Annotated in this window: 47 protein-coding genes and 1 pseudogene (1 of these 48 only partly in view); 25 read left to right on the top strand and 23 right to left on the bottom strand. The window is 68.0% G+C overall.

What is annotated here, in order from left to right:
• Nucleotides 1–255: 255 nt before the first annotated feature.
• The 6 genes from rpmH to ACZK33_RS23310 all read left to right on the top strand — a co-directional run bounded on the left by rpmH (nt 256) and on the right by ACZK33_RS23310 (nt 8,163).
• A complete protein-coding gene (gene rpmH, locus ACZK33_RS23335) occupies nt 256–396 on the top strand; it encodes a 50S ribosomal protein L34 (RefSeq protein WP_005411729.1) in 141 nt (46 codons plus the stop codon).
• 5 nt (nt 397–401) lie between these two features.
• Nucleotides 402–896 (top strand): ribonuclease P protein component, encoded by a 495-nt coding sequence (gene rnpA / locus ACZK33_RS23330; RefSeq protein WP_021203275.1) that lies wholly within the window; start codon nt 402–404, stop codon nt 894–896.
• Nucleotides 896–2,623 (top strand): membrane protein insertase YidC, encoded by a 1,728-nt coding sequence (yidC, locus tag ACZK33_RS23325; protein WP_423174614.1) that lies wholly within the window; start codon nt 896–898, stop codon nt 2,621–2,623. Before rnpA ends, yidC begins: the two co-directional genes overlap by 1 nt.
• Before the next feature lie 150 nt (nt 2,624–2,773).
• Nucleotides 2,774–5,446: a polysaccharide deacetylase family protein gene (locus tag ACZK33_RS23320; RefSeq protein WP_423174615.1), complete on the top strand. Its 2,673-nt coding sequence runs from the start codon at nt 2,774–2,776 to the stop codon at nt 5,444–5,446.
• Between the two features lie 3 nt (nt 5,447–5,449).
• Entirely contained in the window at nt 5,450–6,799 is a 1,350-nt protein-coding gene (gene mnmE, locus ACZK33_RS23315; protein WP_423174616.1) for a tRNA uridine-5-carboxymethylaminomethyl(34) synthesis GTPase MnmE, read from the top strand.
• Nucleotides 6,800–7,047: 248 nt separating this feature from the next.
• Nucleotides 7,048–8,163 (top strand): glycerophosphodiester phosphodiesterase, encoded by a 1,116-nt coding sequence (locus ACZK33_RS23310; protein WP_423174617.1) that lies wholly within the window; start codon nt 7,048–7,050, stop codon nt 8,161–8,163.
• 110 nt (nt 8,164–8,273) lie between these two features.
• On the opposite strand, the gene ACZK33_RS23305 is transcribed toward ACZK33_RS23310, so the two are convergent.
• Complete coding sequence (locus ACZK33_RS23305) at nt 8,274–9,044, bottom strand: rhomboid family intramembrane serine protease (RefSeq protein ID WP_423174618.1); 771 nt, start codon at nt 9,042–9,044, stop codon at nt 8,274–8,276.
• 106 nt (nt 9,045–9,150) lie between these two features.
• Entirely contained in the window at nt 9,151–10,113 is a 963-nt protein-coding gene (locus tag ACZK33_RS23300; RefSeq protein WP_164090401.1) for a TerC family protein, read from the bottom strand.
• 407 nt (nt 10,114–10,520) lie between these two features.
• Here ACZK33_RS23300 and ACZK33_RS23295 point away from each other — a divergent pair, with 407 nt between their 5' ends.
• Nucleotides 10,521–11,690 carry a class I SAM-dependent rRNA methyltransferase gene (locus ACZK33_RS23295; protein WP_032128500.1) on the top strand — a complete coding sequence of 390 codons (1,170 nt, stop codon included), beginning with the start codon at nt 10,521–10,523 and terminating at the stop codon, nt 11,688–11,690.
• 178 nt (nt 11,691–11,868) lie between these two features.
• A complete protein-coding gene (locus tag ACZK33_RS23290; protein WP_182266965.1) occupies nt 11,869–13,110 on the top strand; it encodes a dipeptidase in 1,242 nt (413 codons plus the stop codon).
• A gap of 92 nt (nt 13,111–13,202) precedes the next feature.
• Here the strand turns inward: ACZK33_RS23290 and ACZK33_RS23285 are convergent, their stop codons facing one another.
• From ACZK33_RS23285 to ACZK33_RS23265, 5 genes and pseudogenes are all read right to left on the bottom strand, one after another.
• The gene (locus ACZK33_RS23285; protein ID WP_032128498.1) at nt 13,203–14,630 is read right to left on the bottom strand and encodes an amino acid permease; all 1,428 of its coding nucleotides are present in this window, start codon (nt 14,628–14,630) and stop codon (nt 13,203–13,205) included.
• 177 nt (nt 14,631–14,807) lie between these two features.
• Nucleotides 14,808–15,497, bottom strand: coding sequence for a suppressor of fused domain protein (locus ACZK33_RS23280; RefSeq protein WP_219629534.1), 690 nt, complete (start codon nt 15,495–15,497; stop codon nt 14,808–14,810).
• A gap of 5 nt (nt 15,498–15,502) precedes the next feature.
• Nucleotides 15,503–15,931: a hypothetical protein gene (locus ACZK33_RS23275; protein WP_049420929.1), complete on the bottom strand. Its 429-nt coding sequence runs from the start codon at nt 15,929–15,931 to the stop codon at nt 15,503–15,505.
• A complete protein-coding gene (gene leuE, locus ACZK33_RS23270; protein WP_049420930.1) occupies nt 15,928–16,557 on the bottom strand; it encodes a leucine efflux protein LeuE in 630 nt (209 codons plus the stop codon). The genes ACZK33_RS23275 and leuE overlap by 4 nt, the downstream gene beginning before the upstream one ends.
• A gap of 15 nt (nt 16,558–16,572) precedes the next feature.
• Nucleotides 16,573–17,544 (bottom strand): annotated as a pseudogene (locus ACZK33_RS23265) (LysR substrate-binding domain-containing protein).
• A gap of 91 nt (nt 17,545–17,635) precedes the next feature.
• Here ACZK33_RS23265 and ACZK33_RS23260 point away from each other — a divergent pair.
• Nucleotides 17,636–18,643, top strand: a complete 1,008-nt coding sequence (locus ACZK33_RS23260) for a zinc-binding alcohol dehydrogenase family protein (RefSeq protein ID WP_423174619.1) — start codon at nt 17,636–17,638, stop codon at nt 18,641–18,643.
• Between the two features lie 121 nt (nt 18,644–18,764).
• Here the strand turns inward: ACZK33_RS23260 and ACZK33_RS23255 are convergent, their stop codons facing one another.
• Complete coding sequence (locus tag ACZK33_RS23255) at nt 18,765–19,370, bottom strand: glutathione S-transferase family protein (RefSeq protein ID WP_423174620.1); 606 nt, start codon at nt 19,368–19,370, stop codon at nt 18,765–18,767.
• A gap of 45 nt (nt 19,371–19,415) precedes the next feature.
• On the opposite strand from ACZK33_RS23255, the gene ACZK33_RS23250 reads away from it, so the two are divergent.
• The 3 genes from ACZK33_RS23250 to ACZK33_RS23240 all read left to right on the top strand — a co-directional run bounded on the left by ACZK33_RS23250 (nt 19,416) and on the right by ACZK33_RS23240 (nt 22,103).
• Nucleotides 19,416–20,951: a DNA recombination protein RmuC gene (locus tag ACZK33_RS23250; protein ID WP_049400349.1), complete on the top strand. Its 1,536-nt coding sequence runs from the start codon at nt 19,416–19,418 to the stop codon at nt 20,949–20,951.
• A 71-nt stretch (nt 20,952–21,022) separates the two neighbouring features.
• Nucleotides 21,023–21,421: a hypothetical protein gene (locus ACZK33_RS23245; protein WP_049420934.1), complete on the top strand. Its 399-nt coding sequence runs from the start codon at nt 21,023–21,025 to the stop codon at nt 21,419–21,421.
• A 136-nt stretch (nt 21,422–21,557) separates the two neighbouring features.
• Complete coding sequence (locus ACZK33_RS23240; protein WP_010487473.1) at nt 21,558–22,103, top strand: glutathione peroxidase; 546 nt, start codon at nt 21,558–21,560, stop codon at nt 22,101–22,103.
• Between the two features lie 84 nt (nt 22,104–22,187).
• Here the strand turns inward: ACZK33_RS23240 and ACZK33_RS23235 are convergent, their stop codons facing one another.
• Genes ACZK33_RS23235 through ACZK33_RS23210 form a run of 6 tightly spaced genes read right to left on the bottom strand, consistent with a single transcriptional unit; the run spans nt 22,188 to nt 26,284 of the window.
• Nucleotides 22,188–23,201, bottom strand: coding sequence for an MlaA family lipoprotein (locus ACZK33_RS23235; protein ID WP_423174621.1), 1,014 nt, complete (start codon nt 23,199–23,201; stop codon nt 22,188–22,190).
• Between the two features lies 1 nt (nt 23,202).
• Nucleotides 23,203–23,514, bottom strand: coding sequence for an STAS domain-containing protein (locus ACZK33_RS23230; protein ID WP_032128488.1), 312 nt, complete (start codon nt 23,512–23,514; stop codon nt 23,203–23,205).
• Nucleotides 23,504–24,166: an MlaC/ttg2D family ABC transporter substrate-binding protein gene (locus tag ACZK33_RS23225; RefSeq protein ID WP_010487479.1), complete on the bottom strand. Its 663-nt coding sequence runs from the start codon at nt 24,164–24,166 to the stop codon at nt 23,504–23,506. Before ACZK33_RS23225 ends, ACZK33_RS23230 begins: the two co-directional genes overlap by 11 nt.
• Complete coding sequence (gene mlaD / locus ACZK33_RS23220; RefSeq protein ID WP_010487482.1) at nt 24,163–24,687, bottom strand: outer membrane lipid asymmetry maintenance protein MlaD; 525 nt, start codon at nt 24,685–24,687, stop codon at nt 24,163–24,165. The genes ACZK33_RS23225 and mlaD overlap by 4 nt, the downstream gene beginning before the upstream one ends.
• 59 nt (nt 24,688–24,746) lie before the next feature.
• Complete coding sequence (locus ACZK33_RS23215) at nt 24,747–25,496, bottom strand: MlaE family lipid ABC transporter permease subunit (protein ID WP_005414955.1); 750 nt, start codon at nt 25,494–25,496, stop codon at nt 24,747–24,749.
• Nucleotides 25,496–26,284, bottom strand: coding sequence for an ABC transporter ATP-binding protein (locus tag ACZK33_RS23210; RefSeq protein ID WP_423174622.1), 789 nt, complete (start codon nt 26,282–26,284; stop codon nt 25,496–25,498). Before ACZK33_RS23210 ends, ACZK33_RS23215 begins: the two co-directional genes overlap by 1 nt.
• Before the next feature lie 189 nt (nt 26,285–26,473).
• Here ACZK33_RS23210 and recC point away from each other — a divergent pair, with 189 nt between their 5' ends.
• The 3 genes from recC to recD are packed head-to-tail and all read left to right on the top strand — an operon-like array spanning nt 26,474 to nt 35,375.
• Nucleotides 26,474–29,821, top strand: coding sequence for an exodeoxyribonuclease V subunit gamma (recC, locus tag ACZK33_RS23205; protein ID WP_423174623.1), 3,348 nt, complete (start codon nt 26,474–26,476; stop codon nt 29,819–29,821).
• The gene (gene recB / locus ACZK33_RS23200; protein WP_423174624.1) at nt 29,818–33,498 is read left to right on the top strand and encodes an exodeoxyribonuclease V subunit beta; all 3,681 of its coding nucleotides are present in this window, start codon (nt 29,818–29,820) and stop codon (nt 33,496–33,498) included. The genes recC and recB overlap by 4 nt, the downstream gene beginning before the upstream one ends.
• Nucleotides 33,495–35,375 (top strand): exodeoxyribonuclease V subunit alpha, encoded by a 1,881-nt coding sequence (gene recD, locus ACZK33_RS23195; RefSeq protein WP_423174625.1) that lies wholly within the window; start codon nt 33,495–33,497, stop codon nt 35,373–35,375. The genes recB and recD overlap by 4 nt, the downstream gene beginning before the upstream one ends.
• A gap of 375 nt (nt 35,376–35,750) precedes the next feature.
• On the opposite strand, the gene ACZK33_RS23190 is transcribed toward recD, so the two are convergent.
• The 6 genes from ACZK33_RS23190 to ACZK33_RS23165 all read right to left on the bottom strand — a co-directional run bounded on the left by ACZK33_RS23190 (nt 35,751) and on the right by ACZK33_RS23165 (nt 41,428).
• Nucleotides 35,751–36,146, bottom strand: coding sequence for a hypothetical protein (locus ACZK33_RS23190; RefSeq protein ID WP_049421035.1), 396 nt, complete (start codon nt 36,144–36,146; stop codon nt 35,751–35,753).
• A 94-nt stretch (nt 36,147–36,240) separates the two neighbouring features.
• The gene (locus tag ACZK33_RS23185) at nt 36,241–38,280 is read right to left on the bottom strand and encodes an FUSC family protein (RefSeq protein ID WP_423174626.1); all 2,040 of its coding nucleotides are present in this window, start codon (nt 38,278–38,280) and stop codon (nt 36,241–36,243) included.
• Between the two features lie 3 nt (nt 38,281–38,283).
• The gene (locus ACZK33_RS23180; RefSeq protein WP_414578605.1) at nt 38,284–39,744 is read right to left on the bottom strand and encodes an efflux transporter outer membrane subunit; all 1,461 of its coding nucleotides are present in this window, start codon (nt 39,742–39,744) and stop codon (nt 38,284–38,286) included.
• The gene (locus tag ACZK33_RS23175; RefSeq protein WP_423174627.1) at nt 39,741–40,658 is read right to left on the bottom strand and encodes an efflux RND transporter periplasmic adaptor subunit; all 918 of its coding nucleotides are present in this window, start codon (nt 40,656–40,658) and stop codon (nt 39,741–39,743) included. Before ACZK33_RS23175 ends, ACZK33_RS23180 begins: the two co-directional genes overlap by 4 nt.
• Nucleotides 40,655–40,864 carry a DUF1656 domain-containing protein gene (locus ACZK33_RS23170; protein WP_010487502.1) on the bottom strand — a complete coding sequence of 70 codons (210 nt, stop codon included), beginning with the start codon at nt 40,862–40,864 and terminating at the stop codon, nt 40,655–40,657. Before ACZK33_RS23170 ends, ACZK33_RS23175 begins: the two co-directional genes overlap by 4 nt.
• A 108-nt stretch (nt 40,865–40,972) precedes the next feature.
• A complete protein-coding gene (locus ACZK33_RS23165) occupies nt 40,973–41,428 on the bottom strand; it encodes a MarR family winged helix-turn-helix transcriptional regulator (protein ID WP_012481667.1) in 456 nt (151 codons plus the stop codon).
• A gap of 671 nt (nt 41,429–42,099) precedes the next feature.
• On the opposite strand from ACZK33_RS23165, the gene folE reads away from it, so the two are divergent.
• From folE to ACZK33_RS23145, 4 genes are all read left to right on the top strand, one after another.
• Nucleotides 42,100–42,711 (top strand): GTP cyclohydrolase I FolE, encoded by a 612-nt coding sequence (folE, locus tag ACZK33_RS23160; RefSeq protein ID WP_004141296.1) that lies wholly within the window; start codon nt 42,100–42,102, stop codon nt 42,709–42,711.
• Nucleotides 42,712–42,823: 112 nt separating this feature from the next.
• The gene (locus tag ACZK33_RS23155) at nt 42,824–44,293 is read left to right on the top strand and encodes a DUF3375 domain-containing protein (protein WP_317216911.1); all 1,470 of its coding nucleotides are present in this window, start codon (nt 42,824–42,826) and stop codon (nt 44,291–44,293) included.
• On the top strand, nt 44,280–44,981 hold the full coding sequence (locus tag ACZK33_RS23150) for a DUF4194 domain-containing protein (RefSeq protein WP_005411692.1): 702 nt from the start codon (nt 44,280–44,282) through the stop codon (nt 44,979–44,981). The genes ACZK33_RS23155 and ACZK33_RS23150 overlap by 14 nt, the downstream gene beginning before the upstream one ends.
• Before the next feature lie 16 nt (nt 44,982–44,997).
• Nucleotides 44,998–48,378: an ATP-binding protein gene (locus ACZK33_RS23145; protein ID WP_049446864.1), complete on the top strand. Its 3,381-nt coding sequence runs from the start codon at nt 44,998–45,000 to the stop codon at nt 48,376–48,378.
• Nucleotides 48,379–48,474: 96 nt separating this feature from the next.
• On the opposite strand, the gene ACZK33_RS23140 is transcribed toward ACZK33_RS23145, so the two are convergent.
• Nucleotides 48,475–49,254, bottom strand: a complete 780-nt coding sequence (locus ACZK33_RS23140) for a sulfite exporter TauE/SafE family protein (RefSeq protein ID WP_032130226.1) — start codon at nt 49,252–49,254, stop codon at nt 48,475–48,477.
• A 102-nt stretch (nt 49,255–49,356) separates the two neighbouring features.
• Between ACZK33_RS23140 and ACZK33_RS23135 the strand changes: the two genes are divergently transcribed.
• Entirely contained in the window at nt 49,357–49,749 is a 393-nt protein-coding gene (locus tag ACZK33_RS23135) for a YchJ family protein (protein ID WP_049400368.1), read from the top strand.
• Nucleotides 49,750–49,752: 3 nt separating this feature from the next.
• On the opposite strand, the gene ACZK33_RS23130 is transcribed toward ACZK33_RS23135, so the two are convergent.
• On the bottom strand, nt 49,753–51,033 hold the full coding sequence (locus ACZK33_RS23130) for a GGDEF domain-containing protein (protein ID WP_423175724.1): 1,281 nt from the start codon (nt 51,031–51,033) through the stop codon (nt 49,753–49,755).
• A 150-nt stretch (nt 51,034–51,183) separates the two neighbouring features.
• Between ACZK33_RS23130 and egtB the strand changes: the two genes are divergently transcribed.
• From egtB to ACZK33_RS23105, 5 genes are all read left to right on the top strand, one after another.
• Nucleotides 51,184–52,455, top strand: coding sequence for an ergothioneine biosynthesis protein EgtB (gene egtB / locus ACZK33_RS23125; RefSeq protein WP_423175722.1), 1,272 nt, complete (start codon nt 51,184–51,186; stop codon nt 52,453–52,455).
• On the top strand, nt 52,452–53,426 hold the full coding sequence (egtD, locus tag ACZK33_RS23120; protein WP_423175721.1) for an L-histidine N(alpha)-methyltransferase: 975 nt from the start codon (nt 52,452–52,454) through the stop codon (nt 53,424–53,426). Before egtB ends, egtD begins: the two co-directional genes overlap by 4 nt.
• Before the next feature lie 84 nt (nt 53,427–53,510).
• A complete protein-coding gene (locus tag ACZK33_RS23115; RefSeq protein WP_423175719.1) occupies nt 53,511–54,779 on the top strand; it encodes a lytic murein transglycosylase in 1,269 nt (422 codons plus the stop codon).
• A 40-nt stretch (nt 54,780–54,819) separates the two neighbouring features.
• On the top strand, nt 54,820–55,686 hold the full coding sequence (locus ACZK33_RS23110; RefSeq protein ID WP_423175718.1) for a D-hexose-6-phosphate mutarotase: 867 nt from the start codon (nt 54,820–54,822) through the stop codon (nt 55,684–55,686).
• A 49-nt stretch (nt 55,687–55,735) separates the two neighbouring features.
• Entirely contained in the window at nt 55,736–56,509 is a 774-nt protein-coding gene (locus ACZK33_RS23105) for a DUF2628 domain-containing protein (RefSeq protein WP_107433758.1), read from the top strand.
• A gap of 6 nt (nt 56,510–56,515) precedes the next feature.
• On the opposite strand, the gene ACZK33_RS23100 is transcribed toward ACZK33_RS23105, so the two are convergent.
• On the bottom strand, nt 56,516–57,593 hold the 3' portion of the coding sequence (locus ACZK33_RS23100) for a benzoate/H(+) symporter BenE family transporter (RefSeq protein ID WP_134951627.1). The gene runs 110 nt beyond the window's last position; only the last 1,078 of its 1,188 coding nucleotides appear in the window; its start codon lies off the right edge, out of view; the stop codon is at nt 56,516–56,518.

Below are 57,593 nucleotides of genomic sequence, written 5' to 3'. Positions count from 1 at the left end.
CAGCAATAATCGTCCGGTGGCCGGGGCATGGACGCGACAAGGCGCCCAAACACAGGCCGGAAAGGGGGGAAATGGATGGCTCAGACTACCACCGAGCGCCCGCCTTCGGAATGCTTGTCCCCTACTTATTCACAAAAACATCCACAGCTATTGCACAGCCCAGTGAATTCGCGTAGCTGCCAGGGGTTGACTTGGGGCGGGGTACCTCTCTAGAATTTCCGGTTCTTTCCGTCCCATTCATACGAGAGGCCCCCAATGGCCACGAAGCGCACCTACCAGCCCAGCAACCTCAAGCGTAAGCGCGACCACGGCTTCCGTGCCCGTATGAAGACCGCTGACGGCCGCAAGATCCTGTCGCGTCGCCGCGCCAAGGGCCGCAAAGTCCTGAGCGCCTGATTGCCATGCCGCACATCGCGGCAGACGCAATCCCTTCGACAGTGAATACTGCAGACCCGCGCAAGCGATTCCCTCGCTCTGCGCGGGTTCGCACGCGTGCCGAATACTCAACGGTCTTCAACGGCGCCCGCCGTGTGTCCGATCCGCTGATGACCCTGCACTGGCTGCCGGCTGACCGGCCGGCCAGGCTGGGTCTGGCGGTTTCCCGCAAGGTTGATCCGAACGCCGTCGGGCGTAACCGGATCAAGCGCGTCCTGCGCGACATCCTGCGTCAGACACGTACCGATATCCAGCCAGGCGACTTTGTCGTCGTGGCTCGTAGTGCTGCGCGTTCCGCCAGCAACGACGAGATCCGCCAGGCCTTCCTGCGCCTGCTGCGTCGCCTGCGTGCATTGCCCACGCCGGGCGTGGACGGCACAATGCCGCCGCCTGATGGCATCGCAACTCCTTCTTTGACCGAGCCGGCATCGCGTCCCGGCCCCGCCGAGCCTGTCCGCTGATGAACCAGACCCGCGTATTCCTCATTTTTGCCTGGCTGATGGTGGCCGTGCTGCTGTGGATGGAGTGGAGCCGTGAAAAGGCTGCTCCGACCCCGGCACCGACGACCACGTCGGCCCCGGCCGCCGCACAAAGCGTTCCGGGCGCAACCCCGGGCGCCATCCCCAGCGCCCAGGTGCCGGGTGCCCCCGGCCAGGCCGCCGTGCAGGCCGCCGTGCAGGCCCAGGCCAGCGCCACCCCGGCCAGCCAGCGCGTGACCGTCACCACCGACGTGCTGCGCCTGGTGCTCGACGGCGGCCGCGTGCTCGATGCCGAGCTGCTGCAGTTCCCGCAGACCAAGGACGAAGGCAGCCCGCCGGTCCGCCTGCTGACCGAAGACCCCGCGCACCCGTACAGCGCGATCAGTGGCTGGGCCAGCGAAGACAAGAACACCCCGGTCCCCGGCGCCGACGGCTTCAAGCTGGTCGGTGACACCAAGGACTTCGTGCTGGCCAAGGGCCAGAACGAGCTGCAGATCCCGTTCGTGTGGACCGCCGACAACGGCGTGACCATCAAGCGCACGCTGACCGTCTCGCGCAACGAGTATGCCGTGCGCTTCAAGGATGAAGTCAGCAACGCCGGCGCCGCGCCGTGGAACGGCTACGTCTACCGCACCCTGGACCGCACCCCGACCATCCTGTCACGGAGCATGACCAACCCGGATTCCTTCAGCTTCAACGGTGCCACCTGGTACGACAACGACAAGAAGTACCAGCGTCGTGCGTTCAAGGACTACCTGGAAGACGGCACGCTGAACCAGAACATCACCGGCGGCTGGCTGGCGATGCTGCAGCACCACTTCTTCACCGCCTGGATCCCGCAGAAGGACCAGACCGCACACTACGTGCTGTCGCAGGTGGCCGGTCGTGACCTGATCGAAGCGCGTGGCCCGGCCTTCACCGTGGCCCCGGGCCAGTCCACCAGCACCGAAGCCCGCCTGTGGGTCGGCCCGAAGCTGGTCAACCTGATTGCCAAGGAAGACGTGCCGGGCCTGGACCGCGTGGTCGACTACAGCCGCTTCTCGATGATGGCGGTGATCGGCCAGGGCCTGTTCTGGGTGCTGAACCAGGTGCACAAGCTGGTCGGCAACTGGGGCTGGGCGATTGTCGGCCTGGTGGTGCTGCTGAAGCTGGTGCTGTACCCGCTGTCGGCGACCCAGTACAAGAGCGGCGCCAAGATGCGTCGTTTCCAGCCGCGCATCGCGCAGCTGAAGGAACGCTATGGCGATGACCGCCAGAAGTTCCAGACCGCGATGATGGAGCTGTACAAGAAGGAAAAGATCAATCCGATGGGCGGCTGCCTGCCGATCCTCATCCAGATGCCGATCTTCTTCGCCCTGTACTGGGTGCTGGTGGAATCGGTCGAACTGCGCCAGGCGCCCTGGTTCGGCTGGATCCAGGACCTGACCGCACGCGACCCGTACTTCATCCTGCCGGTGATCAACGTGGCGGTGATGTGGTTCACGCAGAAGCTGACCCCGGCACCGGGCATGGACCCGATGCAGCAGAAGATGATGCAGTTCATGCCGCTGGTGTTTGGCGTCATGATGGCCTTCATGCCGTCCGGCCTGGTTCTGTACTGGGTGGTCAACGGCGGCCTGGGCCTGCTGCAGCAGTGGTGGATGACCAAGCGCCACGGCGGCGAGCCAGTCCCGGCCACCACCGCCCCGGCCCCGGTCAAAAAGAAGTAATCCGACCGGCAGGTCGCCGGCTTTGTAGAGTCGACCTTGGTCGACTGCCATTGAGCCCCGACCGACCCGCAGAAGCCCGCCGCAAGGCGGGCTTTTCGCATGCGGCGTTAGAATCGCCGGCACACCGTTCCTCCATCCATCGAGTCCGCCATGCCGCGTGCGTCGTCGTTCCGCCTGTTCCTGCCCTCGCTGTTGTTGACCCTGGTCGTTGCCGGCTGTGGCGACAAGGACGCGAAGGCACCGGTAACCGGCGTGACCCAGCCCAGCGCGCAGGCCGCGGCCGCCGCCGACCCGGCCGCCGCGCCGTTGCTGGCTGCGCTGCAGAAGCAGCTCGACGGTTACCGTCGGATCATCGTGCTGCTGGCCGACGAAGAACAGCAGTCGGCCGCCGACCGCGGCACCTCCACGCGTGTGGGCCAGCAGCTGTTCCATGACGGCCTGGAGCAACGTACGGCCATCGCCGCGCAGTTCGACACCCTGCTGCGCGGTTCCAGTCCGCAGCGCTTCGCCACCCTGGGTACCGTGCTGGACTACATCGAGTCCGCGCCGGAACTGTTCGATGCCGACCGCCTGGCCTTCCGCGAAGTGCTGCGTGATCTGCATGAGCGGGTCGGTACCGATTCGTCGCTGCCGGCGGTGAAGCTGCACCAGCGCATCGGCGAGGACCTGGAGGCGCTCGACGAGATCGAACGCAACTACAACCAGGAACTGACCCGCATCTTCAGCCGCTTCGAGCGCACCCGCGCCATCGAGCTGAAGCGCGAGAAGTGGGACGATTACATCGCGCACCTGCACAAGGACTACAGCCGCGAAGCGATCCTGCGCGACTACGGGGTGATCGAGCCGTACCCGATGTCCATGAAGGACAGCGACCGCGAAATCTTCGGCCGCGACCTGCCGGCCAAGACCGTGGTGCTGACCTTCGACGATGGCCCGCACAAGGCCTACACCGATGAAGTGGTGGCCATCCTCAAGCGCTACGACGTGCCGGGCGTGTTCTTCGAAGTGGGCCGAAACCTGGGCAAGGTCGAGGCCGATGGCAAGGTCAGCCTGGGCCCGATGGCGAAGATCAGCCGCAACCTGATGGAAGAGGGCTATGCGGTCGGCAACCACAGCCTGACCCACGCCCAGCTGTCGCGCACCACCGGGGATGCGCTGCGCCAACAGGTACTCGACACCGACACGCTGCTGAAGGACGTCGACAGCAAGCGCGCGCCGCTGTTCCGCTTCCCGTATGGTGCGCGCAACGCCGAAGGCCTGCAGTTGCTCAACGAGGCCGGGCTGAAGTCGATCATGTGGAACATCGACTCGATGGACTGGGCCGACCCGGTACCGGAGTCGATCGTGCAGCGCGTGCTCGACCAGGTGAACAAGGAACAGCGCGGCATCATCCTGTTCCACGACATCCACGACCGTGCGGTGAAGGCGCTGCCGCAGATCCTCGACCGGCTGATCGCCGATGGCTACCACTTCGCCGGCTGGAATGGCCGCGACTTCACCGTCGCCCGTGCGCGAAAGGGCGACGCCGGTGCCGCCACCGTCACCACCGGCTACGAGAAGTCGTGGGCGATCGTGGTCGGCATCGACAACTACGCCAAGTGGCCGAAGCTGGAGTACGCCAGCCATGATGCTCAGGCAGTGGCCGATACCTTGACCGGGCAGTTCGGCTTCCCGTCCTCGCAGGTGATCGTGCTGAAGAACGAGCAGGCCACCCGCAACAACATCCTGGCCGCCTTCCACGACCGCCTGGCCGACGACCGCACCGGCAAGAACGACCGCGTGTTCGTGTTCTTCGCCGGCCATGGCGCGACCCGCCAGCTCGCCTCCGGGCGCGACCTCGGCTACATCATCCCGGTCGATTCGGACCCGAAGGAATTCGCCACCGACGCGATTGCGATGACCGACATCCAGAACATCGCCGAAAGCATGCAGGCCAAGCATGTGATGTTCGTGATGGATGCCTGCTACAGCGGCCTGGGCCTGACCCGTGGCGGCCCCTCGTCGTCGTCGTTCCTGCGCGAGAACGCCCGCCGCAGCGCGCGTCAGATGCTGACCGCCGGTGGTGCCGACCAGCAGGTGGCCGATGCCGGCCCGAACGGCCACTCGGTGTTCACCTGGGTGCTGCTGCAGGCGTTGGCCGGCAAGGGCGACCTCAACGGCGATGGCCTGATCACCGGTACCGAACTGGCCGCCTACGTGGCGCCGGCGGTCTCGGCGGTCTCGCACCAGACCCCGGCCTTCGGCAGCCTGCCCGGTTCGCAGGGCGGCGAGTTCGTGTTCCAGGTGCCGGACAGCCAGGAATTCCTCAACGCCGATACGCGCCAGCTGACCGCCGATGCGATCGCGCTGAACAACAAGGTGGATGCGGCCAGCGAGGCCAAGGGCAGCCAGGCGCCGGTGACCGTGGCCGACCTGCAGGGTGGCAAGGCCAAGCTGGTGGTGCCCACCGCCGGCCCGGCATCCGACCGCCAGCGCGCGCAGCAGGCCAACGACCGCGGCCTGCAGCTGTACCGCGAGAAGCAGTACGACGAAGCGGTAGCCCAGTTCACCGAGGCGCTGAAGCTGCGCCCGGACTTCGCCCAGGCCGCCAACAACCTCGGCTTCGTCTACTACCGCCAGCAGCGCTATGCCGAAGCGGCGCGCTGGCTGGAGAACACACTGAAGATCGACCCCTCGCGCGCCGTGGCCTATCTCAACCTGGGCGACGCCTACTTCAACGCCGGCGACAAGGCCAAGGCCAAACAGGCCTACACCACCTACCTGGCGCTGCAGCCGCAGGGCAGCGGCGCGGCGCAGGTGCGTGCGCAGCTGGAGAAACTCTGAGCCATGAACGACGCGATCCGCACCGACACCATCGTGGCCATCGCCAGTGCGCTCGGCGCCGGCGGTGTCGGCCTGCTGCGCCTGTCCGGCCCGCGCGCTGCAGCGATTGCCAATGCGCTGGGTGCACCTGCACTGCGTCCGCGCCACGCGCACTACGCGCGCCTGCGTGATGCCGACGGCGAGGTCATCGACGATGGCATCGTGCTGTGGTTCCCGGCACCGAACAGCTTCACCGGCGAAGAGGTGGTGGAGCTGCAGGGCCATGGCAGCCCGGTGCTGCTGCAGCAACTGGTCGCGCGCTGCATCGCGCTCGGTGCGCGCCAGGCGCGCCCGGGTGAGTTCAGCGAACGGGCGTTCCTCAACGGCAAGCTCGACCTGGCCCAGGCCGAGGCCATCGCCGACCTGATCGCCGCGGGCGACAACCGTGCCGCGCGCGCTGCACGCCGTTCGCTGGATGGTGTGTTCTCGCGCCGCATCGACGCCGTGGTCGAACAGTTGGTGCTGCTGCGCATCCATGTGGAAGCGGCCATCGACTTCGCCGACGAACCGCTGGATACCCTCGGTGGAGCACAGGTGCGCCGTGGCTTGGAACAGGCGCGCAGCGACCTGGCCCTGCTGCGGCGGGATGCCGAGCGCGGCCGACGCCTGCGCGATGGCCTGCATGCGGTGCTGATCGGGCCGCCGAATGCCGGCAAGAGTTCATTGCTCAATGCGCTGGCCGGCAGCGAACGCGCCATCGTCACCGACATCGCCGGCACCACCCGCGACACCCTGCGCGAGACCATCCGCCTGGACGGCCTGGAGCTGACCCTGGTCGACACCGCGGGCCTGCGCGACGGTGGCGACGCCATCGAACGCGAAGGCATGCGCCGCGCGCATGTGGAAATCGAGCGTACGGACCTGGCGCTGATCGTGCTGGATGCGCGCGATCCGGCGGCCGGCGAAGCGGCGCTGGGCGGCGCCGTGGCGGCGGTGCCGCACAAGGTCTACATCCACAACAAGTCGGATCTGCTGACGGCGCTGCCGACGCTGGACGATCCGAACCGCGTGTTCGTTTCGGCCGCCACCGGCGCCGGACTCGAAGATCTGCACGCGCGCCTGCGCTCGATTGCCTCGGCCGGGGCGGGCGAGCAGGTGGACGGCGAGTTCTCCGCACGCACGCGCCATGTGGATGCGATCGAGCGCGCGCAGGAACATGCGCAGCGCGCCGATGGTGAGCTGGCGCATGAGCACCTGGAACTGGCCGCCGAGGAACTACGGCTGGCGCATGACGCGCTGGGCGAGATCACCGGGCAGATGAGTGCCGATGACCTGCTGGGAAGGATCTTCTCCAGCTTCTGCATCGGCAAGTAAGGTCGGGGCCAGATCCCCGAAGGGATCTCTGACCCCGTCATCGATCAATCGCTCGGCTCATGCTCTGGCAGGCGCCAACCTTCGCTCTGGTAGGTGCCAACCTTGGTTGGCACAGGGCGTCCGGGGTCATGGACGCCGGCTGGCAGAGCGCCGACCAAGGTCGGCAACTACCGGATCCATGGGGTCCCCCGCCTGTCACATTGCCGCCGCATACTGACGCCCATCACATACCGCTTGGGGAAGTCGCAGTGAAGTCGTGGGGTTGTGCGTTGCTGTTGTCGCTGGCCGTGGCACCATCGGTGGCCATGAGTGCTGAATCCTCCACCCCGGCCGCGCACAAGGTGTCGGTCTATGGCCACCGCGGGGCAAGCGCACTGCTGCCCGAGCACACCTTGGCGGCCTACGCGCAGGCCATCGCCGATGGCGCCGACTACATCGAACCGGACCTGGTGATGACCAAGGACGGGGTGATGGTGGCCCGCCACGAGAACGAGATCAGTGGCACCACCGATGTCGCCTCGCATCCGGAATTCGCCAGCCGCCGCACCAGCAAGGTCATCGACGGGCAGAAGGTCGATGGCTGGTTCACCGAAGACTTCACCCTGGCCGAGCTGAAGACGCTGTACGCGCGTGAGCGCCTGCCGGAACTGCGCAGCACTGCCTACGATGGCCAGTTCCGCATTGCCAGCCTCGACGAGATCCTTGCCTTCCTGGTGCAGCAGGCCGGCCGTGCCAACCGCGGCATCGGCCTGGTGCCGGAGATCAAGCATCCGACCTACTTCCAGTCGATCGGCCTGCCGATGGAAGACAAGCTGCTGGCCGCGCTGCGCGGCAATGCCTATACCAACGTGGGCCCGGTCACCATCCAGTCGTTCGAGACCGCCAACCTGCGCTACCTGCGCGGCAAGATCGGGCGGGGCAGCAACATCCGCCTGCTGCAGCTACTGTGGAAAGGCGATACGCAGCCGGCCGACATCGCCAAGGCCGGTGGCAAGCTGACCTACGCGCAGATGATGACGCCGGCAGGACTGAAGGACATCGCCAGCTACGCCGACAGCATCGGCCCGGAACTGCGCTCGATCATTCCGCTGGACGCCAAGGGCGCGCTGAGCACTCCGACCACGCTGGTACAGGACGCACATGCAGTGGGCCTGATGGTGATTCCGTACACCTTCCGTCCGGAGAACCACTTCCAGGCCAGCAACCTGCGCAAGGGCGCCGACAACGCGCGCAATGCCGAGGGTTCGATTGCCGAGATGCGTGCCTATCTGGCTACCGGCATCGATGCCTTCTTCACCGATGACCCGGCGCTGGGCCGGCAGGCGGTGGATGGCATGGGCACGGCGGGGAATGCGGCAAACTGACGGGCTCTGGTAGATGCCAACCTTGGTTGGCACACGCCAGGAGTGCCGACCAAGGTCGGCCACTACCGGTTCATGAGGTTGCCGGCCAGCGGCCGGCACTACCGGTCACCTCAACCGCGGGGGTCTTCCGGCCGACGGAACGGGATCACCACGTAGTCCTGGCCCTCGCGCGGCTGCCACAGCACCGGCACGCGCTGCGGTGACGGCGGCTCCAGCTCGTCGTCGGCCAGCGGTTCGACGTCTTCTTCTTCGTCTTCCCAGCTGTAGCGCGGGCGCGGCGGCAGCGGGTCGGCGTTGCGGAACAGCAGCGCAGCAATGATGCCGGCGAAGGCGCCGCCCATGTGCGACTGCCAGGACACACCATCGGCGTGCGGCAGGATGGTCATCAGCATGCCGCCGTAGAACAGCATGCCGATCAGGCCGGTGGCGATGGCCGCGCGATCGCGGCGCAGCAGGCCCAGGCTGGCCAGCAGGAACATCAGGCCGTGGGTCACGCCACTGGCGCCCAGGTGCACGCTGCCCGGATTGCCCAGCATCCACGCACCGATGCCCGAGCCCAGCCACAGCAGGGGCAGGGCGCGCACGGTGGCTTTCGGGTAGACGCTGCCGGCCAGCGTGCCGAGGATCAGGATCGCGATGCTGTTGGCGGCGATGTGCTCGACCGAGGCATGCAGCATCGGGCCGCCGATCAGGCCAAGCAGGCCCTTGGCTTCCAGTGGCGCGACCGCCCACGGTCGCCAGTCGAACGTACCCTGCAGGGCGAACACGGCCACCAGCACCAGCACGGCGGCCAGGCTGACATTGAACGCCCGCAGGATGCGCGAGCGGTCATTGCGGGGGGCCGGCACGTCGCCAGCGGGCAGGGGCGCGTTGTTGTTCATACCTCAGCAATGGCGGTGGTTGGCGCGAAACCAAGGCCACCGCCGCGGGAGAGTGGAAACGGCCGGCGGGACAATCCCACCGGCCGCGCCATCCAGCGGGTCAGGCTCAGGCCTGGCCTTCGCCTTCCTTCGGCGGGTACTTCAGGCTCAACACCACGGTAGCGGCGATGATCACCGCCACCACGCCCAGCGAGATCGGGGTCGGGATCTTGAACAGGTCGATGATCATCATCTTGATGCCGATGAAGCCCAGCACCAGCGCCAGGCCGTACGGCAGCAGGTGGAAGCGGTCGGCCATGCCGGCCAGCAGGAAGAACATCGCGCGCAGGCCCAGCACCGCGAACACGTTGGAGGTGAGCACGATGAACGGGTCGGTGGTGATCGCGAAGATCGCCGGGATGCTGTCCACGGCGAAGATCACGTCGGTGACCGCGATCAGGATCAGCACCGCGAACAGCGGGGTGAACCAACGCACGCCGTCGCGCTTCACGCTCATCGCGTTGCCGGCGTAATCCGGCAGCAGGCGCAGGTGCTTGCGCATCCAGCGCAGGGCGGGGTTGGCCTCCAGGTCCGGCTCCTGCCCGGCGGCGAACCACATCTTCCAGCCGGTGAACAGCAGGAAGGCGCCGAACACGTAGAGCAGCCAATGGAACTGGGTGATCAGCACGCTGCCGGCGAAGATCATGACCGTACGCAGCACGATCGCGCCCAGGATGCCGATGATCAGCACCTTCTGGCGCTGCTCCTCCGGCACCGCGAAGTAGCTCATGATCATCAGGAAGACAAAGATGTTGTCGACCGCCAGCGCCTTCTCGACCAGGTAGCCGGTCAGGAATTCGAGGCCGACCTTGTTGGCCACGACCTGGCCGGCGGTCTCATTCAGGTAGTACCAGAGGCCCGCATTGAACAGCAGGGCCAGCGCGACCCAGCCGATGGACCACCACAGGGCCTCCTTGAAGGTGACCTTGTGCGGCCCACCATGGCGCATCAACACGAGGTCGACCAGCAGGGCGATGACCACCACCGCTGCGAAGCCGCCCCACAACCACACGTTACCGATCGTCTGCATTGGGAATGTCCGTTGGAAAGATGAATGCCAGGCCGGACGGCGAGGATCTGCAACGGAGGATCGGGAGGGGGATCCAGGGACAGAGCTTCGCCAGTACGGCGAAGGTCTCGCTCGCAGTTCCAGTCGGCTGGAACTGCCGTTGCACCGGAGCCTGCGGGCTCGAAATGACGGCGACAACGTCTGGGAGCTACTCCCCTTCTGGCGCCGATTCTGCGGCCTGGCCGGGCTGCCGTCAAATGCCGGGTGGCCGGGGCCCCCGCCCTGGTAGATGCCAACCTTGGTTGGCACGCCGGCCGGCCCGCCCTGGTAGGTGCCAACCTTGGTTGGCACGCCTTGCCCGGGCCGTTCAGCAACGCCCGTCGCGCCAGCTCGACTCTACGAAAGCGCCCCCCGGCTACAATAGGTGGATGAATACCCCCCTTCCAATTGTCCGCCTCAAGAACGCGTGGCGTTCCAGCCACCCGTGGATCTTCCAGAAACTGGTCGAGAAGCCGACCGTCCGGCCCAAGCCCGGTTCCATCGTCGACGTGGTCGGCATCGACGGCGAGTTCATTGGTCGCGGGTTCTACAACGGGCACTCGCGCATTGCCGTGCGCATCCTCGAAACCGACCAGAACGTGCCGGTGGATGCCGGCTGGTTCTCGCGCAAGATCGCCCAGGCGGTGTCGCTGCGCCGTGAGGTGCTGAAGCTCGACGCGGTGTCCGACGCCTGGCGCGTGGTGCACAGTGAGGGCGATGGCTTGTCCGGCCTGGTGGTGGACCGCTACGGCGATCTGGTGGTGGTCGAATTCTTCGCCGCCGGCATGTTCCGCCACCGCGAGTGGATCTACGACGCCCTGCGCGAGCAGTTCCCGGGCTGCCGCTTCCACAGCTTCGCCGACGAGCACGTGCAGAAGCAGGAAAGCTTCGACTTCCACGGCAACACCACCACCGAAGCGGCGGTGATCACCGAGTACGGCATCAAGTTCCGCGCTGACCCGGCCGGTGCGCACAAGACCGGCTTCTTTGCCGACCAGCGCGAGAACCGCGAGTGGCTGAGCCAGCAGGTGGAAGGCAAGAGCGTGCTCGACCTGTGCTGCAACACCGGCGGTTTCGCCGTGTACGCAGCGGCGCGTGGTGCCACTGAAGTGGTCGGCATCGACATCGATGAAGACGTCATCCAGATCGCCAAGGGCAATTCGCGCCTGAACAACGTGCGCCCGAAGTTCGTCCAGTCCGACATCTTCCCGTGGCTGCGCGACGCCGCCAACCGCGGTGAGCAGTACGACGTGGTGATCCTGGACCCGGCGAAGATGACCCGCGACCGCGACCAGGTCATCACTGCGCTGAAGAAGTACCTGGACATGAACAAGCTGGCGCTGGGCGTGGTCAAGCCCGGTGGCCTGTTCGCCACGTTCTCCTGCACCGGCCTGGTGGCCGAGGACCAGTTCCTCGACATGCTGCGCCGCGCGGCCTATTTCTCCGGCCGCACGATCCAGATCCTGAAGGTGGCCGGCGCCGGTCCGGACCATCCGTTCATGGCCCACGTGCAGGAATCGCGTTACCTCAAGGCCGTGTTCTGCCGCGTGGTGGACTGACGGTCCGCTTCTGCGTTCGCCGGGCATGAATCATGTCCACTGCCCGGCGGTCAACTTTCCGCGCATTGCGATGCGTTCGTGAAAGTGGCGCTCCATTGATGAGGGGGCGCAGCTCGACTCTACAAATCCGCGGGCCGCAGCGCTATGGTCGGGCTCTTCCCATTGCCGGTGAGAGCCCATGCCATCGTTGCGCCACCTGTCCGTCGTGCTTGCCCTGGCGCTGTGCGCGCCGCTGTCGGCTCATGCCATCGAGTTCAGCGCACAGGAGCTGGCGCGCGCCAAGGCCCTGCAGCAGCGCCTGGTCACCCTCGACAGCCACCTGGATACGCCGGCCAATTTCGGCCGAACCGGCTTCGACATAGAGCAGCGTCACGACCGCAACGCGCTTTCGCAGGTTGACTACCCGCGCATGGTCGAAGGTGCGCTGGACGGCGGCTTCTGGGCGATCTACACCGATCAGGGCGACCGCAGCCCCGCCGCGCACCTCGCCGAGCGTGACCATGGCCTGCAGCGGCTGCTGGAGATCCGCGAAATGCTGGCGGCCAACCCCGAGCGCTTCGCGCTGGCATTGACCGCCGATGACGCGGCGCGGATCAAGGCCGCCGGCAAGCGCGTGGTCTACATCAGCATGGAAAACGCCAGCCCGCTGGTGGAAGACCCGAGCCTGCTGTCGTTCTACCACCGCGCCGGCCTGCGCCTGCTCAGCACCGTGCACTTCGCCAACAACGAGTTTGCCGATTCGGCCACCGATCCCAAGGGTGCGGAGTGGAAAGGCCTGAGCCCGGCCGGCAAGGACCTGGTGCGGCAGGCGGTGAAGCTGGGCATCGTGATCGACCAGTCACATGCCTCGGATGCGGTGTTCGACGACCTGCTGGCGATGATGCCGGTGCCGTTCGTGCTGTCGCACAGCTCGGCCAAGGCGGTCTACGACCACCCGCGCAATCTGGATGACGCGCGCCTGCGCAAGCTGGCCAAGGCCGGCGGCGTGATCCAGGTGAACGCCTATGGCGGCTACCTGATCGACACCGCAAAGACGCCCGAGCGCAAGCAGGCCGAGGAAGCGCTGAGCAAGCAGCTGGGTGGCTGGGAAGGCATGGGCATCGAACAGGGCGTTGCCCTGCTGAAGGCCGAGCAGGCGCTGGACCACGAGCACCCGGTGCGCCATGCCAGCCTCGACGACTTCTTCGCCCACTTCGAGCACATCCTCAAGGTGGTCGGCCCCGAGCACGTGGGCATCGGCCTGGACTGGGATGGCGGCGGTGGCCTGAGCGACCTGCCCGATGTCAGCCAGCTGCCGAAGATCACCGCGTGGCTGCTGCGCAAGGGCTATACCGAGAAGCAGATTGCCGGCATCTGGGGCGGCAACCTGCTGCGGGTGATGCGGCAGGCGCAGGACTACGCTGCAAAGCAGGGCGGTTGACCGCCCTGCGGAAGTGCCGGCCGCTGGCCGGCATTGCCCGTATCAACAGGATGCGAGGTGCCGGCCAGCGGCCGGCACTACCGGTGATCCGGTTATTTCGCGATCAGCGCGTGGCGGCGGCTGTACAGGAAGTACAGCACCAGGCCGGCCAGGTTCCACAGCAGGAAGTACAGCTGGGTGCTGTGCGGCAGGCTGAGGAACAGATAGATGCAGCCCAGCGCGGCCAGCGGACCAACCACGAAGGCCAGCGGGGTACGGAAGGTACGTTCGCGGTTCGGCTCGCGCAGGCGCAGCACCACCAGGCAGATGCCCACGGCGGTGAACGCGGCCAGGGTGCCGGCATTGGCCAGCGCCGCGATCTCGTCCAGGCGGGCCACACCGGCCAGCGCCGACACCACCACCGCGGTGAACAGCGTGGTCGCCACCGGCGTGCCGGTACGTGCGTTGACCTTGGACAGGCCACGCGGCAGCAGGCCATCGCGGCTCATCACGAAGAAGATGCGGCTCTGGCCGTACAGGAAGGCCAGCAGCACCGTCGGCAGCGCGATGATCGCGATCACGCCGATCACCATCGCCGCGGTCGGATGGCCCAGCTGACGCATGATCAGGGCCAGCGGCTCGGCACTATGGCCGAACACCGCGTAGCTCATCGCACCGACCGCGGCCAGCGCCACCAGCACGTAGACGATGGTGCAGCCGATCATCGAACCGATGATGCCGATCGACAGGTCGCGGCCGGGGTTCTTGGTTTCCTCGGCGGCGGTGGAGATCGCATCGAAGCCGTAGAAGGCGAAGAAGATGATCGCTGCCGCCGCCATTACGCCGTGTTCGACGCCATCAGGGCCCATCGACTTGGCAAAGCCATACGGCATGAACGGCTGCAGGTTGGCGCTGTCGAAGGCGGGCAGGGCCACGGCCACGAAGATGGCCAGCGCGATCAGCTTGAACACCACCAGGATGGCATTGAGGGTGGCGCTTTCCTTGGTGCCGGCCATCAGCATGCCGGCCACCAGCCAGGTGATGACGATCGCCGGCAGGTTGATCATGCCGCCTTCCACGTGCGGGCCGGCTGCGAGCCACGCTGGCAGGTGCACGTTCCAGCCGAACTGGGTGTGGACCCATTCGAGGAAGCCGACGAAGTAGCCGGACCAGCCCACCGCCACCGTACTCACCACCAGCGAGTACTCCAGGATCAGGCTCCAGCCCACCACCCAGGCGAACACCTCGCCCAGCGCGCTGTAGCTGTAGGTGTAGGCACTGCCGGCGGCCGGCATCATCGTCGACAGCTCGGCGTAGGACAGTGCCGCGCAGGCGCACACCGCACCGGCGATGGCGAAGGAGATCAGCACGGCCGGGCCGGCCAGGTTGGCACCGACGCCGATCAGCGTGTAGATGCCGGTACCGACGATGGCGCCAATACCCAGCGCGATCAGGTGCGGCCAGCTGAGCGTCGGGATCAGGCGCCTGCCGGCTTCGTGGACGGTGACGGAATCTAGGGACTTGCGCCGGAACAGGGACATGCAGGCCTCGGAAGGGGTGACTAAGAACGACAAGTTCCCGAGTGTGACCGAACGCAGCGCAGCATTACCACTGACGGGGGTCATGCGAGGGTCAGATGCGTCACCGGCGCGGCTGTACTCCGAGCATTCTGCCGGAATCGGCACAAATGCCGGCAGGATTCGAAATGATTCGATCCCTCAAGGCGAGCCGGGAGGCGCTTGAAGCGTGAGAGCAGGGGCCAGATCGATGCTGACCCGCTGCGGATCGACCACCGGCGCCGCACCTTGGGTTCTCAACTGGGCCACCAGCACTTCGAAGCCCTGGGCGCGGCCGAACGCATGCTCGTCCAGGGTCAATGGCAGCAGCTGCAGGAAGTCGAATCGTCCCGATGGCAGTTGCTGGGGTCCCGGGAAATGCAACGACGGAACGAAGACGGCCGCCTGCAGCATGCTCCCTGCGTGATCCACCGGCCCCCCCAGCTTCAGCCGGTCCCATGGCGCCAACGGATTGCCGGGCATGCGTGAGTGGCACAGCAGCAGGTGGTACGCGGTGAACCAGCGCAAGGTGGTCAGTGCCCAGGTCGCTTCTTCCTGCGTCTCAAGCATCAGTTCGATGCCCAACCCCGAATCGCCATCTTCGTGCCGCCCTTCCCAGGGGTTGGACAGGCCGGAGCTGACATAGATCCAGTGCCTTCGATCACCGTGCGGAGGGCAGGCATTGACGCCGACATGCAGCCAGCGCGGGTCGATCTGGTCCTGCTTGAAGACGTTGCGCAGCAGATCCATGTCGATCGGATAGATCCCCGGCCCGGTATCGCCGAACAACCGCCGGTACAGCGTCTCCTCCCGATATTCCCAGCTGCGCTCCAGCAGGGTGTCGTCGTCCATGGTGCTCACTCGGCCACCTTGCCGGGCCAGCGGCAGCCGTCTTCCTGCCAGGCCTCGACGTCATCGTGGAAGGTGGTGCGACGTCCGTCGCGGCTACGCTCGTAGCTCAGGTCCAGCACCAGCGCGCCCTGCGTGCTGAGCAGGTAGCGGCCATTGAGGCGCCCGTTGATGCGCTCTTCCCAGACGCTGTCGAACTGGTAGGGGCGGTCTTCGGCCAGCACCGTGGTCTCCATTGAAACCCGGCGCAGCAGCAGGCGTTCGCGCTGCCCGGCATAGCGAACGTCGGCCTGGCCGTCATCCAGCCAACGCCATTCCAGATGGATGCCGTCATTGCGGCCGCCGCTCAGGCAGCGATGATCCTGTGCGGTGGCCGCCGGGGCGGTCGTGTTGGCCAGAAGCAGCAGGGCGCCCATCGCCGTCGGCCAGGGTTTCATCCGTTCAGCCCCAACCGGATGCCGAACCCCACCAGGAACAGGCCTGCCACACGGCGCAGCGCATCGCTGATCCGTGGGTGCTGGATCAGGCGGCGACGGGCCAGGTTGCCCACGCCGATCAGCATCGAGCAGTAGGCGATGCTGACCACCAGAATGATGCCGGCCAGCGCAGCGAAGGTGGCGATGCCCTGGTGTGCCTTCGGATCGATGAATAACGGCAGGAAGGCCATGTAGAACAGGATCGCCTTCGGGTTGAGCAGGCTGACCAGGATCGCCTGCTGGAAGTAGCGGCCCGGCTGCATGCGGATCGGGCCGGCGTCGCCGCTCTCGTGCTTCGGTGTGCGCAGCAGGCTGATGCCCACCCACACCAGGTAGGCCGCACCGAGGTACTGCACCGCGTGGAACACCAGCGGGTTGGCCTTGAGCAGCGCGGCTACGCCGGCCAGCGCCAGCCACATCAGGATCTGGTCACCGACCAGCAGGCCGGCCAACGCGGTGTAGCCGCCACGCACGCCGCCACGGCCGGTGGCGGTCAGCAGGGTGAAGGTGCCGGGGCCGGGCAGGGCGAGAAACACCAGCACGGCGACCAGAAACGTCCACAGGTCCTGGATGCCCATCCACGGCATGGCGGCGTTCTCTTGTTACGGGGGGCCGCCATTGTCGGCCAGTGCCGCCGTTGGCGACAGGGGGCGGGTGAGGCCAGTGGGCATGCCAGACAGCAGCGGTTGCAGGTGCTAGCGCAGCTGCGCATGCAGTTGCCGTACCGCTGGCGAGAACTGCTTGCGGTGCGGGCATACCAGCTGCAGCGGGATGCTGCTGCCAACACCATCGAGCAGCAGCTGCAGGCGCCCGGCCAGCACGTCCTCGCGCAGGTCCAGCCAGGACTTGTAAGTGATGCCTTCGCCGGCCACGGCCCAGCGTCGCACTACATCGGCGTCGTCGCAGACCAGCGGACCGCGCACCGGAATCACGCTGCGACGCCCGTCGACCTCGAATGACCAGCGATCGTAGGCGCGGCCGTTGAGTTGATAGACCAGGCAGTCGTGCTCGCGCAGATCCTCCAGGCGGGTGGGCGTGCCACGCCGCTGCAGGTAGCCGGGCGAGGCGGCCAGCACGCGTCGATTGCCTTCCAGCAGCGGCAGGGCGACGTAGTTGGCGTCGTCGAAGTGGCCGATGCGGATGGCCACGTCGACCGGGTCGCGGAATACATCGGCCACCTCGTCGGACAGGCGCAGGTGCAGGCGCAGCCGCGGGTGCGCAGCGCGGAAGGCGCTCAGCCAGGGCAGCAGCAGGTTGCGGCCGAGGTCCGAGGGCGCCGACAGCTGCAGGGTGCCGTGCAGCTCGGTGTCCTCGCCCTGCACGCGCGCCTGGCCCTCGCGCAGGGTGGCCAGTACCTCCTGCGCATACGGCAGGTACAGCGCACCCTCGCCGGTGAGGCGCAGGCTGCGGGTGGTGCGCACGAACAGGCGCAGGTCCAGCTCGCGTTCCAGCCGCGCCACCGCCGCGGCGACCTGTCCGGGCAGCAGGTCGGCCTCGCGCGCCGCCTGCGAGAAGCTGCCCAGTGCGGCAGTGCGGACGAACAGCTGCAGATCGTCGAAGCGGATCATCTTCATTGCCAGAGTGAAAGTGCTGCCCGATTCTGCGCCTTTCTGCGGGAGCGCGTGCGGCGCAACCTGTCGCCTCCTTCCCCACTGGACCGCTGCCATGCGCGCCATTGCCTACACCCAAGCCGGCCTGCCGATCGATGATGCCCAGGCCCTGATCGACATCGAACTGGAGCTGCCGCTGCCCGGCCCGCGTGACCTGCGCGTGGCGGTACGCGCGGTGGCGGTGAACCCGGTCGACACCAAGGTCCGTCGCGGCGTGACCACCGATGGCCCGCGCGTGCTGGGCTGGGATGCGGTCGGCATCGTCGACGCGGTGGGCAGCGAGGTGACCCTGTTCCAGCCCGGCGATGCGGTCTACTACGCCGGCGTCATCGATCGCCCGGGCAGCAACGCCGAGTACCAGCTGGTGGACGAACGCAGCGTCGGCCGCAAGCCGGCCAGCCTCGACGATGCCGCCGCCGCCGCGCTGCCACTGACCGCGATCACCGCCTGGGAACTGCTGTTCGACCGCCTGCGCATCCCCGAGGGCGGTGGCGAAGGCCAGACCCTGCTGGTGATCGGCGCTGCCGGCGGTGTCGGTTCGATCCTGGTGCAGCTGGCGCGGAAGCTGACGAAACTGACGGTGATCGGCACCGCCTCGCGTCCGGATACCCAGGACTGGGCGTACGCAATGGGCGCACACCATGTGATCGACCACAGCCTGCCGCTGGCCGAGGGCCTGGCGCGGCTCGGCATCAGCGAGGTGCAGCACGTGGCCAGCCTGACCCACTCCGACCAGCACTACGCGCAGATCGTGGAACTGCTGGCGCCGCAGGGCCAGCTGGGGCTGATCGATGATCCCGGCCAGGTCGACGTGATGGCGCTCAAGCGCAAGGCCCTGTCCCTGCACTGGGAATCGATGTTCACCCGGCCGCTGTACAGGACCGCCGACATGCAGCGCCAGCACGACCTGTTGAACCGGGTGGCCGAGCTGATCGACACAGGCGTGCTGCAGACCACCCTGGGCGAGCATTTCGGGCGCATCGACGCGGCCAACCTGCGGCGTGCCCACGCGCTGCTGGAGAGCCACCGCGCCAAGGGCAAGATCGTGCTGGAAGGCTGGTAAGGCCCGGTTTTTCCTGTGGAGCCGAGCCTGCGCCCGGCTCTACAGCGCTTCATCCACGCATGGCGTGGATCAGCCGTGTCGACCAAGGTCGACACCTGCCAACAGCTGCAGAAGCCACTGCTCAGGCCACACCGTTGTCGACGTACTCGGCGAAACCGGGCTGCTGGCGCAGGCGTTCGAACCAGGCATCTACGTGTGCCAGTACCGGCTTGCTGCCCGGCGTGCTGCACCAGCGTTGGGTCGACAGCCCGAGCACGATGTCGGCCAGAGTGAAGGTGTTGCCCGCCACGTAGCCGTCGGTAGTGGCCAGCTGTGCATCAAGGACGCCCATCAGCCTGTTCCACTGCGCCAGGCTGGCCTCGGCACGGGCGTCATCCGGATAGTCCGGATGCTGGCGCACGCGCGCCATGAACACATGGCGCCATGCGCTGTTGAGGTCGCTGGCCTGCCAGTCCATCCACTGCTCCACCCGGGCCCGGTCCTTTGCTGCATGTGGCAGCAGATCCTCGCGACCGGCGCGCGCGGCCAGGTAGCGGCAGATGCTGTTGGATTCCCACAGCACGAAGTCGCCATCACGCAGCACCGGCACCTGCCGGTTGGGGTTCAGCGTGGCCAGCAGGTCCGGCGAGGGGGCCGGTTCGTGGTGCAGGGGCAGATCCAGCCCCGCGCGCAGCCACAGCACTTTACGCACATTGATGGAGGTGGGCTTTCCGTAGAGGACGACCATGGTCCTGACGCAGCAGTTGAGACTCGGCCAGCCTACACTTGCCCCATGCAAACCGAATATCTGCTCATTGGCGGCCTTCTATTGGCCGTGCTCATCCTGCAGCTGGTCGCCCTGCTGCGCCGCCCGCCGCATGACCGCCTGGAACAGGCGGTGCGCGAGGAGGCGCGGGCCGGGCGCAGCGAGCTGCGCGAACAGCTCGATGGCTTCGCCCGCGCGCTGACCGATCTGTCCACCCGCACCGACCAGCGCCTGGACCTGCTGCGCGAAGCGCTGGGCGAAGATGCCCGCAAGGCGCGCGCCGAAGCGGCCGAGAGCCAGCAGCGCGGCGCGGCGTTGATGGGACAGCGGCTGCAGGAGCTGCGCGGCCAGCTGGAGACCTTTGGCCAGCAGCAGGAAGCCCGCATCCATGCGTTTGGCCAGCAGCTGCAGGAGCTCACCGGGCGTACCGATACCCAGCTCGGCGCGCTGCGGCAGACCCTGGTGGACGATGCACGCAAGGGCCGCGAGGAGGGCGCGCAGTCGCAGCAGCGCCTGACTGAAAGCCTTGGCCTGCGCCTGCAGGAACTGACCCAGCGCAACGAGCAGCGCATCGCCGAGATGCGCACGACGCTGGAAGAGCAGCTGCGCGCGCTGCAGAGCGACAATGCGCAGAAGCTGGAACAGATGCGCGTGACGGTGGATGAGAAGTTGCAGTCCACCCTGGAAACACGCCTTGGCCAGTCCTTCAAACTGGTCTCGGAGCGCCTGGAGCAGGTGCAGCGCGGCCTCGGCGAGATGCAGCAGCTGGCCACCGGCGTGGGTGACCTCAAGCGCGTGCTGACCAACGTCAAGACGCGCGGCAGCTGGGGTGAAGTACAGCTGGAGAACATCCTCGAGCAGACCCTGATCCAGGAGCAGTACGCGCGCGGGGTGAAGGTACGCCCGGATAGTGGCGAGATGGTCGACATCGCCGTGCGCCTGCCGGGTCGCAGCAGCGACGACACGCCGGTGTGGCTGCCGATCGACTCCAAGTTCCCACGCGAAGACTACGAGCGCCTGCTGGACGCACAGGAGCAGGGTGACGCCGAACTGGTACGCGTGCAGGGTGCGCAGCTGGAGCGTGCGGTGAAGGTGCAGGCCAAGTCGATCTGCGAGAAGTACATCGTGCCGCCGCACACCACCGACTTCGCGGTGATGTTCCTGCCTACCGAAGGCCTGTATGCCGAGGTGATCCGGCGCCCCGGCCTGGTCGATCTGCTGCAGCGCGACCACCGCGTGGTGGTCGCCGGGCCGACCACGATCACCGCACTGCTCAACAGCCTGCAGATGGGCTTCCGCACGCTGGCCATCGAGAAGCGGTCCAGCGAGGTGTGGAGCCTGCTGGGTGCGGTGAAGACCGAGTTCGGCAAGTTCGGCGATGTGCTGGACAACGTGAAGGCCAAGCTGGACCAGGCCAGCAAGCAGATCGACCAGACCGGGGTGCGCACCCGCGCGATCGCCCGCAAGCTGAGGGATGTCGAGTCGCTGCCGGTTGAGCAGAGCCGCCAGTTGCTGCCGGACGCGCTGCCAGCAGAGGAAGGCAGTGACGGCGACGAGGCCTGAGCCACGCTGACACGCCGCCTGCATCGCCGATGCGTATGCTGGCGGCCTGTCCGCCTCGATCAGGTATCGTCATGCGCCTGCGCCGCTTCACCAGCCTTGTCCTGACCGCGCTGCTTGCCGCCTGCAGCAGCGCACCACCGGCTGCCGATACGACCGCGGCACCTGCCGCAGCCACCAGCCCTGAAGCGGCCGAGGCGTATCGCGAAGCGCGCGACGTCGACTGCCAGGCCGCCGGTGGCAGCCTGCAGCGGCTCGGCCGGCTGCAGCGCGAGCAGTGCGTGATTCCCTATGCCGATGCCGACAAGGCCTGCAGCCGCAAAAGCGACTGCACGGGCCAGTGCCTGGCCGGTCCCGAGGTGGCCGCTGGCAGCGCCGCTACCGGTACCTGCCAGCGCGATGTGCGCCAGAACTTCGGCTGCCGCCAGCGCATTGATGACGGCAAGGCGCAGGGCACGATCTGCGTGGACTGATCGTAGTGCCGGCCGCTGGCCGGCAACCGCATGAACCCTTGCGAACGGTCGCACGATTGCCGGCCAGCGGCCGGCACTACCGCCATCGCGCGGCGCTATGCTGGTGGGCCATTCCCCGCTGTTGCCGGAGCCCCGCGTGAGCACCCCGATCCAGGACATTTCCCTCACCACCATCGACGGCCAGCCGTCCTCGCTTGCCGACTACCAGGGCAAGGTACTGCTGCTGGTCAACGTCGCCTCCAAGTGCGGCCTGACCCCGCAGTACGAAGGCCTGCAGGCGCTGTATGCGGAAAAGCACGCGCAGGGTCTGGAAGTACTGGGCTTCCCCGCCAACAACTTCCTCGGCCAGGAGCCGGGCAGCGAGGCGGAGATCCAGCAGTTCTGCCAGCTCACCTACGACGTCAGCTTCCCGATGTTCTCCAAGATCAGCGTGGCCGGTGACGATACCCATCCGCTGTACCAGCAGCTGACCGCCGCCCAGCCGCAGTCGATCGGCGAAGGCCCGCTGCGTGAGCGCCTGGCCAGCAAGGAGATCCCGATCCACGCAGCACCGGCGGTGCTGTGGAACTTCGAGAAGTTCCTGGTTGGCCGCGACGGCAAGGTCATCGCGCGTTTCGCCCCGGACGTGGCTGCCGATGACGCGCGCCTGCGCGAGGCCATCGAGGCAGCGCTGGCAGCCTGAGGAAAGCGTGCCAACCAAGGTTGGCACCTACCGGAAAAGAAAAACCCCGCCGAGGCGGGGTTTTTCATGCGCTGCAGACCGGACTCAGTGCGTCCACTGCGGCATCGGCATCGCATCGACCGGGATCGGCGAATTGGCATCGTCGTGGCCACGGTCGCGCTTGCTGCGCAGATCGTTCTCGATCTGGTAGTTGCGGCGCTGCATCCACGCATCGCGTACCAGCGAGTACTCGTCCACGGCGGTGTCACGCAGGTCGTCGATCGCCAGCAGCTGCGCGCGGGTATCGACCAGCTGCATGCCCTGCAGGCCGATGCGGATCTTGTCCTCTTCGATGCGGCGGATCGGCGACAGCGGAATGTCACCGGCCAGGCCGAACACATCGCGCACGGTGCGAGGGCCGAAGAACGGCAGTTCCACGTAACGCGAACGACGCCAGCCCCAGGCACCCAGGGTCTGGCCGAAGTCCTCATTGCGACGCGGCACCATCGCCTTGCTGGCCGGATCGAACAGGCCGCCGATACCCAGCGTGCTGTTCATCAGGAAGCGGCCGAGGCTGTCCCACGCATCGGCACCGCGGCCCTGCAGCAGCTGGTTGGTGATCGTCACCGGTGCGCGCAGGTTGCTGAAGAAGTTGCTGACGCCGGTGCGGGCGAAGCGCGGCACCACGTGGGTGTAGGCCGTGGCCAGCGGGCGGGCGATGCCACGGTCAACCGCGTTGTTGAACGTGTGCACCTTGCGGTTGAACGGTTCCCACGGATCGTAGGCTGCCGCGCTGCCAGTGTTGCCGGCACCGCCGTAGAGGGCATCGAAGTCGTCGTCACCGCCGGGTGCGGTCGCCGCCGCGGCCCTGGCCGCATCGGTGTCGGCGCTGCGGGCCGGTGCGGATGGCGGCGTGGCCGGCGCAGGTGCGGCAACCACGGCTGTTGCCGGTGCGGCATCGACCGTAGCGGTATCGGCGGTGGCGGCAGAGACCTCGGCGATGGTGCTGGCCGGGACCACGGTGCTGGCTGCGGGCGCATCGCTGCGTGCGGGCTTGCCGGCGCAGGCGGTCAGGGCGGTGGCCAGGACGATCAGGGGGAAAGTGCGTACGACGTTCATGTCAGCTCGCAGCAGAAGTAGCGTTGAAATCCAGGTCGGGCGACAGCCGGTAGGCTGCGCTCAGCTCGTTGTAGCCGGCCGGCGCGCCGGAGACTGCCAGCGGGTGACCGCTCTTGCGCGCACGTGCGGCCAGCTCGGCCAGCAGCGCCAGGCCGGCGCTGTCCACGCGTTCGACCTCACCCAGCTCCAGCCGTGACAGCTTTGCCGGCAGGGCCTGCAGCTGCGGCCACAGTGCGATCACCGCGGCACGGTCGAGCACCCCGCGCAGGCGCAGGGTGTCGCCTTCCAGCAGCGCCAGTGCGTTACTTGCCATTGCCCGCGGGCCCGGCCTGCATGCTGCCGCTGTGCAGTTCGTTGGCCACCTGCTTGATGCCCTTCTGGCGCAGCGGGGTGTCGAACTGGTTGCGGAAGGTCTGCACGTAGGAAATGCCTTCGATGTTGACGTCGAAGATCTTCCACTGGCCGTTCACGTTGCGCATCCAGTACTCGACCGGGGTCGGTTCGTTGCCGGCGCGCACCAGTTCGGTGCTCACGCGCACGCCACGATTGCCCGGCAGCGGGCTTTCACCCTTCAGGCGGAAGCTCGGCTTGCCCTGGATGTTGAGCAGGGTGGAGCCGTAGCGCTGCATCAGGCTGTCGGCCATGGCATCGGCGAACAGCTTGATGTCGGCGTCGGAGGCGCCGCGGGCGTGCGGGCCCAGCACCAGGCGCGCGGCGTAGTCGCGGTCGAAGGTGCGGGTCAGCTCGCTGTCGATGTAGCTGCGCAGGCTGGCCGGGTTGCTGGTGAACTCGCTCTTGCGCTGCTGCAGCGTGGACAGGATGCGGCTGCTGGCATCGATCACCACCTTGCCGGCCTGGCTCTGCGTTGCGGCAGCGGCCGGCGCAGCGGCCTGGGCCTGGGCCAGGAACGGGGTGGCCGCCAGCAGCGCCGAGGCGAGCAGGGCCGGGATCAGTTTCATCTTCATGGTTGCGGTTCCGTTGCAGGCGCCTGCGCGCCATCGTTGGGCTTCTGAGCAGCGCCGCCACCGGCACCGCCACTGAACATGTACTTGCCGACCAGCTGGATCAGGTCCACCGCCGGTTGGGTGAAGACGATCTCGTCACCGGCCTTCAGCACGTCCGGATCACCGCCCGGCTGCAGACCGATATAGCTCTCGCCGAGCAAACCGCTGGTGAAGATGCCGGCCGAGGTGTCCGCCGGCAGGTCCTTGACCTTGCTGTCCATGCGCAGGGTGACGATCGATTCGAACTTCACCGGGTCCAGGTCGATCGAAGCGACCTGGCCGACAGTGACGCCGCCGATCTTCACCGGCGCCTGCTTGCGCAGCTGGCCGACCTGGGAGAAGCGTGCCTTCAGGTCGTAGCCTTCGCTGCCCCAGCTCCAGCGCTGGTTGGTCGAGGCCACGGCCAGCACCATCAGCGAGGCCAGGGCAAGCAGCAGGAAGGCGCCGACGGAAAATTCGAGTCTGGGACCGCGGATGGCCATGTGGATTACCTGATCGAGTCGTTGTGGCCGCGCGCGCCTGCGCACCGCCGGTGGAGGGGTTAGGTGAACAACATTGCCGACAGCACGAAGTTGAACATCAGCACCAGCAGTGAAGCGTTGACCACCGCACGGGTGGTCGCCACCGAAGTGCCTTCAATGGTCGGCTCGGCGTGGAAACCCACATAGGCGGCAACCAGCGCGGCAGTGCCGCCGAAGATCGCCGACTTCAGCATTGCCACGCCGAAGTCGTCCCAGAAGTCCACGCTGTTGCGCAGCGCCGACCAGAACACGCCATTGTCCAGGCCCAGCACGTGCACCGCTTCGAAGTAGCTGGCACTGATTGCAAGCGAACAGAAGATGCCGGTCAGCAGCGGCACGGTCAGCACCGCCGCCCAGAAGCGCGGCGCCACCGCCTTGGCCACCGGGTCGATCGCCATCAGCTCCAGCGCCTTGATCTGGTCGGTGGCACGCATCAGGCCTAGCTCGGCGGCGATCGAGCTGCCAGCGCGGCCAATGAACAGCAGCGCGGTCAGCACCGGTGCCAGCTCGCGGTACAGCGAAAGCCCGAGCAGGGTCGACAGTGCGTCGGCCGCACCGAAGGTGGTCAGCGTGCGGTAGCCCTGCAGGGTCAGCACCAGGCCGACGAAGGCACCGCCGACGGCGATGATCGGGAGCGAGCGCGCACCGATCTTGTAGATCTCGCGGGTCAACTCGGCCAGGAAATCACGGGTCGGCAGCGAACCGCGCAGCACGGTCAGCGAGAACAGGCCGGCACGACCCAGCGAGCGGGTGGCTTGAACGAACGGCATCAGGCGACCCTCGCGCGCGGCGCGGCATCGAACGGGATGGGGCCATCGGGCTGGCCGTGCAGGAACTGCCGCAGCAGCGGGTCCTGGCTGGACTGCAGTGCCTCGGGCGTGCCCTGGAACACGATGCCGCCATTGGCGATCGCGATCACCTGGTCGCAGATCGGCAGGGTCTCGTGCACGTGGTGGCTGACGATGATGCTGGTCAGGCCCAGGCTGTGGTTGAGGCGCTGGATCAGGCTCATGATCACCCCCGAGGCGATCGGGTCCAGCCCGGTCAGCGGCTCGTCGTAGATCATCAGCGGCGGGTCCAGCGCCAGTGCACGGGCCAGCGCCACGCGGCGCGCCATGCCACCTGACAGCTCGCGCGGCCAGGCATCGGCGGCGGCCAGCAGGCCCACCGAATGCAGCTTCATCTGCACCAGCCGGCGCAGCACGGCGGTCGGCAGGCGGGTGTGCGTACGCAGCGGCAGCGCCACGTTTTCCGCCACGGTCAGGTCGGTCAGCAGGCCGTTGCCCTGCAGCAGCACGCCCACGCTCTTGCGCATTTCCAGCAGCGCGCCGCTGTCATGCGGAATCGGCTTGCCGAACAGGGTGACCTCGCCGGCGACCGGGCGCAGTTCGCCGGTCAGCGCCGCCAGCAGGGTCGACTTGCCGCTGCCGGACGGACCCAGAACGGCGGTGATGCTGCCCTTGGGCACCTGCAGCGACACGTCGCGCAGGATCGTGCGTCCGCTCCGGTCGATGCGGACGTTGGATAACTGCACCAGACTGGAGGCGGAAGCCGACATGGGCACCATTAACGTTTTTTAGACATCGAAGGATCGGGCCCGTCGGCTGAACATAAGCAGACTGGACGGTGCAGTATTGTTGCACGACAAGCCTCGGCAGAGGCCGGGACAATCGGCTGGCGTCCCGGAACAATCCGTACCGCTCGCGGCCCAACCATTGAATACTGCCTGCTGTCCTGCACACTGTGCATGATGAGTGACCCAGGCAGCGATTTCCGCCTCTACCATTCCAACTCCCTGGACGTGCTGGCCGCGCTGCTGGCGCGCAATGTGCGTGCGCCCGTTCCTGGCCAGCCGCTGCTGGCACCGGAAGTGGTGCTGATCCCGCAGGTAGCGATGCGGCGTTGGCTGCAAGCGACACTGGCCGCCGAGTTCGGTGTGGCTGCGAACCTCGAATTCCTCACACCGGGTGAGTTCGTGGCGCGCGCGCTGAAGGCCAACGTCAGCGGCGAGCAGGACGACCTGGACGCGGCCGGCCTGCATTGGAAGCTGTACCAGGCCCTGCGCGACCCGGCGTTGCTGGCGCAGCCACCGATGCGCGCGCTGCAGTCCTATCTTGCCGGCGATGACGCATTGAAGCCGTGGGCGCTGGCTGGCGAGCTGGCCTCGGTGTTCGAGAAGTACCAGGCGTGGCGCCGCGACTGGCTGCTGCGCTGGGCGGCCGGTGCCGATCCGTCCGATCCGCAGGCGATCCTGTGGCGCACCATCACCCACGGCCACGACTACCGCGCGCGCCGCATCCAGGAATACCTGGACCGTTTCGAAGGGGCCGGCCAACCCTTGCCGAAGGGCTTGCCACCGCGCATGTCTGCGTTCGCGACGCTCAACATCTCGCCCGATGTGCTGCGGGTGATGGCCACCCAGGCACGTGTTGGCGAGCTGCATTTCTATATGCCCACCCCGGTGCAGTCGTACTGGGGCGATCTGCAGACCCTGGCCGAGCGCCTGCGCAGCGGCGCGCCCGATCCCTTCGGCGAAGCAGCCGGCGAAAACCGCCTGCTGGAAGCCTGGGGCGCGGCCGGGCGCGACTTCATGGCGGTGCTGGGCAGTTACGAGGTGGTGCACCCGGCCGGCGAAATCGCCGCCTATTCCGATCCGGAGGACGACACCCGGCCGACCCTGGACGAAGGCGGCCTGTCCGACAGCCTGCTGCATCGCCTGCAGCGTGACCTGTTCCACCGCCGCGCACTGCCCTCGGGTGAGCTGCGCGACGGCCTGCGCAGCGACGACCCCAGCCTGCAGGTACACGCCTGCCATACCCGCCTGCGCGAGTTGCAGGTGCTGCACGACCAGCTGCGCAGCCTGCTGCAGGACCCGCGCTTCGACCCGCCGCTGCAGGCGCGCGAGATCGCGGTGCTGGCGCCGGACATCGATCCCTACGTGCCGTACCTGGAAGCGGTGTTCGGCGGCCGTGGTGGCGAGGAGGAGCACATCCCCTATGCGCTGGCCGACAGCAGCCCGCTGGCCGGTGAACCGCTGGCTGATGTGTTCGTGCACCTGCTGGGCCTGCCGGTCTCGCGCTTTGGCCTGAATGAAGTGCTGGACCTGCTGGCCAGCGCGCCGCTGGCCGAAGCGGCCGGGCTGGAAGCGGTGGACTTCGACCGCCTGCATGGCTGGCTGCAGCAGGCCGGTGCACGCTGGGGCCTGGATGCGAAGCACCGCCACCAGCACCAGGCGCCGGCGGACGACGCCTACACCTGGCAGTTCGCGCTGGATCGCCTGGTGCTCGGCCATGCCACCGGCAGCGAGGCCGACCTGGCCGGTGTCGCACCGTGGATCGAACTGGAAGGCGGCGCGCTGGACGCGCTGGACCGGCTGCTGCGCCTGTTGCGCGTGCTGGCCATCTACCAGCGTCGCCTCGGCGAGCTGCTGACCCCGGCGCAATGGCGACAGCGCCTGCTGTCGTTGCTGGATGCACTGCTGCCCTCCGCGCCGACTTCACCCAACAGCCAGCGCGCGCTGGAGCGCCTGCGCAAGCTGCTCAACCAGTTCGCCGAGGATGCTGCCAAGGCCGGCTTCGCGGAAGGTGTGCCGCCGGAGGTGGTGCGTGCGCACTTCGCCGGCGCGCTGGGCGAGGCCGATACGCGCGCACCGCTGCTGACCGGTGGCATCAGTTTCGGCCGCATGGTGCCGATGCGCCTGCTGCCGTTCCGGGTGATCTGCGTGCTGGGCCTCAATGATGGCGATTTCCCGCGCCGTGACCCGGCGGCCGGTCTCAACCAGCTCACCGCCGAACTGGACACGCCGCGCCGCCGACCGGGCGACCGCTCCACCCGCGAAGACGACCGTTTCCTGTTCCTGCAGCTGTTCGCCGCCGCGCAGGAGGTGTTCTACCTCAGCTACCTCGGTGCCGATCCGCGCGATGGCAGCGTGCGCGAGCCGTCGGTGCTGGTCAGTGAACTGATCGATGCCGCCGCTGCGTATCACCTCGATCCGCCTGCGGCGGTCCGCGACTTCACCGTGCGCCATGCCTTGCAGCCGTTCTCGCCCGCCGCGTTCGGTGACGGCGACCCACGCCGCTTCAGCTATCGCCGCCAGTGGCATCCGGCGGCCGGTCGCCTCACCGGCCAGCGCGGTGGACTGCAGCCCTGGTTCGACGCACCGCTGCCGCCGCCGCTCGACGATGCGGTGGAGGACGAGGTCGCGCTCGATACCCTGCGCCGTTTCCTGTGCGATCCGGCCGGACAGTTCCTCGCACAGTCGCTGGGCCTGCGCCTGGCCGACGATGTCGAGGAGGTCGATGACCTGGAACCGCTGGTGCTGTCATCGCGCGGCCCGGAAAAGCGCAGCGTGCAGGCGGCCGTGGTGCGCGCCACGCTCAGCGGCGATTCCGAGCCGCTGTATCCGCGACTGCGCGCGCGTGGACTGCTGCCGTCGGGTCCATTGGGCGAGCGCCAGTTCGAGGTGGAGCAGTTGAAGACGCGTCCATATGCCAGTGCGCTGCTGGGCTGGATGCAGGGCGAACCGCTGGAAAGCCGTCGCTACGAAGTGGACATCGACGGCGTGCGCCTGCACGGCCGCGTGGCTGATCGGCATCCCGAAGGGCTGGTGCGCCTGCGCGCCGGCACGCTCAATGGCAATGCAGTGATCCGCCAGGGGCTGGACTGGCTGCTGGCCAACGCCGCCGGCGATGCGTTGCCGCTGGTGCAGTTCCACGATGGCGGTGACGCCGGGCCCGGCCCGCATGTGCTGCCAGCACTGAGCGCCCCCGCTGCACGCGCCGCGCTGCGTGCGCTGCTGCAATTGCGCCAGCGCGGCCTGCGTGAGCCGCTGCGCTTTGCCCCGTATACCGGCTGGGTGCTGTACAACGCGCCGGCAGAAAAACAGCGTAGCGAAGGCTGGAGGCAGTGGCATGGCAGCGACCGCAGCTGGGGTGAATCCAGCAGCGACGCCTGGCAGCTGCTGCTGCGCGGTGCCGACCCGTTTGCCACCGATGCCAGCTATGCCGAGCTGCTGCGCAACAGCCAGGTGGTCTTCAGCGCGGTGCGCGAAGGCCGCACTCTCGGTACCGAAGCACGCCAGGAGGGCAACGCATGAACACCGCCATCGCTGATCAGGAAACCCAGCGTATGGCGGGCGATCCCTACCTGGCCCTGCCGCTGGATGGCATCCGCCTGATCGAGGCCAGCGCCGGTACCGGCAAGACCTTCACCCTGGCGACGCTGTTCACCCGCCTGGTGGTGGAGCAGGGCCTGCGCATCGGCCAGATCCTGGCGGTGACCTTCACCGACGCTGCCACCCAGGAACTGCGCAAGCGCATCCGTGAGCGCCTGGCGTTGGCCGCGCGCCTGGTCGATCTGGAACCGGCCGAGGGTGAAGCACCCGACGCGAGATTGACCCGCGACGTGCTGCAGCGTCATCTGCAGGGCGGCTCCGAGAGCGCCGCTGCACTGAAGCGCCGCCTGCAGGTGGCTGCCGACGAAATCGACCTGGCGTCCATCTTCACCATCCACGGCTTCTGCACCCGCGTGCTGCGCGAGCATGCGCTGGAAAGCGGCCACACCTTTGATCCGCCGGAACTGCTGGCCAGCGATCGTGAACTGCTGGAGGAGCTGGCCGCTGATCTATGGCGCGTGCATGCCAATGACCCGGCCACATTGGAGCCGCTGACCTGGCTGTGGTCCAACCCGGATGCATTGGCCGCTGATCTGCGCGCGCTGCTGGGCACGCCGCCACTGCACCCGTTGCCACAGCCGGTGGCACTGGCCGATCCACACCCGGCCCTGCACAGTGCGGCGGAAGCACTGTCCGCAAGCGTGCGCGAGCATGGCGAGCAGTTCTTCATCGATCTCTGCGATGCGGTCGACAACAAGTGGATCAACGGCGTGTCCTACAAGCTGGGCTGGCTGCACCCGCTGGGCCGACAGCTGCTGGCCTGGGCTGAGCGCGGCGACCCGCGCGAGCTGCTGGCCAGCGAGCGCCTGCCGGCACTGCTGCCGGAGGTGCTGGCCGACAAGACCAACAAGAAATTCCCCGATCGCACGCCATCGTCGCCATTGCAGGCGCCGTTGGCGCGCTATGTCGCGCTGCTGGCCGAACGCGATGCCTGGTTGCGTGGTACCGCGTTGAACTTCCTGCACGCGCTTCGCGCCGAAGCCACGCAGCGCCTGCAGGCGCTGAAGCGCACGCGCCGGGTACAGACCTACGACGATCTGATCGATGGCGTGGCGTTGGCACTGGAAGGCCCGCAACGGCTGACACTGGTGAAACAACTGCGTGCGCAGTACCGCATCGCGCTGGTCGATGAGTTCCAGGACACCGACGATCGCCAGTGGGGCATCTTCCACACCGTGTTCGGCGATTCGCCGGAGGTGCGCGAACTCGGCCTGGCGCCGGCACTATTCCTGATCGGCGACCCCAAGCAGGCGATCTACGGTTTCCGCGGCGGTGACATCCACACCTACCTGAAGGCCAAGCAGGTGGCGCAGCAGGCGCCGGTGCTGGACCAGAACTTCCGCTCGCGACCGGCTGTGTTGCGCGCGTTGCAGGCGCTGTACGACAACGGTGGCGAAGACGCCTTCCTCGAACGCGACATCCAGTTCGAGCCGGTGCGGCCCGGTGGCGTGCGCATCGACGAGGACTACCAGCGTGATGGCCATGCCGCCACGGCACTCACCCTGCGCGTGCTGCGCAGTGGCGGTGACAAGGCGATGAGTGCGGACGCCTCGCGTGATGCCGCGACCCAGGCCTGCGTGGCTGCGATTCACCAGATCCTGGTCGAGGCGCGTGCGGGCAATGCCGTGTTGCGTGGACGCCCGGTTCAACCCGGTGATATCGCGGTGCTGGTGCGCTCGCATCGCGAGGCCACGCTGGTGCAGCGCGCGCTGGCCGCGGTCGGCATTCCCGCCGTGGCAGCCGGCAAGCAGAGCCTGTTCGCCACCGCTGAAGCGCGCGATCTTCGTGCGCTGCTGCTGGCGCTGCTGCAACCGGCTGACGAAGGCCGCCTGCGTGCAGCGTTGGCCACTGTCCTGCTCGGTCAACGCGCCAGCGCGATCGCGGCGATGGAGCGCGAGGGCGACCTGCAACGCGAGTTCCAGGCACAGCTGCTGCACTGGCGCGAGCGCTGGCAGCGCGGCGGACCGTTCGCGGTGATCGCCGATGTCTGTGCCGCACAGGGCGAACGCCTGCTGGCGCTGATCGATGGCGAGCGCCGCCTGACCAATTACCTGCAGCTGGGTGAACTCCTGCAGGAAGCCTCGGCGCAGGCGCTGGGCATGCATGGCCTGCTGGACTGGCTGCAGGGGCAGATGGCCAGCGCCGACCAGGATGACGAGCAGCAGCTGCTGCGCCTGGAATCGGATGCGCGCCGGGTACAGATCATCACCCTGCACAAGAGCAAGGGCCTGGAGTACCCGCTGGTGTTCCTGCCGTTCGTCGGCATCGACGGCGGCGCGCCGAACACGTCGTCGCACTGCACGGTGCATGTGGATGGCCAGCGCCAGCTGCACTGGAAGCTGGACAAGGACGAAGCCTGGGAAGCGGCCAGCAACCAACGTGAGCGCGAGCAGCGCGCCGAGGATGCGCGCCTGCTGTATGTGGGACTGACCCGTGCCGAGCATGCGCTGTGGATCGCCGTGGGTGATCTGGCCGGGCTCGGCAAGACGCGGCTGGCGCCGCTGCTGGGTGACCTGCAGGCGCTGCGCGCGCACGCCGATGTGCACATCGATGACAGTGAGGCAGCGGCCGCGCTGCCGCAGCTGGCGGCCGAAGTGGAAGGCGACCTTCCGGCGGTGCGTGCCCTGACCCGGCGCGTCCCGCACGACTGGTGGGTGTACAGCTTCACCCAGCTGGCCCACGCCGATGCCGGCGCGGGCAGTGATATCGAAGCCGCCGCCACCGAGCTGCCGGCGCCCGCTGCCGACGAACCGGCCGGCCCCGAGCTGCCACTGGAACCGGCGCTGCCGGAGCCCGCCGCGGCAGCCGAGGACAGCACACCGGTCGACCCGCGCTTCATGGGCAGTCGCTTCGGCAACGTGCTGCACGAAGCGATGGAGAACGTCGACTTCGCCGCATGGGGTGACTGGCAGCCAGGTCTGCAAGCCCCTGAGGGCCAGGCCGAGGTGCTGCGCAAGGCACTGCACGACGAAGGATATGCTGACGTCGATCTGGATGATGGCGTGTCCGTACTGGTGCCGCTGGTCGGCCACACGCTCACCGTGCCGCTACCCGAAGGCGGCGCGCTGCACAGCCTGGGTGAAGGCGAGCGCCGCGCGGAAATCGACTTCCATTTCGCCATCGAGCCGACCACGGTGCCGGCGCTGCTGCAGGTGCTGCATGCGCACGGTGTTTCCAGCACGCGACGCGGCTTCGGCCAGCGCCGCCGGTTGGAAGGGCTGATGACCGGCATGATCGACCTGACCTACGTGCGCGACGGGCGCTGGTACGTGCTCGACTACAAGTCCAACCGCCTGCCTGGTTACAGCCCGGACCTGCTGGCCATTGCCATGCGCCACAGCGAGTACGACCTGCAGGCGCTGATCTACACCGTGGCCCTGCATCGCTGGCTGCGTTTCCGCCTGGGTGCGGCCTACGACTACGAGCGCGACATGGGCGGCATCCGCTACCTATTCTGTCGCGGCCTGGATGCTGCCGGCAACGGCGTGCATGTGGACCGCTTCCCGCTGGCACTGGTGGATGCGCTGGATGCGCTGTTCGCCGGTGGCGAGCAGGCCCAGGCCGAACTGGTCGCACGTGCCCGTGGAGCCAGTGCATGAGCCTGCTGAAGGAGCTGTATCGCAACGGCCAGCTGCGCACTCTCGATCACGCACTGGCGACCAGCCTGCAACGCTTGCGGGAGGACACCCCTGACAGCGTGGCAGTGGCGGCCGCACTCGCCTCGCTGGCGGTGTCGCAGGGCCACGCCGGTTTCGATCCGGCGCAACCGCAGCGACTGCTGGAAGGCGTATCCGAGTGGCCTGCCGCACAGGACTGGCTGGCACAGTTGCGCGCATCGCCGTGGGTGGCGACGCCGGAGCAGGCCGATGCCATCGCCGAGGATGCGCCGCTGGTGCTGGAAAACGGCCTGCTCTACCTGCGCCGCTACCGCGAGTACGAGCGTCAGCTGGCGGCTGGGCTGCAGCGCATCGGCCGGCATCCGCTGCCGGCGCCGGATATGGCCGCGCTGGCACCGTTGTTCGCGCAGCTGTTCCCGCAGGCATCGGGCAGCGAGGATCACCAGGCACGCGCTGCCGGCGTGACCCTGCGCCATCCGCTGGCGCTGGTCACCGGCGGTCCCGGCACCGGCAAGACCACCACCATCGCGCGCCTGTTGCTGCTGCTGGCCGCACAGGCCCGGCACGCTGGCCAGCCGCTGCCCGAAGTGGCGCTGGCCGCGCCTACCGGTCGCGCCGCCGAACGCATGGCCGAGAGCCTGCGCGTGGCCGTGCAGCGCCTGCAGGAACAAGGACTGGACCCGGCGCTGTGCACGGCGCTGCCCAGTACCGGCACCACCCTGCATCGCCTGCTCGGCGTTATTCCCGATTCACCGCGCTTCCGCCACCACGCCGACAATCCGCTGCCGGTGGACGTGGTAGTGGTCGACGAAGCCTCGATGATCGATCTGCCGATGATGGCCAAGCTGGTCGATGCGATCGCCAGCGGCACCCGGCTGATCCTGCTCGGCGACCCCGATCAGCTGCCGTCGGTCGAAGCCGGTGACGTGCTCAGCGCGATCCTGCGTGCCAGTGGCGATGGCATCGGCACCCGCGCCGACGATGCGCAGGCGCTGCACGGCCTGCTGGCGCCGTGCACCTTGCTGCCGCAGGCCGCGCCACGCGCCTTCGCCGGGCGCCGCGTGCAGCTGCAGCGCGGCTACCGGCAGAGCGATGCGCTGGACCTCGCCCCCTTGGCGCATGCCGTGCGCGAGGGAGACAGCAGCACCGTGCTGCAGCTGCTGCGCAGTGGTGACCTGGCCGGCGTGCATTTCCACGAAGGCGAGGCCGATCCGCTGCGTGGCCAGCGCGAGCACCTGCTGGGCCACTGGCGTGCACTGGCCGACGCGGCCGATCCAGTGCTTGCCCTGCAGCAGGCCGGGCGCCTGCGCGTGCTGACCGCACTGCGCGAAGGCCCGCAGGGCGCGCGCGGGCTCAACAGCCGCATCGAACAGCTGCTGGCCGGCAACACCCCCGGCTACTTCCAGGGTCGCCTGCTGCTGGTCACCGAGAACAGCTACCGTCATCGCCTGTTCAACGGCGATATCGGTATCTGCCTGCGCGATGGCAGCGGCGCGATGGTGGCCTGGTTCCCCGGAGACAGCGTCGACCAGCCACGCGCCTTCCACCCGGCCGCACTGCCCGCGCACGAAAGCGCCTTCGCGATGACCGTGCACAAGGCACAGGGCTCGGAGTTCGATGAAGTGTGGTTGCAGCTGCCACGCCAGGACAGCCGTGTGCTGTCACGCGAACTGGTCTACACCGGCCTGACCCGCGCCCGCCGGGTGCTGCATGTGGCCGGCAGCGCCGACGTGCTGCAGGCGGCGTTGAAGCGCCATGCCAGCCGGTTGGGTGGCCTGGCCTGGCGGCTGGGTGCGGAAGCGGTGGCCGAAGCACCGGCGCGTATTGAACAGCCCACGGTGCAGGGCACATTGTTCTGAAACGGGCGCGATGCGCCCCCTGTAGAGTCGAGCCATGCTCGGCTGATGGGCCATGGAGTCGAGCATGGCTCGACTCTACAAAAGCGTACTTCGATCATTCCGACGTTCATCCACGCATGGCGTGGATCTACCGTGTCGACCAAGGTCGACGCCCACCAGAGCAGAACGCCGTGCCGACAGATCGCAGGAAGCTGTCGAAGGTGGGGTGGGTCCGGTTGCGGGGGCGTGAGCCGCATGGATGCGGCGACCGAGCTTACATGGACGTACTTGCAGCGTCCCCCGCAACCGGAACCACCCCGCCAACCCACGGAGTGCAGGCTTTTGCCGTTGACGTTGATTCGGCAGGTGCAGGGCGGAGCCCTGCCGCCACGTTCATTACGCGATCAGTACCAGGCCATCGGGGAAAACGATCGCCGCTTCATCAGCGCTCACGTCGAAGAAGCCCACACCGTGCTTCTCGGCCAGGTCCTGCACGCGGCCGTGCGCACGTTCGGCCACCGAATAGGCGAACGCGCCGTAGATCACCTGACTACCGATGCTGTACTCGGTCACCTCGGCACGTTCGTCATCGTCGTTGCTCAATGGGCCGTTCAACGGCGGGAATTCCTGCGCCATCTCCGCAAACCACGCCTGCAGCGCCGGGCTGCTCACCGCCGGGTCGTCGTACTCGTGGCGCTCGTTCCACTGCGTCTGCTTCTCGAACCAGGCGATGAAGGCCGCGGTCTCACGTGGAGCGGTGCTGGCCTCGAACACCATCATGTCGTAACTCATGGAACCGTCCTGTTGTCGGGGCGAAAGGCCGCCGGGCATGGCCCGGCGCTACCGGATGACGATGGTAGCGCCGGGCCATGCCCGGCGGATCGCATTACATGGACGGCGCGTCGGCATCCGCCAGCCCCGGCGCCAACGCCTTCGCCTCCGGGAACAGCGCGAAGCGCAGGCCGATCAGGCCCATCAGCGCCTCGTCGCGCGCCTTGCAGGCGGCCACGCTGCCGACCCGGCCCAGCGAGGTATCCAACCGCTCACGCAGCGCTTCGGCCGCCACGATCGGTTTGCGCGCGGCGATCTGTCGCCGGTAGTGCACGGCCACTTCTTCCAGGATGTACTCGACCGCTTCACGGCTGCGCTCGGGCAGTTCCAGCCGTGCGCGACGCAGCTGCAGGATGTTCAGGCCGATGCGCGCCTCGTTGAGCATGTCCACCGAGGCGATGTCGCTGCCCTCCGGCGTCGCCGCCAGGCGCGGTGCGAGCAGGCCCAGCAGGTCGAGCATGCGCGCGGCGAAGCGCTGGCGGTCCTGCTGGCCGCGGCCTTCGGCGGCTTCGGCCAGCGTGGTCCAGCCCTGCCGCACCAGGCGGCGTGCAGTCCACTCGGCACCCACCGAACGGAACAGGCGGGTCATCACCACCGCAAAGCCAATGCCGATGAACATCGCAATCGACGAGTTGAGGAAGGTCTGGATGTTGGCGCTGTAGGTGTTCTGCAGGCTCAGCAGCGCGGCCAGGTTCACCGTCAACGGCAACGCGAACAGCGCGCTCTTGGGGTGGTGCAGCATCAAGCCCAGCGGCAGGAACGCCACCGCCAGCACCAATGCCAGCAGGCCGAAGTCGTGCACCGCCGGGAACACGCCGAACAGGTACACACCGGCCACCACCGAGGCGACCATCGCCCACACCAGGAACGACACCATGCTCGGTGCCGGGTCGTCCTGTGCAGCGAAGAATGCAGCGGTCACCGCGGCCATCATCGCGCCGTTGCCACCACCTTCCCAACCCAGCGCGATCCACAGCACGCAATAGCTCATCAGCGCCACGCCGGCACTGAGCGCGGAGAACAGCGCCATGCCGTAGTCGACGTGCTTGTCGGCGGCCACGCGTTCGGTGCGGATGCGGTAGTGCGCGCGGTCCAGCGGCGCGGTGCCGTGGTCGATCGCGTGCTGCAGCGTGCGGCAGTCCTGCCACAGGTCCACCAGTTCCTCCAGGCGCAGCAGCAGGCTGGCCAGCTGCAGGTGCTGCAGGTCGCGGTCCACCTGCGGCTTCAGTGCGCTGATGCGCGCGCGCAGGCGGGCGTATTCGCTGGCGTTGGTCGGCCCGTCCAGCCAGTCATGGATATCGTCGACCAGTGCCGGCAGTCCTTCCGGCAGGGCCTGGCCATCGCTGCGCAGCGCGCTCAGGCGGTCGGCAATCGAGGACAGCACTGGCAACAGCAGCAGCATGCGCTCGCGCAGGCGCTCCATCGACACCGCCGAACCGGCATGGCGTGGATCATCACGGCGCAGGAACTCGATCAGCGCCTCGAACTGCACCAGGTCGGCGGCCAGCCGGTTGCGCGGCGCATGCGCGCGGCCACGTTCAAGGATCTGCCGGCACCACTGCGCAGCGTCCTCCATCCAGTTGCCGATGCGCGCGCGCAGCATCGGGCGTACCGAGGCCGGGAACAGCAGCGACGCGAACAGCACTGCCACCACCGTGCCAAGGATGATCTCCTCGCTGCGTGCCACCACCGTGTCGAAGATGGTTTCCGGCGAGGTCACCGCCGGGAAGCCGATGAAGGCCGTCGTGTAACCGGCCAGCAGGAAGGCGTAGCCGCGCGGGCCGCGGTTGAGCAGGGCCATGAACAGGCAGCCGGCCAGCCAGATCGACATCGCCGCGCTCAGCAGCAGCGGCGTTTCCACCAGCGCCGGCAGCACCAGCAGGGTGGCCAGGCCCGCCACCAGCGTACCGACGATGCGGTACACGCCCTTGGCCCGGGTCGGGCCCAGCAGCGGCTGGCTGACGATGTAGACCGTGCCCATCGCCCAGTACGGGCGCGACAGGTTGCCGGCCATGGCGATGTACAGCGCGGCCACCGCGGCCAGGTAGGTCTTGATCGAGAACAGCCAGGCCTGGCGGTCGGTCAGCGCGTTCATGGCTTACTTCGCTGCGGTCGAGGCGTTGGGCGCGGCGGCGCTGGCCTGCCAGCCGCCACCCAGCACCAGGAAGAGGTGGATCTGGTCGCGCGAGACCTGCGCTTCGGCGGCCGCCAGGGTGGCATCGCTGGTGGCCAGGCTGCGGTCGGCATCCAGGCTGGACAGGTACGGCGTGCGGCCGCCCTGGTACAGCCGGCGGTTCTGCTCGGCGGCCAGCGCGGCCTGCTCCTGCGCGATGCGCAGCGACTGCAGCCGGCGCAGGTCCTGCGCATAACGGTCCAGCGCGGTCTGGGTCTCGCGCAGCGCCTGCAGCACGGTGTGGTCAAACTCGGCCAGCGCGGCATCAGCACCGGCTTCGGCGGCGTGGATGCGCGCGTGGGTGCCCGAGGACGGCAGCGTCCACGAGATCAGCGGGCCGATCGACCACTGCTGGGTCATCGGCGTGCCGAAGTCCTCCAGCAGGCCGGCGGCACCGAGCGAGGCACCCAGGCGGATGTCCGGGTACAGCTCGGCGGTGGCGACACCAATCCGCGCCGTGGCCGAGGCCAGCTTGCGCTCGGCCTGGCGCACGTCCGGGCGACGCTGCAGCAGTGCACGGCCATCACCGACCGGCAGCGGCTGCGCCAGCCTGGGGGCGTGCGCGCAGTCGATCACACCGGCCGGCAGCTGGCCCGGGGTCTGCCCCAGCAGCGCGGCCAGCGAATAGGCGGCGGCCGAGCGCTGCGCCTGCAGCGGCGGGAGTGCAGCTTCCAGCAGCGCCACCTGGGCATTGGCGCGGGCCAGTTCCGGCGGCGTGCCGCGGCCGGCCGCGATCAGGCGCTCGGTGACCGTGCGGCTGCGCTGCTGCAGCTGCAGCGAATGCTCGGCCACGTGCAGCTCGTGGTTGGCGTGGCAGATTTCCAGGTAGCTGTCGGCCACCTGCGCGACCACGCTGACCTGGGCCAGGTCGCGTGCTGCGGCGACCGACTGCTCGTCGGCACGGGCCGCTTCGGCGCCGCGCTTGAGCTTGCCGAACAGGTCGAACTGGTAGCTGACCGCGAACTTGCCATCGGCCAGGTTGATCACCGGCAGCTCGTGTTCCTGCAGGAACGATTCGGCCGACAGCTGCGCGCGGCTGACCCCGGCCTCGGCCTCGTACTCGAAGCCACCGGCGTCCAGCGCCTGTTCGTACACCGCCGCCGCACGACGCAGGTGCGCATCGGCGGCCTTCAGCTCCACGTTGTCACGCAGCGCCTGGGTGATCAGGCCATCCAGTACCGGGTCGTTGTACAGCGACCACCAGCGGTCGGGCAGCGCCTGGTTGGCGGCGATCTGCGGGTTCTGGGTATCGATGAAGGCGGCATTGGCCTGCGGGCGCTTGAACGCCGAGCCCTCCGGCAATGCATAGTCCGGGCCGACGGTCCTGCACGCGGCCAGGCTGGCCAGCGCGACGATCAGGCCGAGACGGGGCAGGGCGGCGTTCACAGGCCCGCCTGTGTCGGCGCGGTGCCGGCCTTGTCGTTGTGCGGATGGCGGCCGGTGTCCACGGTCACCGTGGCGGTGCGGCCGGCGATCAGTTCCACGCCCTTGGGCACCTCGTCGATGGCGATGCGCACCGGGATGCGCTGGGCCAGCCGCACCCAGTCGAAGGCCGGGGTCACGTTCGGCAGCAGGGTGCTGCCATTGCTGCGGTAACGGTCCTCGATGCCGGCGGCGATGCTTTCGACATGGCCACGCAGCGGGGTCGATTCGCCCATCAGGCGGATGTCCACGGCTTGTCCCGGGGCCACGCCACGCAGGCGGGTTTCCTCGAAGTAACCATCGATGCGGAACGAGCCGGTATCCAGCAGCGCCAGCACCGGCTTGCCGGCCACCACGTAGTCGCCCACGCGCATGGTGCGGTCGTTGACCCGGCCATCGGCCGGTGCGCGCACCTCGGTGCGCCCCAGGTTGAGCTCGGCCAGGTCGACCGCCGCCTGTGCGGTGGCCAGCGCGGCCTGTGCGGCCTGCAGCTTGGCGCGGCGCACTTCGGCGTCCTCGGCGGCGACCAGGTCCTGCAGGCTGCGATCACGGCCGATCTCGCGGCGCAGCTGTGACACCGAGGCCTGGCGCTCGCCCAGGCTGGCCTTGGCCTGCTCCAGCGCGATGCGGTAACGGGCACGGTCGACCACGAACAGCAGGTCGCCCTTCTTCACCGCCTGGTTGTCGGCCACCTGCACCGTTTCCACCGGCCCGGATACGTCCGGCGCCACCTGCACCACGTCGGCGCCGACATGGGCATCGCGAGTCCACGGCTCATCCATGTAATAGACCCACAGCTGGCGCAGCACCAGCAGGGCGACGATCACGGCTGCGCTGGTGAGCAGCACCGGCAGGGTCTTCTTCACGATCTTGTTCACGATTGCATCCAACGCAGGAGGTGGAACAGCAGGCCCAGCACGATTCCGTACAGCGCCAGGTTGAACAGCGCCGGATGCCAGACATGGCGATAGGCGCCGGCACGCTGCAGCAGCGCGTGCAGGCCGCTGTTGACCAGATAGGCCAACAACATCAACCCGAGCAGGGTCGGGACGAACACTCCGTGGAGACTGAATTCACCGGGCATCGGCAGGGGCGGGGGCGAGGTGGGGGAGGGGAGGAACAACGAAACAACAGCAACGGGCAAAAGCCGCTGGCGTGTGCACGGCAGCGGCGGTATTCGGGGGCAGCGCTCTTACGTGATGCGGTCGGCGGCCTCGGCCAGCAGGCGCCATGCCTTCAGCACGGCGTGCAGTTCATCCATGGAAAGCTCGCCGAACACGTCCTGGCGCAGGCCGATCAACTGGTCTTCCAGCTCGCTGACCAGTGCGTGTCCCGCGTCGGTCAGCCACAGCAGGTTGGCGCGGCGGTCGCTGGCGTCGCTCTCGCGGCGGACCAGGTCGCTGGCGCACAGCTTGTCCAGCAGGCGCACCAGGGAAGGACCCTCCATGCCCAGCTGCTGGGCCAGCGCCACCTGGCGGATGCCACCGCCGGAGCGACCGATCATCAGCAGCGGCATGGTGCAGGCGGTGGAGATGCCGTAGCTGCCGAGCCGGCTGTCGGCCAGGCGCTGCCACTGCCGCCCTGCGTAAAGCAGGCCGGAGCTGAGCTGCATCTGCAGCACGGTGCGTTCGTCGAGGGGTCGGTCCATAAGAGATAGATAGGATACTACTAATTTCATTCCTATCAATGGGTTTTTCTGAATGGGCGGGGTGTAGTGAGGAAAGCGTTGCGCCACGTTGCTACGGGTAGGGCAGCGGGGGCCGGGCGGGGCAGGACGCGCCGTGAACCCATCCTTGGGAGCTCGGCCGCGGCTTGCTCGTGTGCGCGTCCTGCGCACACGGCAAGACCGGCGTTGGGCGTCCTGCCCAACCCGCCCGAGGCATGCCTCGGGCCCATGCCGCGGACGGTCCTGCCCCGCCCGGCCCCGGCTGCCCGCCCATCACCCCGCGGGCGCGGTGGGTTGGCTCTTTAAAGGCAGAAGCAGTGCGGACCAACGGTCCGCACCCACCAGGGCAGCGGCGCGAGCCGTTTCCGAAGCCATGAACCCCAGCTTTTGACCCCGCTTTCGGGCGGTCCGGCCGCGCCCGCAGGAAACTGTCAGGGAGGGGGAGAGGGGGCTGCGCAGGACCGTTGGCGCCATGGATGGCGCCATCGAGCCCCCAAGGACGGGTTTACGGCGTGTCCTGCGCAGCCCCCTCTCCCCCTCCAGGCCGACAGCAACGACGCGCCAACAACGACCCCCCGATGAACCGTCCCAACAGGACGACCCACCCCCCGGTCGGGTACGATGCTCGCCCCCCGTTCGGGACGCTGTACGCAATGAGCAAGAACAACGAAAAGGCCGCCCCGCAGGGCGACGTGACCCAGGACCAGGCCGAGGATGCCGTGCGCACCCTGCTGCGCTGGGCCGGTGAGGACCCGTCCCGTGAAGGCCTGCTGGATACCCCCCGCCGTGTCGCCGAAGCCTATGGCGACTGGTTCAGCGGTTACCGCGACGACCCGCGCGCCTACATGGAGCGGACCTTCGAGGAAGTGGCCGGCTACGACGAACTGATCGTCCTGCGCGACATCGAGTACGAAAGCCACTGCGAACACCACATGGCGCCGATCATCGGCCGCGTGCACGTCGGCTACCTGCCGGCCGGCAAGGTGGTGGGCATCAGCAAGCTGGCCCGCGTCGTCGAAGCCTACGCCCGCCGTTTCCAGGTGCAGGAGAAGATGACCGCGCAGATCGCCCAGTGCATCCAGGATGTGCTGCAGCCGATCGGTGTCGGCGTGGTCGTCGAAGGCGCCCACGAATGCATGACCACCCGCGGCATCCACAAGCGCGGCGTCAGCATGGTTACCTCCAAGATGCTGGGCAGCTTCCGCGACGACGCGCGTACCCGCGCCGAGTTCCTGCGCTTCATCGAAGTGGGCGGCAAGCGCTGAGCCGCTTGCCCGCACCCCGCCGGCCGCTGTGGGCCGGCATGCCCACGGCTGCCCGCGCGGCAGCCGTGCGTGGCGGCTCGTCCCTGTCAGCCCAACAGACCTCTTTCGCTGCATGAAGCATCGCGAACGCATCTCCCGTTACCGCCATCTGCGCGAACAGCCCCAGTGGAAGCTGCTCGCCGCCGACCACGCTCCGGAAATCATCGGCCTGCTGCAGGGGCTGCTGATGGACGGCGAGCGCACGCTGTCGTCGTCGGTGCTCAACGAGCGCCTGCAACGTGCGCTGGACCAGCTCAACGGCGACGAACTGTCGCGCGACCTGCCGCGTACCGCGCAGGCTTACATCGCGCACTGGCTGGCCCAGGGTTGGCTGGAACGCCGTTTGCCCGAAGGCGCAGACCAGGAGCAGTACGAGCTGTCGACCGCGGCACTGCAGGCGATCCGCTTCGCCGACGGCCTGGAGCAGGCCCGCGTGGCCGCCACCGAAAGCCGGCTGGCGCTGGTCATCGAACAGCTCTCGCAGCTGGCCGCGCAGACCGAGTCCGATCCGGATGCGCGCCTGTCGGCGCTGCGCGACGAGCGCGACCGCATCGACGCCGAGATCGCCCGCGTTGGTGCCGGCCGTGTGATCGCGCTGGATGGCAAGCGCGCGCTGGAACGTGCGCGCCAGATCATCGGCCTGGCCGACGAGCTGACCGAGGACTTCCGCCGCGTGCGCGACGACTTCGAGCAGCTCAACCGTGATTTCCGCGAACGCATCATCGACGATGAGGGCGAGCGCGGCGATGTGCTGTCGCAGCTGTTCGAAGGCGTGGACGTGATCGGCGAGAGCGATGCCGGCCGCAGCTTCCAGGCGTTCTGGCGACTGCTCAACGACGCCGAACAGAGCGCCCAGCTCGATGCTGCGCTGGAAGCGGTGCTGGCGCGTGGTTTCGCGCGCCGCCTGGACCGCAACGAGCGCAACTTCCTGCGCGGCTTTACCAGCACCATGCTCGAGCGCGGTGGCCAGGTGCACGATGTGCTGCAGAACTTCGCGCGCAGCCTGCGTGGCTTCGTGCAGAGCCGTGGCTACCTGGAACAGCGCCGCCTCAACCAGCTGCTGAAGCAGGCACAGTCCGAAGCACTGGCCCTGCGCGACGAGTTCCCCGCACAGCGCGGCATCGGCCGTGACCTGCAGCTGACCACCAGCCGCCTGCGCTCGTGGTCGCAGTGGAGGCTGCACGATCCACGCAGCGCCCAGGTCGATGGCAACGTCGAGTACAACGACGCGGCCGCGATCAGCCTGGAAAGCGTCGGCGATCTGGTCGCTTCGTCCGAAATCGACTTCCGCACCCTGCGCCGCGACCTGCACGACCTGCTCGATGCACAGCCGCGGCTCAGCATCGCCCAAGCCCTGTCGCAGCGCGAGGCGCCGCAGGGTCTTGGCAGCGTCATCGGCTATCTGTCGCTGGGCACGCGCTTCGGCAACGTGGTCGCCGGCGAGCAGGAGCTTGCCGAATGGCGTGGTGGCGACGGCCAGGTCCGTCGCGCCCGCATCCCGCTGGTTTGGTTCACCCAGGAGAGACGCCATGAGCTGGCATGAAGATCCCATCGACGCAGCGCAGGCCGACGTGGCGGAAGACGCCTACGAAGCCGAGCCGGTGGCGGCCGTGGCGCAGCCCCGCCGTGGCAACGACGTGTACTACCTCGGCGATACCGGGCGCCTGCCGCTGGATGCGCGCCGTGCGCTGTGCCAGCTGCTGATCGGCCCCAGCATCGACCAGCTGCGCCACGCCAAGCTGTGGCCGGCGCTGATCCGCAGCGAGGCGGCCATCCGCTCGTCGCTGGCGGACCTGTTCCTGGAACTGGTGCTCGACCGTGACAGCGGCGTGGCGTTCACCCGCCAGGCCGATACCGAAGACGTGGATGCGCCGGTGCTGCTGCGCACCTCGCCGCTGACCTTCATCGATTCGGTGCTGCTGCTGTACCTGCGCCAGCAGCTGGCCGAGGCCGATGCGCGCGGCAACCGCGCGGTGGTCGCCGACGCCGAGATGGCCGAAGCGCTGGCCATCTACGAGAAGAACCTGTCCACCGACCGCGCCGGCTTCAACCGCCGCGTCGCCTCGGCGGTGCAGAAGATGAAGGACAACCACATCCTGACCCGCCTCAGCGGCCAGGAAGACCGCCACGAAGTCTCGCCGGCGCTGAAGCTGCTGTTCTCCGCCGAAGACGTGTCCCAGCTTTCGGCGGTGTACCGCCAGCTGCGCGAAACCCCGGCCGCCGAGGCCTGAGAGACCCGATCATCGCATGGCTATCTCCAAGCACACTCCCGCACTGTTCAACGAAGGCCTGCCGGACCCGCGCCTGCAGCAGTTCCGCATGCGCCGCCTGCAGGTGCACAACTGGGGCACCTTCAACGGCCTGACCGAAGTGCCGATCGCCGAGCGCGGCTTCCTGTTCGTCGGCCGTTCCGGCTCGGGCAAGTCGACCCTGCTCGATGCCATGTCCGCGCTGCTGACGCCGCCGGCCATCGTCGACTTCAACGCCGCCGCGCGTGAAGCCGAGCGCAGCGGCCGCGACCGCAACCTGGTGTCCTACGTGCGTGGCGCGTGGGCTGACCAGCAGGACAGCGGCACCGGCGAAATCGCTACCCAGTACCTGCGCAAGGGCGCGACCTGGACCGCACTGGTGCTGGAGTACCGCGCCGGCGATGGCCGCGTGGTCAGCCTGGTGCGCCTGCTGTGGATCTCCGGCAACGGCACCTCGGCCGGCGACGTGCGCAAGCACTACATGATCGCCGAGCGTCCGTTCGACATCGCCAAGGATCTCGGCGGCTTCGACCTGGACCTGCGCAAGCTCAAGCAGAAGCTGTCCGACCTGCACCACTTCGACACCTTCTCCGGCTACGCCGAGCGCTTCCGCGACCTGCTCGGCATCGACAACGAGATGGCGCTGCGCCTGCTGCACAAGACGCAGTCGGCGAAGAACCTGGGCGACCTCAACGTCTTCCTGCGCGACTTCATGCTCGACACGCCGAAGACCTTCGACGCCGCCGAGCGCCTGGTCAGCGACTTCGCCGAGCTCGATGGTGCGCACCAGGCCGTGGTCACCGCTCGCCGCCAGGTGGAAACCCTGCTGCCGGCACGCGCCTACTACAACGACCTGAAGGAAATGCACCGCCAGCGTGGCGACGACGAAGCCCTGAAGCTCGGCGTCGACAGCTTCCGCGAAAGCCGCCGCCAGGCGCTGATCGAAGCGCGCCTGCGCGAGATGGACGTGCGTGACCGTGGCCTGCTCGGCGAAGAAGCCCAGCGCCGTGCCGCACTCGACAACCACACCGAGCGCCTGGCCGAACTGGAACTGCAGCGCCGCCAGCAGGGCGGTGAACGCATCGAGGAACTGGAACGCGAGCAGGGCCGCGCCGAAGCCGAGCGCGACCGGCGCAAGGCCAAGCGTGACCAGGCCCAAGAAGCGGCGCAGCAGCTGCAGGCCGAACTGCCCGACGATGCCCATGGCTTCGCCGAGCTGGTCGAGCGTGCGCAGAACGAACTGCAGGACCGCCAGCGTGCCTCGGCGGCACTGGACGATGCGATCAGCGATCGCCTCGGCGGCAAGCGCGATGACGAGCGCCGCTTCGGTGAAGTGCGCAGCGAACTCGAAGCGATGCAGCGCACCCCCTCCAACATCCCGGCGCCGATGCAGAAGCTGCGCGCACGCCTGGCCGAGGAAACCGGCATCGCCGAAGCGGCGCTGCCGTTCGTCGGCGAGCTGATCCAGGTCCGCTCGGAAGAGCAGGGCTGGCAGGGCGCCATCGAGCGCGTGCTGGGCGGCTTCGCGCTGTCGCTGCTGGTCGATGACAAGCACTACAACGACGTTGCCGAGTGGGTGAACCGTACCCATCTGGGCATGCGCTTCACCTACTACCGCGTACGCCGCAACGATGATGCGTTCGCGCGTGAGCCGTCGGCGAAGTCGCTGCTGCACAAGCTGGAACTGCGCGAGCATGTGTTCGAAAGCTGGCTGCGGCGCGAGCTCGGCAAGCGCTTCGACTACGAGTGCGTGGATGCCAAGCAGCTGCGCAACGTCGACCGCGGCATCACCCGCGAAGGCCAGGTCAAGCATCCGGGCGACCGTTTCGAGAAGGACGACCGCAGTGCGGTGGGCGACCGCCGCCGCTGGATCCTCGGCTTCAACAACCACGACAAGGTGGGCGCCTTCGAGCGCGAGGCGCAGGAACTGGCCAAGCGCATCGCCAGCTGCGAGACCGACATCGCACGCTTGCGCGGCCAGCGCGACCGCGACAACGAGCGCCGCCTGGCCTGCCACGAACTGGTCAGCATCAGCTGGAACGAGATCGACATCGCCGCTCCGCAGCAGCGCCTGAGCGACATCGAGGCCACCCTGCGCGACCTGCGCGAAGGCAATGCCGATCTGGCCAAGCTGGCCAAGCAGATCGACGCCGTGCGCGCCGACATCGAGCAGTCCCGCCGCACCTATGAGGACGTCCGCGTCGAGCGCGGCCAGCTGGTCAAGGAGCGCGATCGCCTCGACCGCGCCCGCCAGCAGAGCCGTGCGCTGGTGCTGCCGAGCCTGGCCCAGGAGCAGGAAGCCGGCCTCGCCGAGCGCCTGCAGGAGCAGGGCCCGCTCAGCCTGGAAACGCTGGAAGCGCACATGCGCCAGGTCAGCAACGCGCTGAACGAGCAGCTGTCGTCCTCGCAGCAGGACCTCAACCGCATCGAGAACCAGCTGATCGGCTGCTTCCGTCGCTTCATCCAGCAGTGGCCGGAGGAATCGGGCGACTTCACCGTATCGGTGGCCTCGGCCGAAGACTTCCTCGCCCGCCTCGAACGCCTGGAGCGCGACGGCCTGCCGCAGCACGAAGAGCGCTTCTTCGATCTGCTGCAGAACCAGAGCAAGAACAACCTGCTGGCCCTGCAGCGCCACAGTGCAGAGGCCCGCAAGTCGATCGGCCAGCGCCTGGACGAAGTGAACGCCAGCCTGGAGCAGGTGCCGTTCAACCGTGGCACGCTGCTGACCATCGAACTGAGCGACCGCCGCCTGCCGGAAGTCGGCGAGTTCCACCTGCAGCTGCGCGAGGTGCTGTCGCAGCAGCAGACCGAGCAGCGCGAGCTGGCCGAATCGCAGTTCACCGTGCTGCGCCAGCTGGTCAACCGCCTGGGTTCGCAGGAAGGCGAGGACAAGCGTTGGCGCGAGCTGGTGCTGGACGTGCGCATGCACGTGGAGTTCATCGGCGTCGAGCTGGATGCGGAAACGCGCCAGCAGGTCGAGATCTACCGCAGCGGTGCCGGCAAGTCCGGTGGCCAGCGCCAGAAACTGGCCACCACCTGCCTGGCTGCGGCACTGCGCTACCAGCTCGGCGGCGCCGACAGCCAGCTGCCCAGCTACGCCGCGGTCGTGCTTGACGAAGCCTTCGACAAGGCCGACAACGAGTTCACCGCACTGGCGATGAACATCTTCGACAACTTCGGCTTCCAGATGGTGGTGGCCACCCCGCTGAAGTCGGTGATGACGCTGGAGCCGTTCATCGGTGGCGCCTGCTTCGTCGAAATCAGCGGCCGCCACGACTCCGGCGTGCTGCTGATCGAGTACGACGAAGAAGGCAAGCGCCTGAAGCTGCCCGAGCGCAGCCGCCAGCAGGCCAACGAACCGGAAGAAGCGGAGGCCTGACCCGGCCGATTGAATGGGAATGCCGGCCAGCGGCCGGCACTACCCATGGGCGGGGTTCATGACCCGGTAGTGCCGGCCGCTGGCCGGCAACCGCACTCACGCTCCGCGCAACGTATCCCACGCCATCCGCGCGATCAGCACCACCACCAGCCCCACGAACAGCTTGCGGATGAACGGCGTGCCGCCCTTCAGCGCCAACCGCGTGCCCACCACCGATCCGATGATGTTGGCCGCCGCCATCGGCAGTGCGAACAACCACAGGATGTTGCCGGTCGGCACGAAGAACGAGATCGCCGCAACATTCGTCGCCAGGTTCACCACCTTCGATGCCGCCGATGCGCGCAGGAAATCCAGGCCGAAGAAGCGCACGAACAGGAAGATCAGGAAGCTGCCGGTGCCCGGCCCGAAGAAGCCATCGTAGAAGCCGATCGCTGCACCGATCGCCAGCGCGATCACCAGCTCGCGGCGGCCGATCTCCTGCGGCCGGTGCAGCGCACCGAAGTCCTTTTTCCACAACGTGTAGGCCAGCATGGCGATCAGCAGCACCAGCACCAGCGGGCGCACCGCGTCCTTGGGCAGCAGGCTCACCGCAGTGGCCCCGGCGAAGGAGAAGATGAAGGCGGTGCCGGCCGCGAACAGCACCGGCTTCCACGGGAAGCGCACGTTGCGCGCATAGCGCCAGGCAGCCGCACCGGTACCGAACATCGAACTGAACTTGTTGGTACCGAACAGCATCGCCGGCGTCTGCTGCGGCAGCACCGTGAACAGGCCGGGCAGCTGAACCAGGCCACCGCCACCCACGGCGGCATCCACAAGACCGGCGATGAAGGCGATCACCACCAGCCACCACAACTCAGGGGGAACCAGTTCCAGCACGGCGATCAATCAAGGTGGGGGCGCGACAGCATACGCCTGTCCTGCTTCAGCTGGCCCGTGCCGCGCGTGGATCAATCCCTGCAACCCGGCGACAATGCCGGCATGAGCCGAAAACCCGCCGATCCCTGTCCCTGTGGCCTTCCCGCCGACTATGCCGCCTGCTGCGGCCGTTTCCACGCCGGTGAAGCCGCGCCCGATGCCGAGCGCCTGATGCGTTCGCGATACAGCGCCTACGTGCGCGGTCTGGCTGATTACCTGCGCCAGAGCTGGCATCCGGACACGCGTCCGGCCGAGTTGACGCTGGATGATGCACCCGGCCAGCGTACCCATTGGCTGGGCCTGACCGTGCACGAGCACACCGTCACCGGTGCTGACAGCGCCGATGTCCGCTTCACCGCGCGCTATCGCGTCGGCGGCGGCAGTGCGGTCAAGATGACCGAGCACAGCCGCTTCCAGCGCATCGACGGCCGCTGGTACTACTTCGACGCGGCCTGAGCCCTACGCGCTGCGCGCAGCCAGCACGCGCTGGCCGCCGTGCGCGCGCACCTGGTTGCGGCCGCCGTCCTTGGCCACATACAGGGCCTGGTCGGCGGCCTTGACCACTGCCATCGGGCGCGGATCCACATGGCTGTCGGCCAGGCCGATGCTCACTGTCACCTGTACCACCTGGCCGCTGCCACCGCGTCCGCGCTGCTGGCGGCCGGCTTCGTCATCGCGGCTGCGGGTGCTGCGGTCGCGCAGCTGCATGCGGGTCTCCTCGATGCTCTGCCGCAGCGCCTCCACGGCATCCATGCAGGCCGCCGCAGGGCGGTCCAGGAACACCACCGCGAACTCCTCACCGCCATAGCGGAATGCACGGCCACCGTCGCCCACCCGCGCCAGCCGCGAGGCCACCAGGCGCAGTACATCGTCTCCGGTGTCGTGGCCATGGGTGTCGTTGAATGACTTGAAGTGGTCCACGTCCACCATCGCGATGCTGTAGATGCCGCGTGCCCGCTGCAGGGTCTCGTTGAATGCCCGTCGCCCCGGCAGGCCGGTCAACTCATCGCGGAAGGCCATGTGGAAGGACTCCTGCAGCATCGCGCCCAGCATCAGCAGCAGGGCGGCGCTGCTCAGCGCCGGCAGCAGCACCGGCTGCAGGAAGATCCGCGGCAGCATCCACCACAGGCACAGCAGGGCCAGCAGCATCGCCGTGTGCAGTGGCCGAGGATGCCGCCACGCCTGCCAGCCCAACGCTGCGGTCGCCAGCAGGAACAGCAGCGCCGGCAGCTGCGCCAGCGCGTTCCAGTCGGCGGGAATCCAGGCCCAGTGACGGTTCGACAGCAGATCGTGCATGCCGCGCGGCTGCTGTGTGGCTAGCAGCAGGAAGATCATCACCGCGGTGCCGCTGGCAATACCGCGCAGCAGCAGGTCCTGGCGCCGCCGTCCGCGCTCCGGCCACAACGCAAGGCCGGCAGACAACAGCGGCAACCAGGCCGAGATGGCGTGGAAGCGCAGCGGTGTCAGCGTGGTGACATGGCCATTGCGCAGGTAGCCAGCGACGTCCTGGTGCAGCAGCGCGAACATCACCGCCACAACCATCAGCAGGCACAACGTGCGCACCTGGTGGTAGAGCAGGGCGAGGCCGGCACCGAGGCAGGCCAGCAGCCAGGGCAGGATGCGCTGCGCCGGGCTGGCCACGTCTGCGGTATCCAATGCGGTCCACACCACCACGGCAACCAGCACGGCAGGCAGCACGAACAGGTAATGCGCAGGCTGGCGGAGCGGATGCAGGGGCAAGCAGGAATTCCAGCGCGGTGACGACGCGGCCGCAGCATTGCCGTTAGCGGCGTTCGTGGTGGCTTCTTGAATGCGGCAGGCTCATCCATGTGAACGAAGTGACGCCGAACCATGACGTCGCACTCACCGCCCAGCGCCGATGCTGCCCACATGGACAGCGTACCCGCCGCCGTCGCTGCCCCGCAGCACGATCTCGCCCGCCAGTTCGCCCATGTACGGACGCGCAGCCTGCAGCTGGCCGCGCCGCTCAGCGCCGAGGACGCCATGCTGCAGAGCATGGCTGACGCCAGCCCGAGCAAATGGCACCTGGCTCACACCACCTGGTTCTTCGAACGCTTCGTGCTGGCGGGTTTCGGCACCGCGCCAGCGCATGACCCGGCCTGGGACTACCTGTTCAACAGTTACTACAAGAGCATCGGTCCGGCGCATGCGCGGCCACAGCGCGGGTTGCTGTCGCGCCCGTCGCTGCAGCAGGTGCGCGACTACCGCCAGCAGGTCGATGCGCAGGTGCAATCGCGGTTGGCGGCGGGCGATCTCGATGAACAGGCACTGCAACATCTGCAGCTGGGCCTGCAGCACGAGCAGCAGCACCAGGAACTGCTGCTCACCGACATCAAGCATGCGTTCTGGTGCAACCCATTGCAGCCCGCCTACCGCGAGGACCTGCAGCCTGCCACCAGCGCTGCCAGTGCGCAGGGCTGGATCGAATCACCCGAGCGCATCGTCACCGTCGGTGCTGCAGCCTGGCCGCAGCAGGCCGCGTTCGCCTACGACAACGAATCGCCAGCGCACCGCGTGCTGCTCCCCGCGCACGCATTGGCCGAGCGTCCCGTCAGCAATGCCGAGTATCGGGCCTTCATCGACGCCGGCGGCTACCGCGAACCGCGCTGGTGGCTCAGCGAAGGCTGGGCGCTGCGCGAAGCCGAGGGCTGGCAGCACCCGCTGTACTGGGATGACGCCTTGCAGCGCGAATACACCCTCGGCGGTTGGCGTGAGCTGGATCCGCACGCGCCGGTCTGCCACCTCAGCTACTACGAGGCTGATGCCTGCGCCCGCTGGGCCGGCGCGCGCCTGCCCAGCGAGTACGAATGGGAAGCCGCCGCTGCGTCGCAGCCGCTGCGCGGACATTTCGCCGATGACGACCGGCTGCACCCGCTGGCAGCGCAGGGCAGTGGAATACGGCAGCTGTTCGGCGATGTCTGGGAGTGGACCCACAGCGCGTATGGCGCCTATCCGGGCTTCCGTCCCTTCGCCGGCAACCTCGGTGAGTACAACGGCAAGTTCATGTGCGGGCAGTGGGTGCTGCGTGGCGGCAGCTGCGCGACACCCCGCGGCCATGTGCGCGCCAGCTACCGCAACTTCTTCATGCCGCCGGCGCGCTGGCAGTTCTCCGGGCTGCGCCTGGCCAGGGACCTCACATGAGCACCGTGCATGACGCGCTGCAGGCATTGACCGATCTCACCCCCGGGCGGCAGCAGATCCTCTCCGACGTAGTGGCCGGACTCTCACGTATGCCGCGCCAGCTGCCGTCCAAGTACTTCTACGATGCGCGTGGCTCGCGCCTGTTCGAGCAGATAACGCAGACCCCCGAGTACTACCCCACGCGCACCGAGCTGGCCCTGCTGAAGCGTGTGCTGCCGGACATCGCCCGCAGCGTTGGCCCGCGTCTGCACGTGGTGGAGCTGGGCAGCGGCAGCGGACGCAAGACCGCGCTGCTGCTGGCCGCACTTCACGACCCGGTGGCCTATACGCCGATTGAAATCTCGCGGGCCGCGCTGCTGTCCAGCATCGATCATCTGGCGCCGGCGTTGCCGGAGGTGGAGATGCTGCCGGTCTGTGCCGACTTCACCCGCCCCGTCGCCGTTCCCATGCCCGAGCGCGAACCCGCGCGACGGCTGCTGTTCTTCCCCGGTTCCACGCTGGGCAACTTTGAAGGCGAAGACGCGGTCGCACTGCTGCGGGCGATGCGCCAGACGATGGGCCGCGACGGCCTGGCCCTGGTCGGCATCGATCTGCACAAGGACCCGGCGCTGATCGAAGCGGCCTACAACGACGCGCAGGGCGTCACCGCCGCGTTCACTCTCAACCTGCTGGCCCGGCTCAATCGCGAGATCGGCAGCGACTTCGACCTCGACGGCTTCCACCACCGTGCCTGCTACAGCACCGCGCGGCTGCGCATCGAAACCGATCTGGTCAGCCGCTGGGCGCAGGATGTGCATCTGGACGGCCGCACCTTCCACTTCGCCGCGGACGAACCGATCCGTGTGGAGTACAGCCACAAGTACACCGACGACAGCTTCGAGGCGCTGCTGCAGCAGGCGGGCCTGCAGGTCACGCAGCGCGGGAATGCCGACAGTCCCGCCTACGGCATGCGCCTGCTGCGTGCCATCTAGGGCGGCCGGCCAGCCGGTACCCCTTCAGGTTCTGCAGCACCGCTACCCCTAAGATGGCCGTGCAACGGCAACACGGAGGACGCCATGCCCATTCTGACCACCCTCGGCCTGGCGGCCGCTCTCGCCTCGCCCCCCGCGCTGCCTGCAGCACCGGATGCCAGCGTCGATCCGGCCTTCAGCCGCTGCCTGACGGGCCTGCAGGCCACGGCCGCCAGCCAGGGCATCAGCGCCGAGCGCTTCAACGAAATCACCGCCGGCCTCACCCCGGACCCCAGCGTGCTCGGCCTGCTCGACGCGCAGCCGGAATTCACCACGCCGATCTGGGACTACCTGGCCGCGCTGGTCGATCGCCAGCGCGTGGCTGATGGTCGCGCCATGCTGCAGCAGCATCGCGACCTGCTCGATCGAGTGTCGGCGCAGTACGGCGTCGATCCGGCCACCATCGTCGCGGTCTGGGGCGTGGAGAGCGACTACGGCCGCGTGTTCGGCAAGCGCCCCCTGCTGCAGTCACTGGCCACGCTGTCCTGCGCCGGCCGTCGCCAACCCTTCTTCCGCGGTGAATTGCTGGCACTGCTCAAGCTGATCGACCGCGGCGACCTGCAGGCACAGGGCCTCACCGGTTCCTGGGCCGGTGCCTTCGGGCATACGCAGTTCATGCCCAGCACCTACGCACGCATCGCCGTGGACGGTGATGGCGATGGCCGCCGCGATCTGGTCGGCAGCATTCCCGATGCGCTGGCCTCCACTGCCAACTACCTCAAGCGTGCCGGCTGGCGCAGTGGCGAGCCGTGGGGCATGGAAGTTCTTGTTCCCGCTGGCTTCAACGCCAGCCAGGCCGGACGTACCCAGCGTCGCGCCCTGGCCGACTGGCGTGCGCAGGGCCTGACCGCGCTTGATGGCAGTGTGCTGGCTCCGGCCAACCTGCCGGCGGATGCGCGCGCCGCCCTGCTGCTGCCGGCAGGGATCAAGGGTCCGGCGCTGCTGGTGTTCCGCAACTATGACGCGATCTACAGCTACAACGCCGCCGAAAGCTATGCGCTGGCGATCGCCACGCTGGCCGACCAGCTGCGTGGCGGCAACGGGCTGGCTACCGCCTGGCCGACGGATGATCCCGGCATCGGCCGCGATGAACGCCGTCAGCTGCAGACCCTGCTGCTGGCGCGTGGCCACGACATCGGTACCGCCGACGGCATGATCGGTACCGCCACCCGTCGCGCGATCCAGTCCGAGCAGCAGCGCCTGGGCTGGGCCAACGCCGATGGGCGTGCCGGCCAACGCATCCTGCGCGCGCTGCAGGAAGAGGCGGCCGCCATCGCACCCGCTGCGCAGAAGGCCTTGCCCCAGGCACGCTGACCGCGACATCATCGCCGCGGTCTTCAAGGAGCGTCATCGCATGCAGTCGGATCCGGACATCAGCAGCGGCCTGTATCACGGGCTGGAGGCCTGGCACGTGCGCACCCCCAGCGCGACGGCGGTCATCAGCGTGTTCGGCGGACAGCTGCTGTCGTTCATTCCCGATGGGCGGCCCGATGTACTGTGGCTTTCGCCCACGCGCGCCGAGCTGCCCACGCCCATCCGCGGTGGCGTCCCGGTGTGCTGGCCGTGGTTCGGCCGCCAGGGCCAGAACAATGATGTGCCCGCGCATGGCCTGGTGCGCACCGCGCGTTGGGAGCTTCTGCAGGCCAGCCAGAGCGATGACGGTGAGGTCGAGTTGCAGTTGGCACCTGCACCCTGCGCCGATCCCGGCCTGCGCCTGCAGATGCAGTTGCGCATCGGCCGCCAGCTGCGTCAGCAGCTCGTCACCGAGAACACCGGAACCTCGCCGGTGACCTTCACCCAGGCCCTGCACAGCTATTTCCGGGTGGGCGATGCCAACCAGGTCGAGGTCGAGGGCCTCGATGGCCTGCAGTACCTGGACAAGTACGAGGACTATGCGCAGCTGCGCCTGCAACAGGGACCGTGGTCATTGCGCGATCCGCGTGACCCCGGTCGCAGCGATCGCATCTATACCGGTGCCGGCGGCCATTACGTGCTGCGTGATCCCGTACTGCAGCGGCGGATCGAGATCCGCAGCGAAGGCAGCCAGACGCTGGTGGCCTGGAATCCCGGTGCGGAGGCGGCAGCGAAAATGGCCGATGTCGGCGATGGCTGGCACGATTACGTTTGCCTGGAAGTGGCCAACGCAGGCCCGGAGCAGATTACGCTTGCGCCGGGTGAGCGCCATCAGCTGGTGCAGACCCTGGCCAGTACCGGGCTGTAGGCGCTGGCAGCGGTTTCAGTTTGTCGATGCAGTAGCAAGGACGGAAAACATGCAGGAAGCACAATGGTGGTACGCCAATGGCAGGCAGAGCAGTGGGCCGGTGGATCTGGCCGGTCTTCGCCAGCTGCAGCGGGAAGGGACGGTCACGGCGCGAACGCTGCTCTGGTGCGAGGGCATGCCCTCGTGGCGGCCGTTGGCGGAGCTGGATCAGGCCTCAACGCAGGTCGAGGTGGCTCCGGTCCTGGATATCGACGCAGCGCCCGCGGCTGAGGGCATCGCGCCGAGTGTCGGCGATCCGTCCGACCCCTATCGTGCGCCGGTCGCTGCACCGGATGTGGCTGCGGCTGCCGGGCTGGAGGGCGAGATGGCCTTGTACGCCAGCGTGGTCGGTGGCAACTTCCCGATCTATCGCCAGCGCTGGCGGCTGGATCAGGGCATCGCCACGGGCAGCGGCACCTGGCACTGGCCGGCATTCCTGCTCGGCCTGATCTGGATGATGTACCGCAAGATGTACCGCCTGGCGGCGATGTGGGCTGGCCTGCTGCTGCTGATCAGTGTGGTGGAGACCTTGCTGGATGTGCCGGATGGCCTGTCACTGGTCATCACCTTCGCGCTCAGCATCACCACCGGCATCTTCGGCAACAGCTGGTACCTGGCACACTGCCAGCGACTGATCGCCCAGGCCCGTGCCGTCACCGGCGGCGATGACGCACGGCTGCGCAGCGAGCTGACCGCGCGCGGCGGCACCAGCGTGGTCGCCACACTGATCGCCATCGTCATCGCGGTGGTGCTGAGCACCGTCGGCGCCGCATTGGCGGGGTAGGGCAGGTCAGCGTCCCTGGCGGGGCCGCAGCACCAGCAGGCACAGCGCACCGGCCACCAGGCCCCAGAACGCCGAGCCGATGCCGGCCAGTGAGACGCCCGAGGCGGTGACCAGGAAGGTGACCAGTGCCGCCTCGCGGTCCCGCTCTACTGCCAGCGCACTGGCCAGGCTGTTGGCGATGGTGCCGAACAGCGCGATCCCGGCCACGCAGGCCACCAGTTCCTTCGGGAAGGCGGCGAACAGTGCCGCCACGGTGGCACCGAACAATCCGATGATGATGTAGAAGGCGCCTGCCGCCATCGCTGCGGTATAGCGTCGTGCCGGGTCCTCATGCGCATCGCGGCCCATGCAGATCGCTGCGGTGATTGCCGCCAGGTTCAGTGCGTATGCACCGAACGGTGCCAGCAGCGTATTGACCACACCGATCCAGCCGATCAGCGGCGACACCGGGGCGTCGTAGCCGGATGCGCGCATCACCGCCACGCCCGGAATGTTCTGCGAGGCCATGGTGACCACGAACAGGGGCAGGGCGATGCCAGCCACTGCAGTCCAGGACAGGGATGGGGTCACCCATTGCGGTACCGCCAGTTGCAGCTGCACCTGCTGTGCGTGCAGCAGGCCACGGCTGGCCGCCACCGCGATGCCGACCAGCAGGGTGGCGATGACCGCATAGCGCGGGAACAGGCGGCGTCCGCCCAGCCAGGTGGCGAACATGGCCAGCGCCAGTACCAGTTGGGTGTTCATGGCCACGAACACGTCCAGGCCGAAGCGCAGCAGCACCCCGGCCAGCATGCCGGCGGCCAGCGCCATCGGCACCCGCTGCATCAACCGGGCGAAGATGCCGGAGAAGCCTGCCAGCATGCCAAGCACCGCAGCGAGCAGGAATGCACCGGTGGCTTCAGCGAGCGAGGCACCGCCTGCACCGACCACCAGCATCGCCGCGCCCGGGGTTGACCACGCGGTCACCACCGGCACGCGATAGCGCAGCGACAGCCCGATGCAGGTGACACCCATGCCCAGTCCCAGTGCCCACATCCATGAGGCGATCTGTGCCTGGTTGGCACCGACGGCTTGTGCAGCCTGG

It is taken from the genome of Stenotrophomonas sp. 86156_Sma, assembly GCF_056481625.1.
Note: the sequence above shows the minus strand (reverse complement) of the source record. Positions and strands in the feature narration are given on the sequence as shown.

Coding starts and splice junctions, on each gene's coding strand:
- ACZK33_RS23155 (WP_317216911.1), top strand. CDS start 42,824: ATGAAGCATCGCGAACGCATCTCCCGTTACCGCCATCTGCGCGAACAG.
- recD (WP_423174625.1), top strand. CDS start 33,495: ATGAGCCTGCTGAAGGAGCTGTATCGCAACGGCCAGCTGCGCACTCTC.
- ACZK33_RS23235 (WP_423174621.1), bottom strand. CDS start 23,201: ATGAACGTCGTACGCACTTTCCCCCTGATCGTCCTGGCCACCGCCCTG.
- ACZK33_RS23190 (WP_049421035.1), bottom strand. CDS start 36,146: ATGAGTTACGACATGATGGTGTTCGAGGCCAGCACCGCTCCACGTGAG.
- rpmH (WP_005411729.1), top strand. CDS start 256: ATGGCCACGAAGCGCACCTACCAGCCCAGCAACCTCAAGCGTAAGCGC.
- ACZK33_RS23305 (WP_423174618.1), bottom strand. CDS start 9,044: ATGAACAACAACGCGCCCCTGCCCGCTGGCGACGTGCCGGCCCCCCGC.
- egtD (WP_423175721.1), top strand. CDS start 52,452: ATGAGCACCGTGCATGACGCGCTGCAGGCATTGACCGATCTCACCCCC.
- ACZK33_RS23135 (WP_049400368.1), top strand. CDS start 49,357: ATGAGCCGAAAACCCGCCGATCCCTGTCCCTGTGGCCTTCCCGCCGAC.
- ACZK33_RS23275 (WP_049420929.1), bottom strand. CDS start 15,931: ATGAAACCCTGGCCGACGGCGATGGGCGCCCTGCTGCTTCTGGCCAAC.
- ACZK33_RS23225 (WP_010487479.1), bottom strand. CDS start 24,166: ATGAAGATGAAACTGATCCCGGCCCTGCTCGCCTCGGCGCTGCTGGCG.
- ACZK33_RS23255 (WP_423174620.1), bottom strand. CDS start 19,370: ATGGTCGTCCTCTACGGAAAGCCCACCTCCATCAATGTGCGTAAAGTG.
- ACZK33_RS23230 (WP_032128488.1), bottom strand. CDS start 23,514: ATGGCAAGTAACGCACTGGCGCTGCTGGAAGGCGACACCCTGCGCCTG.
- leuE (WP_049420930.1), bottom strand. CDS start 16,557: ATGCCGTGGATGGGCATCCAGGACCTGTGGACGTTTCTGGTCGCCGTG.
- ACZK33_RS23245 (WP_049420934.1), top strand. CDS start 21,023: ATGCGCCTGCGCCGCTTCACCAGCCTTGTCCTGACCGCGCTGCTTGCC.
- ACZK33_RS23250 (WP_049400349.1), top strand. CDS start 19,416: ATGCAAACCGAATATCTGCTCATTGGCGGCCTTCTATTGGCCGTGCTC.
- ACZK33_RS23260 (WP_423174619.1), top strand. CDS start 17,636: ATGCGCGCCATTGCCTACACCCAAGCCGGCCTGCCGATCGATGATGCC.
- ACZK33_RS23210 (WP_423174622.1), bottom strand. CDS start 26,284: ATGTCGGCTTCCGCCTCCAGTCTGGTGCAGTTATCCAACGTCCGCATC.
- ACZK33_RS23285 (WP_032128498.1), bottom strand. CDS start 14,630: ATGTCCCTGTTCCGGCGCAAGTCCCTAGATTCCGTCACCGTCCACGAA.
- ACZK33_RS23215 (WP_005414955.1), bottom strand. CDS start 25,496: ATGCCGTTCGTTCAAGCCACCCGCTCGCTGGGTCGTGCCGGCCTGTTC.
- ACZK33_RS23145 (WP_049446864.1), top strand. CDS start 44,998: ATGGCTATCTCCAAGCACACTCCCGCACTGTTCAACGAAGGCCTGCCG.
- rnpA (WP_021203275.1), top strand. CDS start 402: ATGCCGCACATCGCGGCAGACGCAATCCCTTCGACAGTGAATACTGCA.
- ACZK33_RS23170 (WP_010487502.1), bottom strand. CDS start 40,864: ATGCCCGGTGAATTCAGTCTCCACGGAGTGTTCGTCCCGACCCTGCTC.
- ACZK33_RS23110 (WP_423175718.1), top strand. CDS start 54,820: ATGCAGTCGGATCCGGACATCAGCAGCGGCCTGTATCACGGGCTGGAG.
- ACZK33_RS23105 (WP_107433758.1), top strand. CDS start 55,736: ATGCAGGAAGCACAATGGTGGTACGCCAATGGCAGGCAGAGCAGTGGG.
- mlaD (WP_010487482.1), bottom strand. CDS start 24,687: ATGGCCATCCGCGGTCCCAGACTCGAATTTTCCGTCGGCGCCTTCCTG.
- ACZK33_RS23115 (WP_423175719.1), top strand. CDS start 53,511: ATGCCCATTCTGACCACCCTCGGCCTGGCGGCCGCTCTCGCCTCGCCC.
- egtB (WP_423175722.1), top strand. CDS start 51,184: ATGGACAGCGTACCCGCCGCCGTCGCTGCCCCGCAGCACGATCTCGCC.
- recB (WP_423174624.1), top strand. CDS start 29,818: ATGAACACCGCCATCGCTGATCAGGAAACCCAGCGTATGGCGGGCGAT.
- ACZK33_RS23290 (WP_182266965.1), top strand. CDS start 11,869: ATGCCATCGTTGCGCCACCTGTCCGTCGTGCTTGCCCTGGCGCTGTGC.
- yidC (WP_423174614.1), top strand. CDS start 896: ATGAACCAGACCCGCGTATTCCTCATTTTTGCCTGGCTGATGGTGGCC.
- ACZK33_RS23165 (WP_012481667.1), bottom strand. CDS start 41,428: ATGGACCGACCCCTCGACGAACGCACCGTGCTGCAGATGCAGCTCAGC.
- ACZK33_RS23320 (WP_423174615.1), top strand. CDS start 2,774: ATGCCGCGTGCGTCGTCGTTCCGCCTGTTCCTGCCCTCGCTGTTGTTG.
- ACZK33_RS23280 (WP_219629534.1), bottom strand. CDS start 15,497: ATGGACGACGACACCCTGCTGGAGCGCAGCTGGGAATATCGGGAGGAG.
- folE (WP_004141296.1), top strand. CDS start 42,100: ATGAGCAAGAACAACGAAAAGGCCGCCCCGCAGGGCGACGTGACCCAG.
- ACZK33_RS23185 (WP_423174626.1), bottom strand. CDS start 38,280: ATGAACGCGCTGACCGACCGCCAGGCCTGGCTGTTCTCGATCAAGACC.
- ACZK33_RS23150 (WP_005411692.1), top strand. CDS start 44,280: ATGAGCTGGCATGAAGATCCCATCGACGCAGCGCAGGCCGACGTGGCG.
- ACZK33_RS23300 (WP_164090401.1), bottom strand. CDS start 10,113: ATGCAGACGATCGGTAACGTGTGGTTGTGGGGCGGCTTCGCAGCGGTG.
- mnmE (WP_423174616.1), top strand. CDS start 5,450: ATGAACGACGCGATCCGCACCGACACCATCGTGGCCATCGCCAGTGCG.
- recC (WP_423174623.1), top strand. CDS start 26,474: ATGATGAGTGACCCAGGCAGCGATTTCCGCCTCTACCATTCCAACTCC.
- ACZK33_RS23295 (WP_032128500.1), top strand. CDS start 10,521: ATGAATACCCCCCTTCCAATTGTCCGCCTCAAGAACGCGTGGCGTTCC.